The sequence below is a fragment of the Natronincola ferrireducens genome (genome assembly GCF_900100845.1).
Lineage (GTDB): Bacteria > Bacillota > Clostridia > Peptostreptococcales > Natronincolaceae > Natronincola_B > Natronincola_B ferrireducens.
The window spans coordinates 57672-100574 of the sequence record NZ_FNFP01000006.1 but is presented as its reverse complement, the minus strand read 5'-3'; the positions used below and the strand labels follow the sequence as shown (position 1 = coordinate 100574).

Below are 42903 nucleotides of genomic sequence, written 5' to 3'. Positions count from 1 at the left end.
GCTTTCCTTTAATTCTTGCGAATACCTATTCCATGTTTTTGATGCTTTTAACCCTTCTATTCCATAAGTATTAAACATATATCGCCAATCTTGAATGGTCCTGTTGTGGACTCCAAATTTTGAAAGAATCTCATTTCTAGTCATCAATCCATCATCGTATGATTTTAGAATTTCGTATTTCTCATCAGCTGAATAACTTTTTCTTTTGCACATAAATATACTCCCCTTAGATAAACAGATTTTATTTTTTAATCTGTCTACCTAATAGGGAGCATATCACCTTCAAGGGTGCACTTCACTTCAATTTATTCTTCCTTAGGAGTTAAGACTTGTCAACTACGTTGCTAATTCAAATCAACTTGTTTTTGAAAATGATGGTAATCCTTGATTGTTTTCCACTCACCACCCCATGTCCATCCTCTACTAATGAATGCATTATAGCATGGATCTCCTTTAATTATCATACCTTTTCCAACATCTTCTCTATTAACGTAGTCTTTACCCGCCAACGGTAGAACTATGTCTCCTCGAATATAGGGATTCTGTATAGGGTTTATGTCAATCGCTACGCCATATCCATGTTTTGATATGTTTTGGGTTCCCTCTATTACTCTAAAGCAAAAACCGTATGTATTGTTGTCTTCCATGGAACGGTTATCATCTGCATCATACTCATCAATTAATCTTACCTTAGCAATAGGAAACCTTTCTTCATACAATTCTTCAAATATGTCAACTACTTCTTCAGCAATCTTTCTATGAACGATAAGCTCTCCTTTTTGTTGTTGTCCATCAAAATCCCAATAAGTCACAGTTAAATAGGATAGATCCTCTAACCCTATAGGCGCCTCTTCTCGCCAAGATACGCCATTGATTTTATTAATGATCTCTTGTGATAGATCCTCCCTTTTAAAAATTGGCGTGAAGTCAGTATTCCTATCATCACTATTAAATCCGCTGTTGATATGATCAGTGTCGCCATTGCTATTTTTATCTTTATTTTCTATCTCTTTATTATCCTTAATTTCTTCATTATACATTTCAGTAACCAATGACTTGTTTTTTAAAGCTGTTGTATTAAAAACAATCCTAATTAATAAAACCAAAAGAGTTACTACTATTAGAGACATGCCAATCTTTCCTATTAATTTCATTCTATTTTCTCCTATTCATTATAATGAAGTTTGTTAGTATAACATTTCTTAAACCCCTTATTTGTTACTTTAAATTTCTATATATGTTATTTATTTCCTTCATTTTTTTTGCAAACAATATAAAATAACCTAATATATCCTCAAAATAAATTCGGCTACAATTCAGGGAGAGTTTTTTCTCCTACTGAATCGTAGCCGAATTTTATCATTTAGCAAAAGGTGCTCTAGGATTTTTCAAGAAAGGTTTTAATACCCTGCTGCTTTTCACTTAGATCCTCTAGCTCTTCTACCAGCTTTATTACTTCATCTATTAAGCTTCTTTACTTCAACTCCTCATTCCATTTCGCTAATTCTACACTATCTCCACTTACATCCTTTATAATAATGGGATTTTTAAATTTACCTAATTCTTCCTTAACTAATCTAGCCATTTTTAATACATCTCTGTTTCTTGTAGTTGACGTTCCTTTGACCTGCTCATTTAAAGCAGGGTCATTAATAACAATCATTATCTCATCATCCACAAAATCCTCTAACTCCTGCAGTACCGTTATCAGTGCAACTTGCCCTACAATCGCTGGCTTTTTATATTCTTTAAAAAAGGATTTTTTACATAGGAGCTTTTCATCATTATAGATACTGTATCTTATTTCTATATCTTCACCCTCATAATGGGTTGTAATTCCTACCATATAAGCTTTAATCATTTATAACCCTCCATATTTTTAGTATTTTAATTGTCCCTTGTCTTTACCATTTCTTCTATTGTTCGTTCACCTACAAATAAGCTTTCTATTACTGCCATTCCTTTTCTTATTCTAACAGCTACATATACATTCTCTTCATTTTTTTGAAGATGCTCTAAAACTTTTTGTTCTGCTATAGGTGCAGCCTTTTCTTCCATATAATACCTATCAAAAGGTATTTGAAAATATGCTTTAGGCTCCTCTTGACTCCATGTATCTACATAGGTTATCTTTGTTTTAATATACTCTTCATTATGAGGAGCTTCTCTGTAGACTTTCTTAAAAGCAGTATACCCATCTTTATCTTTTTTTAATGTTATATATACTACTTCACCCCTACCATACTCTTCATTCTTCTCTATGATTACAAAGTTATTCTCTACAACAATGTCTACATAACGTCCTCTAAAGGGATCATAGGGATCTATAAGGGTCATTTTAAAGTTGTGAACATTTCCTTTACTTAAGGTAATCTCTCTTTGAATTATCATGTTAAGGGGTACAGCCAATTGGATTATTACAAGGATAATAAATAAAACAACTAAATGTCTTTTACCCATTGCTCATCCCCCTTTGCCTTTTAATCAACAACCTATTAGAAACAAGAAAACCTACACCAATAAGAATAAACAGCGTTCCCCTTAAAATAAAACCAAGATTACTGTCAAAAAATCTTAGAAATATTAGTAAACTTGTAATGATCATACCTCCATTGGTTATACCCATCCTGCATTTATTAATACCATATACTGTAGTAATAATGCCCACACCTAATAAATATAAATTAAAAATAATTACACCTATATATGGATTGACCGATGCAGCAAGAAAATATCCTATAGAGGCTATCACTGACATAGCTCCGAAGGCTAAAGAATTCTTTTCTTTCTTTTTTAAGAATATAACAAAAAGGTATAGGGATGACAGTAGGAAACCTCCACATATCACATAATCAAAGATTCCTGCAAATCTACTAAAATCATATCTATTGCGATAACTATTCCAGCCTATATTTTCCCAAAATTCAACATAAGTTAAAAGATAGGACATGACTAGAATTCCTCCGCCTCCTACAACACTAAAAGGTTTTTGCCAAAACCCTATATCATCGTCATAAAACATTTTGCCTAGTAGGTATAGTGTTGCAAAATATCCTGCATAGGTTATTATCCATAGTCCAGGCACAATCTTCTCAAGGGTGATTCCTAGGGCTATACATAATATTATAGCTATTGACCAGAGTAAAAAAACACTTCGACTTGTGTGAAGACCCTCTCTTATATTAAGTACTATATGGGGTAATACAAGTAAAATTAATCCCCAAAACAATACTCCATTACCTCCAGCAAATTGGGATGCTGTTGCCCATACTGTAATTCCTATCATATATAAAATGGAAGGAACTGATGCCTTAAACAAATAAACCAATGGAATAGATAATAGCATCCATACTAATAGAAAACTTTTAAAATCCCCTGCAATGTGATAGGTCTGACTTATTAAAGATATAGACGAACCAATTGCAATCATTAGGAAGGATGAGGCACCTTCACACCAGCCTAGTGACTCTTTTCTGTTTATAATAACCCAACCTGAAAGAAATTGTCCAATTAAAAGAGGTAAAAATGATAAAACAGTTCTTGCTGACCTTGATAAATCAGACCAGTTAAATGCTAGAAGCAATATTATCCCTAATGCAATTGATATTGCACCTAAGGTTCCAAATATTGAAAACACTAGGTTTTGCTTACCTTTCTCGTGGCTCTCTCCATAATAATCGGTAATTCGTTTAGCCTCTTCAGAGCTTAAAACTCCTTGCTTAATTAATTGTGGTAATTCACCATACAGCCATTTTACATGCTTTTTATTCATTCTTCCACCCCCTGATCTAGCTAACAAATCTTCCCTATAATGTCTTTTATTGATAGTATATCTATTATAGTCCCTGACGCCTATACCTTTGAAGGGCATAGGCAAATAAACATGTTACAGTTTCATCTGCATCCCATTATTCCTCAGCCATAGCTTTCTTTTTTCATAATCAGGTAGTATGCTGGCTACAACATCCCAGTATCTTTTAGAATGATTTTTTTCTGCCATATTTCATACTGAAATATAAGTTTCATCAATTACTCCTTATCCTTCACAATAAAAATTTTCTATACCTTAGTACTTTTCTTGCTTTATAGCTTTTACCCTACCTACAATCCCACTCTCAAGCATAACCTTGATACCATGATGATGCTCTGGTGATTTGGTAAGAATCCTCTTAACTATACCTTCTGTGAGCTTACCGCTACTCTGATCCTGCTTTTGTACCACCATTACAATAGACCCTATTTTAATATTACTTTTTTTAGTTCCCTCCATGATTTTATCACATTTCCTTTCTTTTGAAATATTTATAACTCCTGCGATTCAAATTTATCCCTCTTGAGAATAATTGGGGGGTCTTTTGCCTTCTAATCCCTATCTCCTTCTTGGCAACTATTTTTTAGATTCTAAATAAAGAGTTAAATTACTCCTATGGTTGATTATTTAGAAGTACCCTATGAGAACTTAGGCATTGAGATTAATACAAACACAAATCATGGAACTATAGTTAATAATACTATATCATTGGAGCTTATTAAATTAAATAATAGAAAAAAAGCATTTTATTTAATAAAAAAACATTATTCTCAAAGGGAAACTAAAGATACACTATTAAGTAAAGACCTAAGGATAAATAATAAAAATTATAAAGTGAATAATATGCTCAGCTAAAAAGAAATATTATGGGATATGTGCAGAAAATATTTTATATATGTAAGAAAAATTCTCCCCTCTGATAATCATGAAAATAATTACCAAAGAGGAGTTTTGTTATGATCAAAAAGGTTTTCACTAACTGTTTCATTATCACCCTTAAATACTTTAAATAATTTATACAGTTTTTGAACTTTTTTTATTTAAGATTGTACCTCTTTCCCAAAGTAACGGTATAATACCTTTACAAACTCTGGAATGCTATTGGAGAAATCCGAGCCTTTAGCTCTACCATCATAATCCTTTTCCTGTCTCAAATTATCTAAGGCGGAATTAATTATTTCTTGAGGAAATACATTCTCGCCTGTTTTTGCACCTATAAGCTTAGCCAATAACTCCAAGCCTTCATCACTATCTAGTATAGCAAAGGTAGCAAATAAGCAGATTCCTAAGTTCCCCATAGCCGTCATACAGCCATATAGGTATTGGAGGTCCCTTATATCTTCACATTCTTTTAATTTTTTAGTAATAGATATATTGAAATTTGATTCTTCTGTAGCAGCTGCTACTGTAACCATCTTTTCAAGTTCCCTAAGCTCTGAAAAAAGAGGATATATTCCCTTTGTTGTACTGGCAGCAATCCTACCAAGGGGTGTCAGCCTTTCAATTTCTTCTAACAGCTCCATCAATTTTTCCTTAGTTGGCTCTTCTGATAAGCCCTTTAAAAGCATACTACAGCTAAACAAAAACTCAATTGTATCAAGCCCTAAATCAAAACATTTTTTGTTGAGTCTACTTACAAATTGATGGTCGGTAATTTCAAACAAAGCTTGACAGGCAGCCAAAGCCTCACTCTCTGCAGGAGAACTATAAGCAATACTTTTTTCATCACTTCTATGCCTATTTAAGCATCCAATCACACAATTTGGGGCACAGTTTTTATTAATCTTTATGTTTGTTTTTTTAGGAAAGTCATTATTGGTATTCTTTTTAATTTCATGAGTTTGTTGTTGTAGCTCCTTTAAAAAACCTTCTTTATCCTTCATCATTTTTATGAGGGTAATCGAACCATAAGCCGGCAGGGCTCCCCCACAAACAGGGTGATTAATAATTATTTTTGACAATTCCTTAGAAAGATGTCTAAATTCTTCTTCGTTAAAAATAGAAGAGTTAAAATGCTTCTTTGTTGTTACAGCAACAGCTTTTAATCCCTTATAGCCAAATAAGTCTCCCATCTTTCCTCTAGTACAGTAATACTTGGGATACCCATTAGGATAAGTGCTAAAAACACTTGCAATAGCCATTACATGCTCACCAGCAGGACCTATTCCTAAGATAGAGGTGTCTTGTCCCCATGCATGTACTAAATAATCAATGGTCTCTTCTACTGATTTGTACTTTAGCTCTTTTATGTAATTTATTTCTATATTATCCTCTGTAATATGTAGGATCGCAGGTGCCTCAGCTTTGTTGATTCCAGTTATTATTATTGCTTCAATTCCTAAAGATGCCATCTTTTGAGATATGGGTCCAGCAATATTTATACTTTTAATGCCATGAGTTTTTCCTCCCTTTGCTGCAATTGTAAGTCTACCTGTGGTTGGTGCCTGTGTACCAGTTAAAAATCCTGGTGTTATAACAATACAGTTGGTCTCATCAAAGTAGTCTGCACTACAATCTACTTTTTCCATTACAAGGGAAGTAGCCAAGCCCCTGCCAATCCTATTTAGACTTATCTTTGTAGATTTATGACTTTTTATTTCTCCCGTACTTAGGTTAACTTCTAAAGTTCTATTCATTTTTTACCCCCCGAAATAAATTCATACATTCTAATAGCTGCTTCGTATACACCTCTTCTGGAAAATTCAATACTGTCTCAGCTTTACCCTGTTCAATAATCTCTCCATTATGCAATATGTAAATCCTATCACATATTCTTTCTATGATTTTTAACTGATGGGTGATAATTAATAGTGCCATATTAAATTGTTTTTTTATCTTTCCTATAATTTCTAGTATCTCATCAGAAGATTCATCGTCTAACATCGATGTGCTCTCATCTGCAATCAGCAGTCTTGGCCTTGGAATAATAGCTCTTGCAATGCATATCTTTTGTCGTTGACCTCCACTTAAAGTATGCACCCTTCTATGATACCACTGAGAATAATTTTTAATACCCACTACCTCTAATGCCTTGTCGGGAGTAAGTACTGATGAAAAATTGTATTTTTTACATAATTTTAAGGGTTCAATAAGCACCTCTTCAACAGTAGCTTCACTTTCAAGGGCACTATATGGATCTTGAAAAATGTATTGAATATCTACACAATCTGAAAATTTCCTCCTTCTTAAATTAGGCATTTTCTTATTCTTAAAAAGGATTTCTCCTCTATTGGGTGTTTCCAACCCTACAATAAGCCTTGCAAGTGTAGTTTTTCCACTTCCAGTTTCTCCTAATAGGCCTGTGGCAATTCCCTCGAACAAAGACATATTTACATTTTTCAATATTTGTTTTTCTTGTCTTATATAAAAGCTTTTAGAGATATCAGCAACCTTTAATAATTCCTTCATGATGATCTCCTTCATCTAATTTCAATATATTATCCGCTAGGTGAACAACAAATCCTAAGTCATGGGAAACCATTAGCATTGCAATACCTTCCTTTTTCTTTTCCTGTAGCATATTTAGTATTATTTTTAATGTAATGGCATCAATAGCAGTAGAGGGTTCATCCAAGACCAGGAGCTTTGGCTTTTTTAATAAAGCTAATAGCATTACAATTCTTTGCTTCATCCCACCACTTAACTGATGAGGAAATTTATCTAAAACATCCGCCTCTAGCTTCAATTCTTCTAACATCTGAATATAGTTATTATTGGTTGGGGATGGACAGCTTTTCTCAACATCCTCAATATGTCTTCTGATGGTAAGACAAGGATTAAGTGCACTTTGTGAAAATTGTGGCATATAGGATATAAAATTGTACATATTTTTTTTAGCCTTTACAATATCATCCCCAAGTAGATTAGCCTTCTCATATATAATGTTACCAGGAAACGCTAACCCAAATAGGGCATTTAATAATGTTGTTTTTCCAGTACCGGTTTTTCCCATAATAACTAAGCATTCACCTTCATTTAGTTTTAACTCTGGATATCTATAGCATGTCGTATCTGCTTTATAGGATATGGTAAGGCCCTTCACTTCCAATACTGACACTTGATATCTCTCCTTTATAAGTATTTATCCTCTACATTGAAGGATAACATAGATAATAGTAGTATAAATGTAACTATACAGAAGGCAGGAGGCAGCAACCACCATACATACCTATGCTGTAAAAAAATCTCCTCATAATCTATAGCTTGTCGTATAATCCTTCCCCATGATTTAATAGTTGGATCACCAATCCCTAAAAATGCTAGATTTGCTTCATACATTATTGCTTTACTACACTGTATTATAAACATTGTAGCCACTGAAGGATAAATATGCTTCCACAGCTTAATAAAGATATGAAATATACCTCCCTTTAGTAGCAGAGCATATTGTATAGCATCATATCTCATAGCAATTTTTGCCTTGAAACGGATAATTCTTGTTACACGACTCCATGAAAAAAAAGAAATAACAAAGATAATATTACTTACCCCCGGCCTAGTAAAGGCAGCAAATATCATAATCATGATTATTTCTGGTAAAATTAAAAAAAGCTCTGTGATTTTTATGATGACAGCCTCCACTATTCCTTCATAATAGGCACATACTACGGCTAGAAAGGTTCCAAACAGTGTTGATATTAAAGCACTAGATAACGCAATGCCTACACTGACACGGAATCCTATTAATAATCCAGAAAATATGTCCTGCCCCATGTAATTGGTGCCCAATAGATGTTGTCTACTTGGGGTTTGGAGCGGTTGAAAGCTAAAATCATTTGAATCATAAGGGGTAATATAGGGTGCAACAATACCTAGTATAATTATGAATCCTAAAATATAAGTGATTGTTTTCTTGTTTTCCAGCTTTTCATATAGTTTCATAGTTTTAACCTCGGACTTACTTCATATAAAATCCATTCAAATATTATATTAATAACAATTGCGTAAATTGCCACATATAGGAATATTCCTTGTATTAGAGGATAATCTCTAGAAGAAACTGCTATTCTTAATAAACCACCAATACCAGGATAATTAAAAATCATCTCAACGAAGAGGGTTCCCGCCACCGCATATACAAAATGAATGTTTAATTTACTTATTATCTCAGGTAAACTATTTTTAAAAATATAATGATATTTTATTGAAGCTTCATGAACATTATTATAATAAGCTAGTTTTACATAGGGCTCTTCTTTGATTCTCATTACAACATTTCTGGTTAATAAATAATTCGATGGTATCAAAGCAATTGTACTTGTTAACAAGGGCAGTATCATATGATACATAGCATCCATGATAAAGATAGGTACTGTAGGATTGAGGCGTAGACTATAGGCTCCCTGAGAAGGAAACAATTGTAATTTATAGGCGAAAAATCTTTGTATTAGCAATGCCACTAAAAAAATAGGTATACCTTGTAATAAAACATTGCAATACATCAGCATTTTGTCAGTTATAGACTTACTACTTAATGCAGATTTTATCCCCATAGGAATAGCAATAAAAGAAGCAATAAGAATGGACATTATAGAAAGAATTAATGTCCATCCTATCCTTCCGTTTATTAATTCCACAACAGGATATCCATAATAAAAGGAATATCCTAAATCAAAACTAGTGATATTTTTAATGTAAATTATGAATTGTTCCCTAAGAGATAGATGAGGGGCATAGTACTCTTGAAACCTATTGAAGGTGTCTTCTGGTAAAACTGTATTAAAGATATGAACATCTTCTTGAAAAATGGAAATAGGATTCCCTGGTATAAGTCTGGGTAAAATGAAAGACATTATAACAAGGAGGATGAACAACATTATGCTATTTACTACTTGTCTCAATATATAGCCCATTTTATTTCTTTTCATTACATCAACTCATTTGCAGATATTATTTTGTTCCCCATGTTCCATTTATGTATACAAGCTTATTTTGTGTGGTTGGTACTGCAATGGCAACCCCATCCTTAGTATAGAACCAACCATTCAGTTTTTCGGGATCATAGGCAAATGTAATTTTACGGTAATATAGGGTTAGGGTAGGTAGCTCCTCTGCAATAATTTCTTGTAGTTTTGCTACAGTTTTATATCTTGTGTTTTGATCTACCTCTCTTAATTGTTGCTGGAACAATTGGTCAAATTCAATATTACTCCAGGTTTTTCCTCCCTGAGAGGTTATTTGAGGTGTAGATCCTATGTTTGCATCCCTACTAACAAACCTTGCCAGCAGGACAGGGTCACCGCCAAAGGAGCCATGCCCATTTAGAGCCAATTGAAATTTACCCTCAGCAATAAGAGTGTCTACACTTCTTTGATCCATAGCTTTAACATTTATTTCTATACCTATATCGGATAAATATTTCTTTATCATTTCTGCTTCATCAACTCTATCATCGGTTACTAACATTTCATACTGTAAAGGAGTGTTATCCTTTACCATCCCTGATTGTGCCAATAACTCCTTTGCCTTTTGTATATCATAATTATAATTTTTTACTTCATCATAATACCACTCAGAGTCTGGATGAATATGACCAGGGTTGCCGACTATACCTGAATTCCTTGTAGCCTTTTCTACTAACTCTCTCCTGTTTATTGCATAATAAATTGCCTGTCTGACTTGACTATCGTTAAATTCTGGTATGTCAAAATTGAAATACATTCTAAACACCCATAGACCAGGACCCTCTATTACTTGAAAATCCCCTTCTTCCTTTAATCCCATAGCTTCTCCATAGCTTATTCTTTGTGCAGCGTCTAATTCACCATTTTTTAATGCTAAAGCCGATTGATTGTTTTCCCTCATAATTAATTGGTCAATAACAGGCTTGCCTAAAAAATAATCTTCATTTGCTACAAATATGTAGTTTCCCACATCTTTATCATAATGGGATAGTTTAAAGGGACCAGAACCAATTACAGCTTTGTCTGTATTAAATTTTTGGGGATCATCTATAGTTTCCCATATATGTTTAGGCATAATAGGTACATTGCCAGCAACATCTGTTATAAATGGGGCATAAATTTCTTTCAACTCTATTTCTACTGTATAGTCACTTATAACTCGAACTTCCTCTATCATGTTAAGGTTTACCCACTGGTGTGGATGCCTCATCATATACTCAAAAGAAAATGCTACATCTTCTGCCGTTAAAGCTTTGCCATCTGTAAATTTTGCATTATCTACTAGATTAAAAGTCCATACCTTATAATCATCTGATACCCTCCAATCTTTTGCAAGCATTGATACTACCCCATCTTCATCCTTCCAGGTTAAGGTGTCAAAAATAAAACTCATCAAAAGATAACCTCTTCCTCTTGGCGAAACTGTATATACTGACGGATATCCTAGGTTTTGTTCATCGATTCTCAAAATTCGAATTTCTTCTTCTGTATCTTCTATCTGATTTATAACTTCTTCATTGGGTTTTGTACTACAACCAAACAAAGCAATGATAAATACGATAGTAAGTAGCATAGCAATAAATTTCTTCATCTTCATCCTCCTCTAATTTTCAAATATATTATTTCATTAATAATTTTATATGAATATTTTTAATTTTTCCAATCAATAAACTTAATGATTTTTTTCCAAAGCATTGTTTTTGTCTATACTTATATTAAAATCCATATCCTTAATGACTTTGTAGATGACCAAAATCTTTGATTTGCTGTCAGTCACTTTCACAGAGTGCAAAAAAATTGCCACCTACTTTTAGAAAGTGGTGGTAAATGAGGACAATAATAGTATTTTGTTTGAAAATGCCATTTATATTTAAGTTTAATGCCAACTAAAATGTGAACTCCTAGGGAGTTCTATTATAGGAATAAATCCTAATGTATCCCCAGAACTGAAACTTACAGGGGCAAATGACTATCTAAAGGGACTAAAGGATATTGTATCAATAGGTTAGGAGCTATCGGTTAACAACTAGATCTATTTTTTAAGAAAGCCCCTTAACCTCCTGAAGTTTATTAGTATTGTCACGTCTTAACAGTGCTTCAACTTCTGATGCAGGCATAGGTTTGTGATAATAAAATCCTTGAACTTCATCGCACATTCTCTGACTCAAGAATGTAAGCTGCTGTTTTGTTTCTACTCCCTCTGCAATAACATTCATCCCAAGATTTTTTGCAAGGATAATAATGGCTTTAGTGATTGCTTCATCCTTATTACTTACTGCAATCCCATGTATAAATTGTATAGCTATTTTGATTCTATCGATTGGCAATTGTTTAAGATAATTCAAGGAAGAATACTCCGTACCAAAATCATCAAGAGAAATTATAACACCAAGCTTTTTAAGGTCGTTTAAAACTTCAACAATATAACTGGTTTCCTTCATGACAATGCTCTCTGTAATTTCAAGTTCCAAATATTTAGGGCTTAACCCTGTTTCCTTCAGAACACTTTCAACCTGAGTAACTATATTAGAGTCCTGAAATTGATACACAGAAAGATTTACCCCCATACGAATGTGGGGAAATCCAGCATCTTGCCAAGCTTTATTCTGATGACAAGCCGTCCTTAATACCCATTCTCCAATGGGATTAATTAAGCCCGTTTGCTCTGCAATCGGGATAAATTTCCCAGGAGAAACCAATCCTAATTCTGGATGATTCCACCTTATTAGTGCTTCTACACCAATTATTTTTCCTGTATTATGACTGATTTGAGGTTGATAATGAAGAATTAGTTCATTACGCTCATGGGCACGATATAAACAGTTGGTTAACTTCATTGTTTCTGCCACTTGATTTTTCATTACAGGAGAGCAAAAGACATACTGATTCTTACCCTTTTCTTTTGCCTTATACATGGCAATATCAGCGTTTTTAATTAACATTTCTACATCTTCTCCATCTTCAGGAAAAATAGCAACCCCCGCACTGGCTGTAACATAGAAATTCTGTTCTTTTAATTTAAAAGGGTAGCTAAAGATATGCATAATTTTCTTCACAATTCTTTCAAGGTCATTGACATTTGTAAGGTTTTGTATAATGATCAGAAATTCATCTCCACCCATCCGACAAACAGTATCAGCTTTACGGAGAGTATCTGTTAATCTTTGGGCAACCTCCTTTAATAACTCATCCCCCTGATCGTGCCCTATGCTATCATTTACTATTTTAAAAGCATCCAAGTCTAAAAAAATAACTCCAATGATTCTTTCAGTACGTTTACTTATATGTATTGCCTGTTTAAGACGATCAGTAAGTAGCAGACGGTTGGGCAAACCCGTTAAGTAATCATGATAGGCAAGGTATCGCATTTCTTCTTGTATTTTTTCTCCCTCTTCTATCTCTTTACTTATTGATAGGAGCCTTGACAATATGTTTTTGTCTAAAAATATTAACAAGATAATAGTAAAAACAAAACCTACAGCAATTAAGGATATGAGAACATATTTCATTCCATTTCTTCCAATCATACTAGTACTTCTAGGAATTTCTATTCTTAAACCCAATACCGGTTGTTTATAAATATCTTCTAATATTGAATAGGCTGCAATTCTATCCCTACTTAATTGTTGAAATTTTATTGGAAGGTCAGAATTAATAAGTTTAAAGTATTGGGACTCATTTTGATTTATATCATTAATATTTTCTACATCAATATCTAAATCTAACCTTGATGCTAAATCATTAACTACCCTATCATCTAAAAAACGTCCTATTACTAAATTTCCTAATACAGGACCTTCACCGCCACTTGATAAAATGGGTTGAGTGGCTATCAACATAGGTCCTTCTGAAAGCATAAGCAAACCTTCCAATTTATAATCCCAGTCAGTATTGCCCAGTACATTGTTTTGATCTAAATGTTCCTTCAGGCCCTCCGGTAGAGAAGTGAATACTTCATTTGACAAGTCCATTCCTTTTGCAAAAATATATTCCCCCCATTGGTCTATAAATATCATTAGGTTCAGCTTCTGGTTTAAAAAAGTATTCTCATATAAATGATCTGTACTATACTCTTCATTCTCATCTTCAACAAATTTATAGGTATTAGCCCAGTCAACTGCAGTTTTTGATAGTAAAGTCAAATCATATTCAATAGCTTTTTTAAATCGTTCCATATGTTCCTGTGCATATCCATTGTCTAATTTATTTATACTGCTTGACAGAATTGTATTGAGAATAATAAAAATTAATACTATCAATCCAAAAAATAGTAAAGTTAAAGTAACAATTGTACGATTACGCAGAGATTTAAACCCATGTTGTTTTTTCATTTTTCTGCTCCTCCTTTTTAAAAGTTAACAATATGATATTATGCTACTAGCCTAAATCAGGTGGCATTAAAATTTTAACTAGTCTTGTGTAATAAAAAGGAATCTTTTATGTAATAAAACCCTTCAGTTTATTACTCTCAATATAACAATTGCAAAAATCCAAACCCTTAATGGGTTCTATAGGTGAATTTTGGTTGTTCATAGTGCTATAGTCCTATTTTTATTTAATTGCATAATAACATAATTTAGATGAAAAAATTGTAGAATTATGTATTTATAAAATATTTTGTAATTTTATAGGTTATTAAATCAAATTTAAGACAAATTTGTCGGTTAAACAAAAAATCCCTCAAATCTATCTGAGGGAATATAAAACGCGCTTCAATATTTACTTTGTATCCTGTAAAATCTTTGATTTTTCTACAAACAAGAAAAGTCTCACTTCCCATTCTTTGTTATGTTGGAATTTTTTATCATCCTATCTATGCCCTATATCTTCACAGCTTATCAATAGAAGACGTTTTAACCAAGAGAAGAGAATTATCCGTTTCTATTTAAGTGCCACAAAAGGTTCGATAGTGGCAGGCTGACGGTGCAGGCAGCGTAGAGTACTCAGCCTGTTGAGGAGAGTGGGCATAGGGGTTTGAAAGAACATCTAGAAGCCCTTCCATCAAACTGTAGTCTCCTTCTTTCACTGCCGCTTCTAGTGCTTCTTCTACCCGATGATTGCGAGGAATCACTGCAGGATTACTGTTTCTCATTAACTGCTGGGAGGAGGCTTTTGATTCCTGCTGTCTGCCTAGTCTTGCCTGCCACAGTTCATACCACTGAGTAAACTCTGGAGTGCCAAACAGCACCGTATCCTCTAACTTATCAAAAGTTAATGCTATAAAGGTATTGGTATAATCTGCATGATATTTCTTCATCATGGTAAGAAGATCTTCAACAAGGGATTTATCCTGTAGTTCTTCGTTAAATATCCCTAACTTCCCCCTCATTCCCGTGAGCCAATTACAATGATATAAATCAGTAAAATTTGAAATGGCATCCTCAGCTAGTTTGATGGCCTCCTCCTGGTTGTGATGCAGCAGGGGCAATAGGGTTTCAGCAAATCTGGCGAGATTCCACCCAGCAATCTGGGGTTGATTGCCATACGCATAGCGGCCGCGAAGGTCAATGGAACTGAATACCGTTGCAGGATCATAGAAATCCATGAAGGCGCAGGGCCCATAGTCAATGGTTTCTCCACTAATGGTCATGTTGTCGGTGTTCATCACCCCATGGATAAAGCCAACCAATTGCCATTTTGCAACCAGTGCCGCCTGACGCTTAATCACCTCCTGGAGTAAGGAAAGATAGGGATTTTCAACAGAATCAATGGGGAAAAAATGTCTTTGCAATGTATAATCAGCTGTAGCCCGGAGCTCCTCAGTAGTACCCCATTTTGAAATATATTGAAAGGTGCCAACCCGTAGATGACTGGCAGCTATACGAGTCAAAATTCCGCCGGGTTGATGGGTTTCCCGGATTACTGACTCACCGGTTGTCACCACTGCTAGGCTACGGGTGGTAGGAATGCCAAGGGCATACATCCCTTCACTAATAATATATTCCCTCAACATCGGTCCAAGTGCCGCTCGTCCATCTCCCCCCCTGGAATATGGTGTTCTACCTGAACCCTTTAGTTGAATGTCGATCCGTTGGCCTTGGGGGGTGATTTGTTCCCCCAGCAGCAGAGCCCGCCCGTCCCCTAACATGGTAAAATGTCCAAATTGATGTCCTGCATAGGCTTGAGCAAGAGGCAAAGCATCTTCAGGAATCTGATTCCCGGCAAGCAGGGCTACGCCGTCATTGCTTTGGAGGAATTCGACCTTTAACCCCAAAGATTCTGCCAAGGAGTGATTGAGAACAGCCAACCTCGGTGAGGATACAGGTGTTGGATTGAGCCTGGTAAAAAGTAATTTTGGCAAACCAGCATAACTATTGTCTAAATTCCATCCTGTTTGTATTACTTCTTTTCTCTTTGTCATCGTATCTCCTTTGCTCCTTTTATATTTTTGTAGCTTAGTCTTTTTCTCTAGGATAAAACAAAACCCATGGGATTTTATGATGGTTGTATTTATCTACCTTCTAGGTAAATACAACACTACACCTTCTAGTGTCTGCTTTTGGTTATTTATTATTCCCTTTCTCTGCAAAGATAGCTTCTCTTAAATGTTTTTATACCTATACTGGAATCATAGATAGTTAGTTAATTTTTATCTTATTTAACCTAGTATTAAAATCTACACTATCCCTTCTAATTTCTTTATAAAAGGTATATCAGCAGGAGCAAAATCGTAATATTTTAATTCTTCTATTGTTACCCATTCTATTTTTTCATGCTCTAATACCTTTAAATCCCCTGATATCCATTCTGCATTAAAAGCCATAAGTTTTATACTGCCATTTGAATATTCAAATACAGTTTCATCAAACATTTCTTTAACATCTATATCTATATTTAATTCCTCTTTAATTTCTCTTTTAAGACTTTCCTCAGCTGTTTCCTTAGCTTCAACTTTTCCACCTGGAAACTCCCATTTAAAACTCTGAGATTTATTTCTATTCCTTTGAGCAATTAGTATTTTTCCTTCTTTTTTAATAATTGCCGCACTTACTTCTATCATGTAATCACCACATTTTCTTAGTAAATTTACTTTAATCAATATTTATTACAAAACTTAAATCCTATTTTTAAAGTTCCTCTACTATTTTTATAATATCTTGGCTACCCCTATTAATTTTTTATATAAAATACCTATGGATTTCATTACTAAATACATTACATATTCTTTCCAAAAAACCTTCAATTTTTCCTCTTTATAGGAAAAAACATTCTCTTTTACTACTATGATGGATATGATTATTGCTATGGGCATTTCCATATTTTGTAGAATAGACCTTACCATCACACCAGCCAGGACTAGCTTGATAGAGGTAATCCTCCCACCCATTCCTGCTAAAGTAAAAACCACCATTGATGCAGTTAAAGCCCCTATAAACCCGCAGAAGGTTACATTTGTGGCGAATAACCTAAATTGTATAAGATAGTAAGAAAGATAGGTTGGATCATTGACCCCCTTACTATCTAGTTCCTTTCCTATTTTTAAGAATTTAATTAAATTTTATGAATATTTTGTTTTTTATTTTACTAAATTTCTTGTGGGGATGTTACTTAAATGTTATAATATAGAATATATTACCAAATATTTCCTAAAGTATTCGTGTCAAAATTCTTTAATGTGCAATTAATAAGTATAGTAAAACTTGAACCCTGAAACCCAAGTAAACCATTAAAAAGGAGTGAATGCTATGCAAAAAAGAATGATCCTTTCTATTCTGTTGGTCTTCCTACTGATCTTTAGTACATTTACAGTGTATGCAGACAACATGGTAGAAAATAGTAATCGAGGTGATGATCTACCGATTATCATTGAACTCACCATCGGTAACACCATAGCCATGATTAACGGAGAAGCCATCACTTTAGATGTGCCTCCTTTTATTGGGGAAAACAACCGTACCCTAGTTCCCCTCCATTTTATTGCACAAGCCCTAGGTTGCGAAGTAGAATGGGACAGCAAAACCAGCACCATTAGTATTGTAGATGAATATGCGGTCCTTGTAACTATGAACGTTGATTCTACAATCGCCAGTGTCTATGGAGAAGAAGTGGAACTAGATACCTCCCCCATCATCCATGTTCCCAGTGGCCACCCCATGGTGCCGGTAAACTTTATCAGTACCACCCTAGGTTATACTGTGGGATGGAATCAAGAAACTCGTAGGGTTTCCATCACTGGTGCTCCTGTAGATGTAGTAGAACCCGTCTCACCTGAAATTAATCAGCGATTTCTAGGAGTAGTGGTAGGATATAATGATATAGATTCTACTGTAAGTATGCTGATCAATGGCGGATTGACAGTTTATCCCACAGAAGAGATTCTTTTTGTTGATGTGGTTGAATCTTGGGACCATTATAGTCATTGGGGACTTTACGAAGCAGGGGTTGATGCTGAAGGCATTATGGTTACTATTGAGTATGGAGAAGGTGTTGTAGATACGGTGGGTATTTTTGCCGATTTCTATACCGATAAAACCTTGGCAGATGTCCTATCAGTTGAAGGAAATACAATCACCTTGATTGGTGTGGAATATTTTTTAGATAGTGATGATCCCGATGATCTTCCTGGATTTTCCACTAATGTAAACGAAAACCTCACACCCGCTAACGGTGAAAACATTCAGCTAGCCAACGATGTTCTAGTTTATGTTGAGGGCGAAGATGGTCTGTTTGTGGTGGGGGATGTCTCTATGATTCAGTCAAATCTTTACGATTACGTAGAGTTTTACGATGTCGATGGTGACTTGATTTATGACATTGTCATTGTGTGGCTCATCTAAATTTATTGTACATAATCATATAAATAAGCGTCAATACAAAAGCCACAGGCAGTAAAAATGCCTGTGGCTTTTGTATATTCGTTTGTATATTCTCGAAACCAGAGAGATTATCTGTTCTTCAATCTCTCAAATATTTCTATGGGAACGTCTATTTCCATTCCTCCAAACTAACTTTTTACTCTCTTTGAACAGTAGCTTATTCTAGTATTATCTATGTCCTTAGCCTTGTTGCCATTTTTAGCATAGCCTAAGCCTACTTCTTCCTCTACTTCCAACGTCTCTTAAGGTATCCTTTAAAAGATTCTTTAAGAAAGAATAGCTATCTCCTATAGTTTTAACATCATCCTCCTTAAGGATTTGTCCTATTATTTCCTTACATATCATTGATTAGTTATCCTTCCACCGACCAATAAACCATCCCCAGTTTCATCTTGGTTTCAGTTTTAAATAAACCATTTTCTATTTTACTGTCTACAAAATCAGCTATTTTTTTCCTAACATCAGGTGTGATGTCGGTATAAAGCCAGAAGGAATCACATAAGGAAGTTATGGCTTCTTCCCGTTTCTTTTCCCTTGAAAAGGTAATATTAATATATTCCATTTGTGGGGAATAGCCTAAATTGTATAAGATATAAAAGGGATAGATTACATCGTTAGCCCGCTTACTATCTAGTTCCTTTCCCAATAATAGTCTTCCTACCTCCCTCCTGGTATTGTCCTCTACTCTACCAGAGGTAGAAATTAAACAACAATACTTTCTGGAGGCAGCATTCATCTTTACTAGAGTTTTAAGGTTTCTGATTCCTGGGTTTAAAGAGGAGAAAACCAAATCAAAATTTTTATGTAGATTTTCCTTCTTTAAATTTACTTCCTCCCAAGGCTTTGTCAATACTGCTATATTCTTTAAATTATTTATACGGGCCTTTTCCTTTAGTATGCTACACATTTCTGATGAACTATCTAATGCCGTTACTGCATTTGCTATCTTTGCCATTGGAATAGTATAGGCTCCAGTACCGCTTCCTAAGTCCAATACATTGGTATCAGAGGTAATCATTTTACTTTTAATCAAGTAATTCATTACTTTTCCAACCCTATCTTCTTCTTGGCCCATCATATTGCTATCATATTTATCTGCAACTTTGTTCCAATAATCCTTAATTTCTTCTTCACTACGAATTCTCATTTTAAAGTATGGGGCAGAGGTCAATGCCTCTGCCCAAGCTTCATTTCCAAAAAATATCTCTTTTTTTATCATTTTATTTCAACCATCCCTAAATGAGGCTTAAAGTTCACATCTAATTCAAAATTATTTACTTTTTTATTGACGGCATATAAAGTAACATCATGATAAATAGGTACTACTGGACCTTCTGTAGAAGCAATCTCTTGTAGTTGTAAATACATCTCACGTCTTTTGTCGGCATCTCTTTCTACAGCGGCCTTTGTAATGAGTTCATCTACTTGGGAATTATTATAGCCATAGCTTCTACTCTTGTTTAAGTTTCCTTCTGAAAACATATGGGTGCTAAAGAAGACATTTGGTTCACCTGTCATTAGAGTAAAGGGACCTATGGTAATGTCGTAATTACCCTCCTGCAATCTTTTTGCCCACTCACCAGCATCTACCATTTCTATATCAATAATTAAGTTTAGTTCACTTAATTCATGCTGCATAATTTCCGCTATTGCTTTATAGGGCCATCTGCTCGAAATCCCTGAATGTAGTAATAGCTTTACTTCTGCTTCTTTTCCTTTAAGAGCTTCTTCCACTAACTCCCTTGCCTTATCCATATTATAGACAGGTGCTACCCCTTTATTTAACCAGTTTACAGCTACTGGAGTAATAACGCTTTCACCAGGGATACCATAACCCTCTAAGACAGTATCCACCAATAGTTGACGATTTAAAGCATAACTTACTGCCTGTAACAAATTATTATCCTTGAACAAATTATTTTGGTTAAAAAATAGATAGTGGGTTGTACCAACTAATTTGGTCTTTAAAATTAAATCGTTATTTTCTTCTATAATTATTGCCTGCTCTGGCATCACTGCCCCTACATCTGATAAAGCGTCTACTTCACCGCTTTGTAAGGCTGCTAATCTTGTATTAGGATCAGCAATAAATGCAAAAATAACTTCCTCTAATATTGGTGTATTACCCCAATAGTTTTCATTTTTCACCAAGATAATGGACTGATCTGCAATGTACTCTTGAAAAACAAATGGTCCTGTCCCTATAGGTGCTACGATATCATTATTTTCATCAAAAGCTGCTAAACTAAACATCGCACCATCATGATAAGCCACCATTCTAGGAAACTCTGGCATGGGCACTTCATGGGTAATCTCTAATGCATATTCACTGACTACTTCGATATTGGTTATATCTCCATAGGTAAGCTTTGTGTTTCCTTTTCTAGGATGATTTAATAATCTTTCTAGGTTATATGCTGCCACTTCAGCATTAAAGGGGGTACCATCATGGAAAAATACGCCTTCACGCAAATCAAAACGCCATGTTTTTCCATCCTCTGATACACTCCAGGATTCCGCCAATTGAGGCATAGGTTCCAACTGGTCATCTAAGTAAGTTAAAGATTCCCATACATTGGTACTACCATGTAAATAAGTGGGACTAGCTGGTCCTTCATAGAAATCTCTTCCTACACCAATCACTAATTTTTGCTCTATTTCCTCAATAGGAAGATCTGTTTCCCCAGATGTATTGTCGTGACCTCCACAGGCTGTCAAAAGCAATATTAATACCATAAAAATAATTAAAGATTTTATTTTCTTTATCATTCTAGACACTCCCTCACCCTATATTTATTTCACCACTTTTAATCCCTATCTTTTAGCTATATCCTTATTACATCTTTTACATAATACTAAGGGAGGTCATTAAGCTCTACCTCCTCAAGTAAATCAGCTGCAATTTAGAGGGAACATAAACTCCCTCTAAATTTAGTTTGCTTTATCGTATACTGGTCTTTGTTAATCCCCTGAAAATCTGCCATGTTCCTGTCGATATTTCAAAGTCTTGCACCTTTTCATTCATTACCATGACATTGTTTCTGTGGAAGACCATTAATACTGATGTATTTTCTAAAATCTCTGCTTGGATTTCTCGATGGAGTTTTAATCTTTCTGCTGTATCTAGAGAAAGATGTAGCTTTTCAATCTTTGCATCTAGCTCAGATGATGTATAGATGGTATAGCTTGAATCACTATGCCAATAACCTCTTAGGTAATGACTGGTTGGATCATCATGGGGAACTGACCATTGACCGATCATGATCATGTCATAGTCCTTTTCTGTCAAGGCTTCCCTAAGGGCACCCCCCTCTAGATGTACTAATTCAATCTCCATACCAATATCCTTTAACTTGTCTTGGATAACAGCGCTTAATATTTTGTCCTCTTCATTTTTAGCACCTAAAACAAGTCTTGCTTTTAGAGGTTCACGGTTTTTCTCTAAAATACCATTTGCATCTTTATCTTCCCATCCTGCTTCCCTTAACAGTTCCTTTGCCTTGTCTACATCATATTTAGGTAAAGAAAGGTTGTTATCCATATACTCCCCATAGGCTTGAGAGAAGAAATTCATGGGAGCTTCTGCAAGATCCTCTAAAAGTACAGGTACCATTTCATCAAAGTTGATGGCATGGGCTACTGCCTGTCTTACTTTTATATCATTGAAGGGTCCTTCATATACGTTAAAGAATAAAACCTCTGATGTTTGACTCATTTCCTTTACAAGCTTCATATTGGGTTGAGCCTTTAATCTTTGTACGGCTGTTAAGGCTTCTCTACCACTCATCATATCAATTTCTCCTGCCTGTAGAGCCATGGCTCTTGTCTCAGCATCAGGAATAACTTTAAATGTAATTTTTTCTAAGATAGGTGCACCTGCAAAGTAGTCTTCATTTCTTTCCATAACAAACTCACTGTCGGTTGTCCAGCTAGTCAGCTTAAAGGGTCCTGTCCCGATGGCCTCTATCACATTGCCTTCCTCATCAAAGGCCTTAGGGCTTACCATAGCTAAAAAGGGAGGTGTTAAATCCGAATCAAAAGTATATACTGGCTCCTTTAAATGTACTGCTAAAGTATGGGAGCCTACTACTTCAACCTCCTCCACTGCAGTTAACCATCCTTTACCGGTACCTTCTTTTCTTATGTCTAGATTAATCTTTGCTGCCTCTGCATCCCAAGGACTCCCGTCATGGAATACAACATTTTGTCTTAACTCAAAGGTCCATATTGTTCCATCCCCACTCGTTTCCCAGGACTCTGCTAATCCTGGAGACTTTTTAAAGTCCATATCCAATTCTACTAGATTATTATAAACCAAAGCACGAACAAAGTCTGACATAGAACTCCCTGGATCATATCCTTTTAAATCAAACTGCTCTCCTATAACTAAATGTTGAGGAACTGTTACTTCTGATATTTCCTGTGCTGGATTGGAGGTTTCACCTTCCTTTCCTCCACATCCCGTTAAAACCATACCTGCTATGAGTACTACAATCATTGTTAAGCTAAAATATTTTTTAAACCTTCTACTTCTCATTTGTATCCTCCTTGTTGCATATTTTTAAAAAATTGTATATAATTTCAGCCGAATTTTCAGATCACTGCAAAGTCATTTTTTGTCATCCTAAGGGTTAGCAAAGGATCTTGATGGATTGAAAATATGATATTCTTCAACTTTCCTTCACAATGACAAGCAAAAAAACTATAATTTTTCAGTAGTCTCTAAATTCCTTATATTTTATGGATAAATATTATCATCAAAAAAATTTCTTGTATCCCTATTGATAGTGTTATGCTACAACATGGCAGGCTATCTGATGTCCTGGTCTCACTTCCTTCAGAGGAGGTTCTTCCCTGTTGCAGATTGCTTCACGACATTCACACCGGGAGTAAAATCTGCATCCCTTCCCAATATCCATAGGATTTGGGGGTTCTCCCTTTAATTGCTTATTTTGTAGCAAAGTCTTTTCTCCCCCTGCTATAGGTACTGCCTGCAATAACGCTCTGGTATAGGGATGCCGAGCTTTTCCTATCAAGGTTTTGCTATCAATACGCTCAACAATTTTTCCTAAATACATTACAGCCACTTCATCACTAATGTACTTCACTGCTGCTATATCATGGGAAATAAATAGGTAAGATAATCCAAAGACCTCTCTAAGTTTTTTTAGTAGGTTTAACACCTGAGCCTGAATAGAAACGTCTAAACTGGCTGTAGCTTCGTCACATAGGATTAGCTTTGGTCTTAGGGCCAGGGCCCTAGCAATGGTAATTCTTTGTTTCTGTCCTCCACTAAATTCATGGGGATATCGATCTAAAATCTCTTCTCCTAATCCTACTGTATGTAGTAATTCAATAACCTGTTGCCTACGCTCTTCTTTACTTCCTATATGATAATTGGTTAATGATTCCTTAACAATGTCCTCTATCTTCATCCTAGGATTTAAGGAAGCATCGGCATCTTGAAAAATTCCCTGCATATTCCTTCTCATATTTCTTAAGCTTTGGCCCTTTAGATTGGTGATATCCTGTCCATCAAATAAAATTTTCCCTGCTGTAGGTGCCTCCACCTTTAACACTAACTTCCCTAGAGTACTTTTTCCACATCCACTTTCCCCAACCAATCCCAGTGTCTTTCCCTGATGGATAGTTAGAGATACATCATCTACAGCCAATAATTTTTCTTCCCTCCTCAGAAAAAAGTTTTTTTCAAGGGTATACTGTTTGGTCAAACCAGTGACTTGCAGCAATATTTCTTCATCGGTGTTGGTGACATTAGTATAGGGCTGTTGATTATGCAATGTAGTCCTCTCCTTCTGTATAGTTTGATGAATTCACTCTATGACAGGCTACCCTCACCCCTTCTACCGTTTCTACAGTTATGGGCTTTTCAAGTCTACAAAGATGACTAGCATATTGACATCGAGGGTGAAAAACACAGCCTGAAGGCAAACTATTGGAAACAGGGGGGGTCCCCTCTATAGATACCAGCTTTTCTTGATGTTGGCTTAATGTAGGGATAGAACCTAGCAAAGCCTTGGTGTAGGGATGGGTAGGATTTTTAAATATTGTTGATGCATCCCCGTATTCCACAACAGAACCGGCATACATGACGGCAATAGTATCCGCCACCTGATATACAACCCCTAAATTATGGGATACTAGCATAATGCTGGTGCCATAGTTTTCCTTTAAGTCCCGCATTTCCTTAAGAATTTGTGCCTGAACAGTTACATCTAATGCTGTAGTCGGTTCATCTGCTATCAATATCTTAGGTCTTAATGCAAGGGCTATAGCAATCATCACCCTCTGTCGCATTCCTCCACTTAATTGGAAGGAGTATCTATTCATAATTTTTTTAGGATTAGGTAAGTTTACCTTAGCTAGCATCTCTTCTGCTATTTGCCTTGCCTGTTCTTCATGGATTTCAAGTCTAGAAGAAAGGGTTTCTATAAACTGACTGCCTATTTTCCTCACTGGATTTAAAGAAGTCATAGAGTCTTGAAAAATCATTCCTATTTCTCTACCTCTGATTTTTCTCTTTTCTTCCTTAGATAAATGAAGTAAGTCCTTTCCTTCAAAAACAAGTTCACCCTCAAGAATTTTTCCAGCTGGTGGCAATAGGCCTAAGACACTACGGGAAAGAGTAGTTTTACCACATCCGCTTTCCCCTACAATACCTAAAACTTCCCCAGTCCTCAGCTGTAGACTAGCTCTATTAACAGCTTTAATTCCTTCATTAGTGTTGGAAAAGGCTATTGACAGGTTTTTAATATCTAATATAGTGTCCATCTTTTTTCAACTCCTTTACTTAAAGTATTGATTACGATAGACTAGCATTTTATTGACTAACTTTGAAAAAACATTATGTATTTTTAGGATCGTATATATCCCGCAGACCATCTCCCAATAAATTAAAGGCCATGACTACTAGTAAAATAGCCCCTCCAGGGAAAAACATTACCCATGGAGCCGTCTGCATATAGGCTCTGCCATCATTAATCATAGCTCCCCATTCCGGTGTAGGGGGTTGTGCCCCTAACCCTAAAAATGACAGTGCTGCAATTCTTAAAATAATTGCCCCTACATCTAAAGTAGCTAAAACAATAATAGGTGAAATCATATTGGGTAAAATATGCCGTAGAATAATAAAAAAATGTGAAGTTCCACAGGTCTTAGCTGTCTTGACATAATCCTTCTCCTTAATGGATAATACCATACCCCTTACGATTCTTGCATAACCCACCCATTGTACAGCTGCTACAGCAATCATGGTATTTATAAGACTGGGTCCTAAAATTCCAGCTATTGCTAGAGCTAGGATAAGTCCAGGAAAAGCCAGCAGTATATCTATAATGTGGCTAATAAAAGTATCCACAAATCCCCCTATGTATCCTGCCAATACTCCTACTAAAACCCCTATTGTTAACACAATTCCCAAGACAGCCACAGCTACCGTCATGGAGGTTCTTCCTCCATACAGGACCCTCGTAAAAACACATCGTCCTAGGTGATCTGTCCCCATTGGATAGGTTGAACTAGGTGGGTTAAGTCTTTCCATTAAATCCACCTTGAGGGGATCATTTGTAGTTAAGCTAGGTGTCAAAATAGAAATGATGATAAAGATACATAGAATGATACATCCTAGTACTGCCATTTTATCTTTAAAGAACCTATGCTTGGTTTTCATTCTTTTGATTTCTTCTTTTTGTAGGTGAACTATCTCCTGTTGCATCTACATCTTCCTTCCTACAGAAATTCGTGGATCCAATAGTCTATAAGATATATCAACAATGAGATTGGCAAACACGAAAATCGTAGCCATCCATAAAACATAACCCTGTATCACGGGATAATCTCTATTAAAAATACATTCTACTAAAAATTTTCCAACCCCTGGCCAAGCAAAAATATTTTCTACAATAACAGTGCCTCCCAATAAATGTCCAAAGCTCATACCAAAGGCTGTCACCACTGGAATGAGAGCATTTCTTAAAGCATTATTTATAATAACGATATTTTCTTTAAGGCCTCTAGAACGGGCTGCTAGAATAAAGTCCTGTCCCAAAACCTCCAGCATACTGGCTCTAATCAGCCTGGCATAGGTTGTAGCCATTCCTATCCCAAGGGTAAAAGAGGGTAAAAACAAGTGTCTCAAACTTCCTCTCCCCATCACAGGAAAAATAGAATGCTTTACAGAAAAAAAGTAAATCAACATCAAACCCAGCCAAAAGGAGGGTATGGAAGCTCCAAAGAAAGCAAATAAACGACTTATATGGTCTACCCAAGTATTTTTAAAGATTGCTGATAAAATCCCTATGGGTAGGGCTAAGACAATCATTACCAGTAGGCCTCCTATTGTCAATTCTATAGTGGCTGTCAATCGTGTTGCTATTTCCTGTGCTACCTTTCCGCCGGTTCTAAAGGATCGACCTAAATCTCCCCTCAAAACATTCTTTATCCATCTTCCATACTGTACCATAAAGGGATCATTGAGCCCCAACTGCTCCCTTAGAATTTCCACCTCTTCCCTAGTGGCCTCCATCCCCATTTCTCTCAGGAGTAGTTCCGCTGGATCCCCCGGTATCAACTGACTTAATCCAAAGGTCAGTATAGACACCCCAATCATAACAAAAATTAAATGTAAACTTCTTTTAAGTATGTAATCTATCAACTCAAACAACCACCCTTCAAAAACAAAAGACTTGCCCCTTTTTTGATTATAAAAGGAGACAAGTCTTCATGACTTTCTCATCAGTTTTCAAACCGATGTTTTTTTATCTTTGCAAATATAAATTTTTTATTGGTTTTATTATTCTAAATTTATCACATTGATAAAATTTTGTCAATATTTTTTAAGGAAATTTTTGTAACTATTTTGTCGGACTATTAATCATTGATATGATTTTCCAAAGTTCTTTTCCAGTTGTCTACGTATGGACCCGTTGCCCATTCTACCATGATTACAACTTCTCCATCCTTTAAGGGAATTCTTTCTAAAGTCTCCTGTTGTAGGGTTTTACCTTCTATTGAAAATACCATCAATTCCTCCTTCGTTACCACTAAAGCAATATCTTTATTAGGAGATGTATAGAGATCAATAGCAGCAGGTACTCTATCCTTCAAAGTTGTCCATGGAATACTCAGGTCATCATAAAACACCAATTCCCTAGGGGGGATAAGGTTAATATTATAATCTACTGTCTTCAACTCATCACCTGCCAAAAAGCTTATGCCCCCTCTTAATAACCAATGTCCAAATCTTCTTTCGATACCATAATTTTCACCAGGGTTCTTCTCTGGGAGTATACTATCATATTCTATTTGATCTAATATTCTTTTTCTTCCAGTCTCTATTGCCTCTAAGCCTGAGTTGCCTAACAAATCTAATATATTTATTCTTCTAATGTTGGGAATACTGTCGATAGCTAAAATATGCAATCCTTCCCTTTGTAAAACTTTGTTTTCACCATTGCTTTTAAATTGTTTCTCCTCAATAGAAACATAGTCATTACTAATATAATTAATCTTTCTATAGATAAACTCTTCCTTTTCTTGCTGAAGGATAGGTTGATGGGCTGTCCTTTCTATTGGATTTGTCTCCTTACTTAGGATGTTATAAGGGACTAATAATTCTTCCATTCTATTGCCTTCAATTATTCTGTTTACCTCCATTTTCCAAAAACCTTTTCGCCTCGGAAAAAAAATATCTTCTGTCTGTAAAAGAGAATTTAACTTCTTATTTTCAGAATCAATCCAAAGGGTTCTATAGGAGTGGGTCTGTATATTTAAGTTATTCTCATCAATGGTTTGGCGCAGACCTATAAGTACTCCAGTCCGTAGCAAAGTAGACTGAGGATGATTTTCTAACCATTCATTGGGATTGTTTTCTTCCTGTAGTTGTTTCAACAGCTCTTCATCCACCTCATGGGAAACCCTCTTTAAAATAAAGCTATCATTGTATATTTTAAATATTAATTCATCATCCTTTACCTTCAGAATTTCACAGAATAAAACATCCTGGTCTAGGATAGTAATTACTTCAATTTCATCCTGAGAAAAATGATATCCCTCAGGAAATGCCTTATAATGATAGAGAAGGTACTCATCTGCATTTACTCGTTTCACTTGGTAACCAACGTCCTTAATAAAATAATCTGTTACCACTGCATGTTGACTGGAAAACATAATGGTTTTTCCTAGCCATTGTTGGTTCTCTTCGGTAGTAGAGGATTGATTTAACACATCGATAATTTCCCAGGTTCCACCAATTGAAATATGAATATTGTTAGGTGGTGCAATTTGCAAGCTTAGGTCATTTACTGTACCTACACAGCCGGTTATAAGTAAAATGATAGGTAATAAAATACAAATTAATTTAATAGATCTCATCTAAACAACCTCCTGTAATGGCAGGGTCAGGGTTACTCTAGTACCTTTATCTAATTGGCTGGTGATATCTAGGCTTCCTCCCATCATTTTAACAATTGCATCAGAGATAGTTAAACCAATTCCATTTTGAGATTTGCTAGATTTCCCCTTGTAGAATTTTTCTTTAACTTTAGGAAGCTCCTCAGGATCTATGCCACTGCCTGTATCCTCTACAACGATAACTATTTTGTCATCCTGCAGCTTAGCCAATAAACTTATTTTTCCATTGGAGGGAGTAAATTTAAAGGCATTATCTAGTAAATTAATAAGTACCTGTTTTAAACGATTTTCGTCACAATAAATTAATGGAAAATCATCAGCATAGTTCAACTGAAAATCCACTTCTTCTCTTAATGCCCTTGGGGTTAGTTGCTTTTTTACATGCTTCAATATCTCTTTTAAATCAGTAGGTTTTATATTAAAGGTAATTTTACCAGATACAAATTTAGAAAAATCCAATAGCTCCTCCACCATAAGGGTTAATCGATCGCTTTCCTTCTCGATAATTTCAAGACCATCGGATAAAATTTCTTTATCTTCATAATCTTGTTTTAGAGTAACTGCCCAACCTTTGATGGAAGTAAGGGGGGTTCTAAGTTCATGGGATACAGAGGATATAAAATCATTCTTGATCTGATCCTTTTTTATAATTTCCTTGGCCATATAATTTAAAGTATCTGAAAGTTTACCAATTTCATCATCGCTTCTTTTTTGATTCTCAATATAGTAGTCCCCCTTAGCCATTTTTTCTGCCGTAAGGGTCACTTCTTCTAGGGGCACAGTTATGGTATTTGCCAAGAATATACTAACTAATCCTGAAATTAAGGTAACTAAAATCCCAAAGGCAATAAAAATATGGGTTATTCTTTTAATATCGTTATTTATTTCCCTAAGGGAAGCAACAAATCGCAATACTCCTACCTGTTGCCCTTTTGAATAGAGGGGATAGGAAACTGCCATTACTCTTTCCGTATCATAATCGACATTCCCCACCCATTTTCCAAGCTCTCCTTCCAGTGCTCTTTCTACATCCTCCATCCCTTCAGTAGTATTTATCATTACCCCGATGGAATCCATCAAAACCCTGCCCTTCATATCAATGATGGCTACTTGAGCAGAGGTTTGATTCCAAAAAGTATCTACGTTATTTAGTATATTTTCCTGTAATGTAGCATCAGAAAAATATTTTTCATAGAGATCTGTAGAAGTCTGGAGCTGATTAATCAAAGTACCTTCTAGATTACTATAATAATGTTGTTGAATATTAATGAGCAAAACAACCTCAAGAATAACTACAGTAATAATGATAATAAATACGAAATAAAAAACCAATCTTTTTTTAATGCTTTTCATAGTTCTTCACTCCCCGTAGTCGATAGCCAAATCCCCAAACAGTTTCAATCCATTGGGGGGCCGATGGGTTATCTTCTATTTTTTCTCGAATACGTCTAATGTGAACATCTACTGTCTTCATATCACCAAAATAGGTTTTGCCCCAGACTTTATTTAATATCTCATCTCGACTAAAGGCTTTATCTGGATTTCCAATTAGTATCTTCATGATAGCAAATTCCGTAGGGGTTAATTCAATCTCTTTGTTTTCCTTGTAAAATCTTTGCCTTTCTAAGTCAAGTTTTAATGGATAAAACTCAATAATTTTACCCCTACTCCTTTTACTTATTTCTATTTTCCTTAAGTGGGCGTGGATACGGGCAATAAGCTCTAGGGGATTAAAGGGTTTGACCATATAATCGTCTGCCCCCAATTCCAAGCCCATAATTTTATCCATGTCCTGACCTTTAGCTGTCAACATAATGATAATACTCTCTGGTAGGGCTTTTCTTATTTCTTGACATAATTCAAAACCATCTATTCCTGGTAGCATGACATCCAAAATAGCTATCGTAACCCTCTCTTTTTTGATTAAATCTAAGGCTTCTTCTCCACTTTCACATTCTAATACTCGAAATCCACTTCTATTAAGGTTGATGGCTAAAAATTTTCTAATCGAAGCTTCATCCTCCACCACCAATACCTTTTTTTCTGTTTCTTCCATCATAATCACCTAACATCCATTTATTTTTAAGCATATTGTACTATAGTTTTCTCGCCACTTCTAGTTTCTATTAGCTTTATTTATAAACCTTAATTTTTTTGTAACCTTTTTTAATTAATTTGTAAATCAATATAGGATAAAAACCGATAAAATTTTAAATAAGTAATAAACAGACAATAAGGGAGGACTAGCAATGAAGCATTACTTTAAAAAAAATATGATTTTATTATTCTCAACTATTATATTAACTGGACTTATAGGGTTTGAATTAATTCTCCCCTGCCAAACAGCTGCTGTTGTTGATGGAACTACTATTGAAAATGAATTGGATGAAAGTCAATTGAATGAAAATATACCAGATGAAGGTTTGGATGAAGGGGGTTTAGAGGGAGAGGAGCTTCAGGAAGAAGAGCCCATAGTAATAGATGAAAATATGAAATTTGCCTATCTTACCTTCGACGATGGACCTTCTCCTAAAGTAACCCCTCAAATCTTGGATATTCTTAAAGAATATAATATAAAAGCTACTTTTTTTGTCATTGGAAACTTAGCTGAAAAGCATCCTGATATATTGTTAAGGATTCAAGAGGAAGGACATTTAATAGGTAATCATACCTATAGCCATAACTATAAGGAGATATATTCCCATCCCCAGAAGCTTATGGCTGACATAGAAAAGACGGAGGAGGTATTTGCATCAATATTAGGGACTGAGTATAGGAGGTCAAGGTTTGTACGGTTTCCGGGGGGTTCTTTTGGAGAGAAATTACGACCTTTTCGTCAAGCTGTAGAGGAGATGGGTTATACCAGTATTGATTGGAATGTAGTTAATGGAGATGCTGAAGGTATGCACGTTTCACCTAAAAAACAATTGATAAGACTTCAAGAAACCCTACAAGACAAAAAAGAAGCTATCATACTGATGCATGATAGTAATACAAAACAAACTACAGTGGATGCCCTTCCTGACCTTATTGAATATATATTATCTCAGGGATACATTTTCAATACCCTTGAAGAATCAAGGTTTTAAGCAGTAGTAATGGGTCTTGATAGAAAGCTTATATTGAAACCTACAATTTTTTATGGGGAAAGGCTAAAACCCCAGAGGGATACAAATACAAATTAAAACTCGGTCAAGGTGTCGAATTGTCACCATGCCCGAGTATGTTTATATTACACTACCTATAGCAATTATCTATATAGTATCAATAAAATGGTCCCTTCATCCTTCCAAATACCTTGTATCAAAAGAGGTACCCCTGTGATGGGAAAAATTCATCTTATTGTATTGCAGCTGCTATTTCTTCTATCATTATTTTTGTTCCTTCTATCCCGCCAGATGCCACATACCATACGTGGGCACTCAAATAATTTATTGCATTATTTTTATAGGCATTTGTCATTTTTACTATATCATTGTCTAATACACTTTCTGCTACATTACTACCTCCTGTAACAGCTGCCCTATCAATTACAAATATGATATCTGGATTTACCTCTAAGATATATTCAAAGGAGATACTTTGTCCGTGGTTTGAAACCTCTATGTTTTCATCTGCTGCCGGAAAACCAAATTCTTTGTGAATTAAATTGAATCTAGAGTTGTTGCCATATACACTCAATGCACCATCATTGGCCATGACTATCAAGGCATTTTTATTGGTTTCCTCCACTTGAGTACTCACTTCCTTAATTTGTGTTTCAATCTTATTGATTTCATCCTTTACAAAATCTGCCTTATCAAAAATTTCACCTAATATAGTAAGGTTACTGGTAAAAGAATTGATATAATCCTGGTTATCTATTGCTAAAAATACAGTGGGGGCTATTTCTGAAAGATCATCGTACAGTTCCCTTTGTCTTCCTGCAATCAAAATTAAATCTGGCTGAAGCTCATAAATTTTTTCAAAGTTTGGTTCAAATAATGTGCCTACATCTTGGTACTTTTCATCATTGTACTTGTTTAAATAACTAGGGATATTAGATTTCGGCAAACCAATAATCTCTATATCCATTTGGTTTAAGGAATCAAGGGTTGCGTAATCAAAAACAATTACCCGCCCTGGATTTTTCTTTACAGCTACTTCCCCTAATTCATGGGTAATGCTGATGATCTCAACATTTTCTACTTCTCCCTCAATTGCTGTTTCTATAGAACTACAACCTATTAATCCCATCATAAAAACAAACATTAAAAGTGCTACAGCTACTAAACCTTTCTTTTTAAACATCATTTACACCTTCCTCTTTATTATTTTAAAAATTTTATATATTATCTTTCTTAAAAGTAAACACAGATTCTTTGGTTATTAATATTTTCTATTTTAAAATTCATATTATAAATTCCCCATAGGACTTCTTCATCAATAATATTTACTGTAGTTCCTTCCTCTACTAATTTTCCTTCATTCATTGCTACAATATAGTCAGAATAACATGAGGCAAAGTTTATATCATGAATAACGATAACAACTGTCTTATCAAGATTTTCCACTAACCATCTAAGGATTTTCATAATCTCTACAGCATGTTTCATATCTAAATTGTTGAGGGGTTCATCTAACAGAATATATTCTGTGTTTTGAGCAATAACCATGGCTATGTAAGCCCTTTGTTTTTGTCCTCCACTTAATTGATCCATAAACTTATCTTCAATATCCTTAAGCTTCATATAAGCTATAGCCTGCTCAATTTGTTTTTCATCCTCTTCAGTTAAATTCCCCTGAGAATAAGGAAATCTACCGAAGGTTACAAGTTCTCTTATGGTCAGACGAATATCAAGATGGTTAGATTGCTTTAAAATAGAAATCTTCTTAGATAAATCCTTTGTATCCCACTGAGTAATTTCTTTTCCATCAATAAACACCTCCCCTCCATCTTTTTTTAACAAACGACTAACCATGGACATCAAGGTGCTTTTGCCTGCACCATTAGGTCCAATAAATGATGTTATTTTATTTTTTGGAATCTTTATAGATACATTGTCAACAACTCTTTTTTTCCCATAAATCTTCGTAAGATTTTTAACTTCTATCATCATTTTCTCCCCTTTAATAGCAGATATATAAAATAGATCCCTCCAACAAGATTGATTATTACACTTAATGGCGTGTGGTAGTTAAAAATCCTCTCAGCTAATAGCTGCCCACCAACTAAAGCAATACCACTCAATAGCATTGACCCCACTATTAAATACTTATGTTTATAGGTATCTAGCAGTTCTCTAGCCAAGTTTACCACCAATAGTCCTAAAAAAGTGATTGGACCAACTAAAGCAGTGGCTACTGCTACCATAATGACGATAACAACCAGCATTCTCTTTACTACTTTATCATAATCAATCCCTAAATTTATTGCATGATCCCTTCCTAAGGAAAGTCCATCCATCTTCTTAAGATAGGGATAGGTATATACTGCTAATACTACAAAAATCACCCCAGATATATTTAGCAGCCCCGTATTTACACTGTTAAAGCTGGCAAACATTCTATTTTGAACAATAGCAAATTCATTAGGGTCAATTAACATCTGCATAAAAGAAGCTATACTCTGAAAAAACGTGCTAAATATCATCCCTATCAGCAGTAGAAAATAGATGCTCTGCTTCTCTTTTCTAAACAGTAGCTTATATAGGATTGCTGAGAAAAACATCATGACCAAGATGGATAGTATAAAGTTATATGTACCATTAATTACTTCAAGGGTTCTAGCCCCCAGTACAAAAACAATAATTGTTTGGACAAACATGTACAGTGCATCTAGTCCTAAGATGCTTGGCGTCAAAATTCTATTGTTTGTTATCGTTTGAAACATTAATGATGAAAAACCAATAACTGAGCCAGTTAACAATATTGCAAAGGTCTTTGGAATTCTTCTAGATAGGGCATAATCCCAATTACGACTATTTAATCCCATCATTAAGTAAAGAATTGTTAGTACTAAAAGTATCCCTCCTAATAGTAATAACTTCTTTCTATTTGACATTATTCATCCCCCCTCAGAAGCAAGTATAGGAATAGAAAACTACCTATTACTCCAACAGTTAATCCAATGGAGATTTCATAGGGATAAATAATAAGCCGGCCTAAAATATCACAAAAAAGTAAGAATACTGCACCAAGTAACGCAGTAGGGACTAGATTGTTCTTTAAGTGATCGCCCCGATAGATTGTAACGATGTTGGGGATAATTAATCCTAAAAAAGGTATTCTCCCAACAGTTATTACAACTAAAGATGTAGACAGTGCTACAATAACAAGTCCTATATTAACCACCTTACTGTGATTTAACCCAAGATTTGAGGAGAAGTCCTCCCCCATTCCTGCTACAGTAAATTGATTTGCATAGATAAATGCCATAACCACCAAAGGAATACTTAAATATAAAAGTTCATATCTTCCCTTTATTACCATAGAGAAATCACCCTGGAGCCAGGAGGATATATTTTGGACAAGTTCATACCTGTAAGCAAAAAAAGTGGTTATTGAGTCTATTATATTTCCCAGCATAATCCCAACTAAGGGTATAAAGATTTTGTTCTTGAGCTTGATCCCTTTCATTATCTTTAAAAACAAGAAGGTTCCAGCTAGGGCAAAGATAAAGGATATAAGCATCTTTGTAAAGCTACTGGAAGATGAAAATAGTAAAAGGGATACTAATATACCAAGTCTAGCGCTGTCTACAGTTGCGGCAGTTGTTGGGGAAACAAATTTGTTTCGGGTGAGTTGTTGCATGATTAAACCACCTATACTCATGCTAACACCACCAACAATGATACTGACTAGGCGTGGTATTCTACTTATTAAAAGAATTTGAATTTTTTCATCTTCAAAACCTATTATGTCTAAAAAACTGATATTTTTTACTCCTACAAATAGTGACATAAATGAGAGTACAATAAGTGCAATGACTAAATATCTTTTCTTCATAGTTCCTCCTAAACTCAATAATTAAACTTTGTTATTTGACACCTCTTTCTAATACGTTTATAATTGATATTAAATATTAAATGAATTTAATTATCATTATCAATCTATATGTTACCACAATAAAAATTTAAAAACTTTAAATATATTTATTTTTTATAACAATATTTATATATTCTTCTTGAGAAGGGATGATTTTTTTGGAAAACAAATGTTGTTCCCAAGCTAGAAAGCATATAAGTGATATCATGGAAAAATTTCATTTATGTACACATATTCCTATAAAAGCCATTGATATGAACAATATAATTATCCATACTGAGGGATATACTTATATAACTGAGTCTATTTTTGAAGAACACAAAATTATTGATAAAATTGATAATGAACTCAATAAAAAAGATAGTACCTCTTGCTTAGTACTATCAAAAAATTATATTGATTTTACAGTTATTTATATCTGCCCTAAAAATATTGATCGGGGTGTTTATGTCATGGGTCCATATACCTCTAGTCCACTGGCCAAAAACGATATGTTATATAAACCTTGTAATTGTATTCCTCATCTGATTACATTACTCCGTAATATAGCTGTGAATACAGACTTTATCAGACGCAAAAAAGAATTACCCTATAGTTTGCATGTGAAAAAAGCTTTAGATTATATTGATACTAGGTTTTATGAACCTCTTACTGTAGAATGGGTTTCACAAAAACTAGGAATCAATAAATCTTATTTTTGTTCTGTCTTCAAGAAAGATACAGATAAAACATTTACCCAGACTTTAAATGAGATAAGAATCGAAAAAAGCAAGCAATTATTAAGAAATACGGATCAACCCATTTTAGATATTTCTATTGCAGTGGGTTACAACAATCAGAACTACTATAATATGTTATTTAAAAAGCTAAATAACATTTCTCCCAATCAGTATAGAAATGAAAAAATGAATAGATTATAATTATATAGATAATATAGAAATATCTATTACTAAGACTATCATCAGTTATTATGGGAGCAGTCTTAATAACAGGTCAAAGATAAGACTTCCCTTAATACTAATTTTACTTGTACATGGGTCCATATGCCTTACATGCTCTATAATCGGCTGCCTCTTTATCCATTCCATATGAATTCCATACAGCTGGTCTAAATATTTCCTCTTCTGGTACATTATGCATACAAACTGGAATCCTAAGCATTGAACATAAAGTTATTATATCTCCACCAATATGCCCATAACTAATTGCTGCATGGTTAGCACCCCAATTATTCATCACATCATAAGCTGTCTTAAAAGCACCTTTGTCAGTAGTTCTAGGTGCAAACCATGTACAGGGCCATGTATAATCTGTTCTCTTCCATAATTTATCAGAAACTTCATCTGGTAATGCAATGGTCCATCCCTCTGCTATCTGCATAACGGGACCTATACCTTTTACAAGATTAAGTCTTATCATAGTGCAAGGCATTTGAGATTTTGTTAAAAATCGAGATGAATAGCCACTACCTCTAAAATATCCTAAATCTGCAGGGTTCCATGTGGTAGCCTCTAGACAGGCTATCTGATCTTTTTCGGTTATATTCCACCATTCTTTTATAACAGACTCTCCATTTTCCAATTTCACCGCTCCTGATGCATCCAAACAAGCTGAGCCTGAATTAATTAAATGGATAAATCCACCTGCTTCTAAGGCTTTTCCCTCCAATTGATATCCATCTGTTGCTTTTGCAACTGCTCCAGGACTCCAATAAGTTCTAACGTCAGCAAATAATTGAGCTCGATTGGTGAGAAGTTTTCCAAATAACATAGATACAGCATTCAACGTATCATTTTCAGTAGCCAATACATATGGTTCTCTGGCACCATTCCAATCAAATGAAGAATTCATAATTGCTTCTGCAAAATCCGTATTAGGATAATAATCGGTCCACTGTCTTTGACCTTGAAAACCACCAGCTATAGCATTATGTCCTAATATTTCTTCTTGCCCTTTAGGAAGATTTGTCTGTCCTTCCATTAAATCTCTTATAATGCAAGTTGTTTTTATGACAAATTCCCAATCCTCATCTTTTTCTTTCCTTGACTTTTGTACTTCTTTTGGATTTTTGTCAAATCCTTCCTTACAATATTTTTTTCTCCATTCCAATGCCTTTTGAAACTCTTCTTTATCATATATACCTTCTTCTATTCTTCGAATAATTTCAACCTCATCTACTGATTCTACCCTCATACCCAGATACTCTTCAAAAAAGTCTGTATTAATAATTGACCCAGCAATTCCCATAGAAATGGAACCTATTTGTAAATAGGATTTTCCCTTCATTGTAGCTACTGCTACTGCTGCCCTACTAAACCGTAATAGCTTTTCCTTAACATCCTCTGGTATTCCACTTTCATCAGCATCTTGAACGTCTTTCCCATATATTCCAAATGCCGGCAACCCTTTTTGAGCATGAGCTGCTAAAACAGCAGCCAAATACACAGCTCCAGGTCTTTCAGTTGCATTTAAACCCCATACCCCTTTGATAGTCATAGGATTCATATCCATAGTTTCCGTTCCATAACACCAACAAGGAGTTACCGTAAGTGTGATATCTACACCTTCCCTTTTAAATTGAGCTTCGCATGCTGCTGCTTCTGCCACACGACCGATAGTTGTATCAGAAATGACTACTTTTACTGCTTGTCCATTAACATATTTAATGTTATTTCTTAGTAGCTCTGCTGCTGCCTTGGCCATGTTCATGGTCTGTTCTTCAAGAGAACCTCGTACATCAAGCATCCCTCTGCGGGCATCAATAACTGGTCTGATTCCAATTATAGGATATTCTCCTATTAATCTTCTGTTATTCATAATTTAACACAGCCCCTTGTTCTTATATTTTTTTAATCTTTTCATAACATCATTTATCCCAGTGCCAAAATAATCATGTAATATGCTATATTCTTCATATAATTTTTTATACATTAAAACATTTTTTACATTAGGTTCATAAACCTTATCATCAAGTTTTCCCATATGTCTACTAGCCTCAATAATATTGTCATAACCTCCATTTTCCCTACCAGCAGCAACTGCGGCAAATATAGCACTTCCGAGTGCAGGGCCTTGGGACCTTCCACCTATTTTAATTGGCATATTAATAACATCTGCATAGATTTGCATAGCAAGCGGATTCTTCTGTGCAATTCCTCCTGAGGCATAGAATTCATTTACAGGAACGTCATTTTCATTAAAGATATCTATTATCTTCTTTGTTCCATAAGCAGTTGCTTCTATTAAAGCACGATAAACTTCTTCAGGCTTCGTCTGTAATGTCATCCCTACTACCATACCAGTTAAATCTGCATCCACTAAGGTGGAGCGACAGCCATTCCACCAATCCAGTGCAATTAATCCACTTTGACCAACCTCTAATTCTGATGCCTTCTCCATAAGATAATTATGTATATCCATGTCTTGTGCCTGAGCACAATCATAGTAGTCTTTGCCAACACAATTTTCTACAAACCAGCCAAACAGATCTCCTACACTAGCTTGACCTGCCTCATATCCATAAAACCCAGGATATACACCATCTTCTACTACACCACTTATTCCTGGTACTAAGTGTTCTTCTTCTCCTAATAAGATATGACAAGTTGAAGTTCCAATGATAGCCAACATCTTTCCAGGACCATCAATAGACAGTGCTGGAAAGGTTACATGCGCGTCTATATTAGCTGCAGCAACTGGAGTCCCTATATTTAAACCTGTTTTTTGTGAAGTTTCTTGATTAATTTCACCAGCCTTATGTCCTAGAGGAATAATTGAGCCCCCAAGCTTTTCTTCTACAACATTCTCAAGTCGTGGGTCTAATTCTCTAAAGAAGGTTTTATCAGGATATCCACTCTTTTTACTCCACATAGCTTTAAATCCTGTGGCACTTAAATTTCTAGTAAGACTACCCGTAAGTTGCCACACTACCCAATCGCCAGCTTCCATAAAATAATCAGCTTCTTCATAAACCTCTGGCGCTTCAGAAAGTATTTCCCATATCTTTGGTAGCACCCATTCAGAAGATATTTTATTACCATAACGACCTAGCCATTTTTCTTCTATTTCAGTGGCTACCTCATTAATTTTATTAGCTTTATCTTGTGCAGCATGATGTTTCCAAAGTTTAACGTAAGCATGTGGTTCATTTCTATATCCATCTATTTCACAAATTGGAGTCCCATTTGCCTTAACTGGCAAAATAGTACATGATGTGAAATCAATTCCTAAACCAATAATATCATCAGGAAAGATGCTGGATTCCTTTAATAGCATAGGAATAATATATGAAATAGCATCTAAATAATCTCTAGGATGTTGTAAAGCCCAATCATAACCAAGCTTTTTCCCACTAGGTAAATTTTTATCCATAACAGCATGAGGATATTCAAATACAGCACAAGCTAATTCTTCACCTGTCTTCACATTTACCAGAAGAGCTCTGGCTGAAAGTGTTCCAAAGTCTATTCCGATTGAATATTTACACATATTAATTCTCTCCTTCAAGTTTTACTTATTATTAGATGTTTGTGCAGCACTGTAACTGGTATAATTACAGGTTAGTTTTTAGCATAAAAAATATAACGTCTCACCAAATTGTGGTAAAATCAAGTTTCCAAGAAATAAATTTACCAACCTAGAAAGAAGTTATATATGTCTATTAAAACACAAAGGTATGGTATTAAGAATTTAAGAACATCTATATTCTATGGGATTTATGGATTTCTTTGGTTAATGTTCATCAATCGTACTCTCATTACTTTGATGAAAAATACAGTTTAGCTATTTCCACAAAATTTAGGTAACTAATATGTATATTACTTTATATACCTTAGTAAATAATATTAATTACCCTAATATCCTAATAGTACTCTAGGTAATATTAAAAAAATACTAGGTACAAAAATGATAATACCTAGAACTACAAGCATTGCAGCTAAAGGTAGCCATATTTCTTTCATTACACTTTTTAAAGGGGTCCCTGAAATCCCACTGGTAATAAACAAAAGCATACCAAAAGGTGGTGTAGACAAACCAATCATCATACTAAAAACTACTACTAGGCCGAAATGTACTAAGTCTATACCAAAACTGTTTGCCAAAGGCAAAACAATAGGTATAAATACCACTTGAATCACAGAAGTATCAATAAACATACCTAAAACTAAAATTGCTGATGCCACTACTAATAAGAAAACATATTCATTATCTGTTGCACCAAGTATTAAATTTCCTAGATTAACAGCAATTTTTTCTCTAGCAACAATATATGAAATACAAGTAGCTGCACCAATCATCAAAGAAATGGAGCCCGTAGATCTGACTGTATCTAACAATACTTCCTTAAAAGCATGCCATTTTAATATACGATATCCAAAAACTGCTACTATTAATGCATACAATCCAGCAATAGCCCCTGCTTCTGTTGGTGTCATGACACCAGTATAAATGCCTAGCAGTAGGATGACTGGTGTTAATAAAGCGGGTATAGCTGTAATAGTGTATTTTAAAAAAGCTTTTTTTCCTATTTTCTCACTCCTTGGATAATTGCGTTTCTTTGCTATGAATGCAACATATATCATTAGTGCAACAGCAAGTAAAATTCCAGGAACCATGCCTGCCATAAACAATGCTCCTACTGATGCACCTGAAAGCATAGCATATATTACCATAGGAATACTAGGAGGAAAAATTGGTCCAATTGTTGAAGACGCCGCTGTAATAGCACAACTAAAACCATCATCATATCCCTCTTGTCGCATTGAATCAATTTCCATTTTTCCAAGTCCGCTAGCATCAGCTAAGGCGGAGCCTGTCATGCCTGAAAAAATCAGAGATGCTAGAACATTTACATGCCCAAGTCCACCTTTAAATCTACCAACAAACCCCTTAGCAAAACCAAATACTTTCTCTGTTACTTTGCCACTATTCATAACATTAGCAGCAAAAATAAATAGTGGTACTGCAATAATTGTATAGTTAGTGTAGTATGTTTTAAGGGTCTGCTGAGCAACCATTTTTACATCTTGCCCATTGATTAAAAAATAGAATACACATGCAGCCATTAAACCCATTGGAATTGGCATCCTCAATATAAAAATAAGAACAAATATAGTTATAAATCCAATTAACGCCAAACTAAAATCCATTTTTTATCCTCCTTGTAAGATAAGTATATGGTTAAAATTCTGCCTTTTTATAAATTAGAATCAATTACCTCCTGATATTGTGGCCTAGTTTCATTTAAAAGTTCCTCTTCAGCTTTTTTTCCTCCTAATCCAGTAAATACCATGAATTCTTTATACATGTCTATTACTATATATGCTAATATAAAAATATGAAATACTATATAAGGAGCGTATACAATGTTTAACCCTACTCGAAGTATGCTTGTTTTTTCAATTTTCATAAAATTTATAAACTTTGCACTTGGCACAAGTGAAGCCGTAAATGCAATAGCAATAATTAAATTGCCAAGAAATGAACAAATAGCTTTTCCTTTAATAGAAAGTTTGTCATATACTAAAGTAAATCTAACATGTGCTTTTTCTCTTTGTGCAAAAACTGCCCCTAACATAACCATCCATAAGTAACATGTAACTGTTACTTCATATGCCCAAGGAATAGGTTGTCTTAAAACATAACGAGAAAAAACTTGAACAATAAATACAACAAACATAATACAAAAGCTAATTACTGGTATATAAATTTCAATAACTTCCCTCATAAATAATAATACTTTCTTTATATTATTCATTTTATCTCCTCTCCAGAATATTTAATAATGACTATTATTCTGATAAACACCTCTTCTTTACAAATATTTGAATAAATACGGCTGTTACAAGACTTAATATTGTTATCCAGATTGGTTTTTGACAATATAATGTTGTAACAGCCTTCATATACATATATG

39 protein-coding genes are annotated in these 42903 nt (G+C 34.8%); 3 read left to right on the top strand and 36 right to left on the bottom strand.

Going from position 1 to position 42903, the window contains the following annotated elements; all coding sequences use genetic code 11:
* The 17 genes from BLS22_RS11990 to BLS22_RS11905 all read right to left on the bottom strand — a co-directional run.
* Nucleotides 1-213, bottom strand: a 213-nt coding sequence (locus BLS22_RS11990; RefSeq protein ID WP_143011288.1) for a helix-turn-helix domain-containing protein, incomplete at its 3' end; no start/stop codon positions are given.
* Nucleotides 214-344: 131 nt separating this feature from the next.
* Nucleotides 345-1154, bottom strand: coding sequence for a M15 family metallopeptidase (locus BLS22_RS11985; protein ID WP_090553999.1), 810 nt, complete (start codon nucleotides 1152-1154; stop codon nucleotides 345-347).
* 320 nt (nucleotides 1155-1474) lie between these two features.
* Nucleotides 1475-1861: a hypothetical protein gene (locus BLS22_RS11980; protein WP_090553998.1), complete on the bottom strand. Its 387-nt coding sequence runs from the start codon at nucleotides 1859-1861 to the stop codon at nucleotides 1475-1477.
* Between the two features lie 26 nt (nucleotides 1862-1887).
* On the bottom strand, nucleotides 1888-2460 hold the full coding sequence (locus BLS22_RS11975) for a GDYXXLXY domain-containing protein (protein WP_090553997.1): 573 nt from the start codon (nucleotides 2458-2460) through the stop codon (nucleotides 1888-1890).
* Nucleotides 2453-3772 (bottom strand): DUF2157 domain-containing protein, encoded by a 1320-nt coding sequence (locus tag BLS22_RS11970; protein ID WP_176762167.1) that lies wholly within the window; start codon nucleotides 3770-3772, stop codon nucleotides 2453-2455. The genes BLS22_RS11975 and BLS22_RS11970 overlap by 8 nt, the downstream gene beginning before the upstream one ends.
* Nucleotides 3773-3886: 114 nt before the next feature.
* Nucleotides 3887-4000 (bottom strand): YgjP-like metallopeptidase domain-containing protein, encoded by a 114-nt coding sequence (locus BLS22_RS15665; RefSeq protein ID WP_090553995.1) that lies wholly within the window; start codon nucleotides 3998-4000, stop codon nucleotides 3887-3889.
* A 66-nt stretch (nucleotides 4001-4066) separates the two neighbouring features.
* Entirely contained in the window at nucleotides 4067-4270 is a 204-nt protein-coding gene (locus tag BLS22_RS11960; protein ID WP_090553994.1) for a YwbE family protein, read from the bottom strand.
* Nucleotides 4271-4851: 581 nt separating this feature from the next.
* Nucleotides 4852-6447, bottom strand: coding sequence for an aldehyde ferredoxin oxidoreductase N-terminal domain-containing protein (locus BLS22_RS11950; RefSeq protein WP_090553992.1), 1596 nt, complete (start codon nucleotides 6445-6447; stop codon nucleotides 4852-4854).
* Nucleotides 6440-7219, bottom strand: a complete 780-nt coding sequence (locus BLS22_RS11945; protein ID WP_176762166.1) for an ABC transporter ATP-binding protein — start codon at nucleotides 7217-7219, stop codon at nucleotides 6440-6442. Before BLS22_RS11945 ends, BLS22_RS11950 begins: the two co-directional genes overlap by 8 nt.
* Nucleotides 7194-7868, bottom strand: a complete 675-nt coding sequence (locus BLS22_RS11940) for an ATP-binding cassette domain-containing protein (RefSeq protein ID WP_090553990.1) — start codon at nucleotides 7866-7868, stop codon at nucleotides 7194-7196. Before BLS22_RS11940 ends, BLS22_RS11945 begins: the two co-directional genes overlap by 26 nt.
* Before the next feature lie 14 nt (nucleotides 7869-7882).
* The gene (locus tag BLS22_RS11935; RefSeq protein WP_090553989.1) at nucleotides 7883-8692 is read right to left on the bottom strand and encodes an ABC transporter permease; all 810 of its coding nucleotides are present in this window, start codon (nucleotides 8690-8692) and stop codon (nucleotides 7883-7885) included.
* A complete protein-coding gene (locus tag BLS22_RS11930; protein ID WP_090553988.1) occupies nucleotides 8689-9678 on the bottom strand; it encodes an ABC transporter permease in 990 nt (329 codons plus the stop codon). The genes BLS22_RS11935 and BLS22_RS11930 overlap by 4 nt, the downstream gene beginning before the upstream one ends.
* 22 nt (nucleotides 9679-9700) lie before the next feature.
* Nucleotides 9701-11305, bottom strand: a complete 1605-nt coding sequence (locus BLS22_RS11925) for an ABC transporter substrate-binding protein (RefSeq protein ID WP_176762165.1) — start codon at nucleotides 11303-11305, stop codon at nucleotides 9701-9703.
* A 448-nt stretch (nucleotides 11306-11753) separates the two neighbouring features.
* Nucleotides 11754-14045: a bifunctional diguanylate cyclase/phosphodiesterase gene (locus BLS22_RS11920; RefSeq protein WP_090553986.1), complete on the bottom strand. Its 2292-nt coding sequence runs from the start codon at nucleotides 14043-14045 to the stop codon at nucleotides 11754-11756.
* 554 nt (nucleotides 14046-14599) lie between these two features.
* Complete coding sequence (locus tag BLS22_RS11915) at nucleotides 14600-16075, bottom strand: protein adenylyltransferase SelO (RefSeq protein WP_090553985.1); 1476 nt, start codon at nucleotides 16073-16075, stop codon at nucleotides 14600-14602.
* A 255-nt stretch (nucleotides 16076-16330) separates the two neighbouring features.
* Nucleotides 16331-16714 carry a (deoxy)nucleoside triphosphate pyrophosphohydrolase gene (locus tag BLS22_RS11910; protein WP_090553984.1) on the bottom strand — a complete coding sequence of 128 codons (384 nt, stop codon included), beginning with the start codon at nucleotides 16712-16714 and terminating at the stop codon, nucleotides 16331-16333.
* 87 nt (nucleotides 16715-16801) lie between these two features.
* A complete protein-coding gene (locus tag BLS22_RS11905) occupies nucleotides 16802-17131 on the bottom strand; it encodes an iron chelate uptake ABC transporter family permease subunit (protein WP_280139582.1) in 330 nt (109 codons plus the stop codon).
* A gap of 268 nt (nucleotides 17132-17399) precedes the next feature.
* On the opposite strand from BLS22_RS11905, the gene BLS22_RS11900 reads away from it, so the two are divergent.
* Nucleotides 17400-18491: a copper amine oxidase N-terminal domain-containing protein gene (locus tag BLS22_RS11900; protein ID WP_090553982.1), complete on the top strand. Its 1092-nt coding sequence runs from the start codon at nucleotides 17400-17402 to the stop codon at nucleotides 18489-18491.
* Between the two features lie 237 nt (nucleotides 18492-18728).
* Here BLS22_RS11900 and BLS22_RS15175 read toward each other — a convergent pair whose 3' ends face one another.
* The 11 genes from BLS22_RS15175 to BLS22_RS11850 all read right to left on the bottom strand — a co-directional run bounded on the left by BLS22_RS15175 (nucleotide 18729) and on the right by BLS22_RS11850 (nucleotide 31020).
* Nucleotides 18729-18875, bottom strand: a complete 147-nt coding sequence (locus BLS22_RS15175; RefSeq protein WP_176762164.1) for a hypothetical protein — start codon at nucleotides 18873-18875, stop codon at nucleotides 18729-18731.
* A gap of 7 nt (nucleotides 18876-18882) precedes the next feature.
* Nucleotides 18883-19749, bottom strand: coding sequence for a methyltransferase domain-containing protein (locus tag BLS22_RS11895; RefSeq protein WP_090553981.1), 867 nt, complete (start codon nucleotides 19747-19749; stop codon nucleotides 18883-18885).
* Nucleotides 19746-21299 (bottom strand): ABC transporter substrate-binding protein, encoded by a 1554-nt coding sequence (locus BLS22_RS11890; protein WP_090553980.1) that lies wholly within the window; start codon nucleotides 21297-21299, stop codon nucleotides 19746-19748. The genes BLS22_RS11895 and BLS22_RS11890 overlap by 4 nt, the downstream gene beginning before the upstream one ends.
* A gap of 172 nt (nucleotides 21300-21471) precedes the next feature.
* Complete coding sequence (locus BLS22_RS11885; protein WP_090553979.1) at nucleotides 21472-23067, bottom strand: ABC transporter substrate-binding protein; 1596 nt, start codon at nucleotides 23065-23067, stop codon at nucleotides 21472-21474.
* A 253-nt stretch (nucleotides 23068-23320) separates the two neighbouring features.
* On the bottom strand, nucleotides 23321-24331 hold the full coding sequence (locus BLS22_RS11880; RefSeq protein ID WP_090553978.1) for an ABC transporter ATP-binding protein: 1011 nt from the start codon (nucleotides 24329-24331) through the stop codon (nucleotides 23321-23323).
* Entirely contained in the window at nucleotides 24324-25322 is a 999-nt protein-coding gene (locus BLS22_RS11875; RefSeq protein ID WP_090553977.1) for an ABC transporter ATP-binding protein, read from the bottom strand. Before BLS22_RS11875 ends, BLS22_RS11880 begins: the two co-directional genes overlap by 8 nt.
* A gap of 73 nt (nucleotides 25323-25395) precedes the next feature.
* Complete coding sequence (nikC, locus tag BLS22_RS11870; RefSeq protein WP_244269540.1) at nucleotides 25396-26265, bottom strand: nickel transporter permease; 870 nt, start codon at nucleotides 26263-26265, stop codon at nucleotides 25396-25398.
* Nucleotides 26266-27204 (bottom strand): nickel ABC transporter permease, encoded by a 939-nt coding sequence (gene nikB / locus BLS22_RS11865; RefSeq protein WP_090553976.1) that lies wholly within the window; start codon nucleotides 27202-27204, stop codon nucleotides 26266-26268.
* Between the two features lie 215 nt (nucleotides 27205-27419).
* Complete coding sequence (locus BLS22_RS11860; protein WP_090553975.1) at nucleotides 27420-28922, bottom strand: hypothetical protein; 1503 nt, start codon at nucleotides 28920-28922, stop codon at nucleotides 27420-27422.
* On the bottom strand, nucleotides 28923-30314 hold the full coding sequence (locus BLS22_RS11855) for a sensor histidine kinase (RefSeq protein WP_090553974.1): 1392 nt from the start codon (nucleotides 30312-30314) through the stop codon (nucleotides 28923-28925).
* Nucleotides 30301-31020, bottom strand: a complete 720-nt coding sequence (locus BLS22_RS11850) for a response regulator transcription factor (RefSeq protein WP_330386519.1) — start codon at nucleotides 31018-31020, stop codon at nucleotides 30301-30303. The genes BLS22_RS11855 and BLS22_RS11850 overlap by 14 nt, the downstream gene beginning before the upstream one ends.
* Before the next feature lie 190 nt (nucleotides 31021-31210).
* Here BLS22_RS11850 and BLS22_RS11845 point away from each other — a divergent pair, with 190 nt between their 5' ends.
* Nucleotides 31211-32050: a polysaccharide deacetylase family protein gene (locus tag BLS22_RS11845; RefSeq protein ID WP_090553972.1), complete on the top strand. Its 840-nt coding sequence runs from the start codon at nucleotides 31211-31213 to the stop codon at nucleotides 32048-32050.
* 250 nt (nucleotides 32051-32300) lie between these two features.
* On the opposite strand, the gene BLS22_RS11840 is transcribed toward BLS22_RS11845, so the two are convergent.
* The 4 genes from BLS22_RS11840 to BLS22_RS11825 are packed head-to-tail and all read right to left on the bottom strand — an operon-like array spanning nucleotide 32301 to nucleotide 35948.
* The gene (locus BLS22_RS11840; RefSeq protein ID WP_090554007.1) at nucleotides 32301-33251 is read right to left on the bottom strand and encodes a siderophore ABC transporter substrate-binding protein; all 951 of its coding nucleotides are present in this window, start codon (nucleotides 33249-33251) and stop codon (nucleotides 32301-32303) included.
* Between the two features lie 50 nt (nucleotides 33252-33301).
* The gene (locus tag BLS22_RS11835) at nucleotides 33302-34057 is read right to left on the bottom strand and encodes an iron ABC transporter ATP-binding protein (RefSeq protein ID WP_090553971.1); all 756 of its coding nucleotides are present in this window, start codon (nucleotides 34055-34057) and stop codon (nucleotides 33302-33304) included.
* A complete protein-coding gene (locus BLS22_RS11830) occupies nucleotides 34057-35004 on the bottom strand; it encodes an iron chelate uptake ABC transporter family permease subunit (protein WP_090553970.1) in 948 nt (315 codons plus the stop codon). Before BLS22_RS11830 ends, BLS22_RS11835 begins: the two co-directional genes overlap by 1 nt.
* Nucleotides 35004-35948, bottom strand: coding sequence for an ABC transporter permease (locus BLS22_RS11825; protein ID WP_090553969.1), 945 nt, complete (start codon nucleotides 35946-35948; stop codon nucleotides 35004-35006). The genes BLS22_RS11830 and BLS22_RS11825 overlap by 1 nt, the downstream gene beginning before the upstream one ends.
* 197 nt (nucleotides 35949-36145) lie before the next feature.
* On the opposite strand from BLS22_RS11825, the gene BLS22_RS11820 reads away from it, so the two are divergent.
* Nucleotides 36146-36907: a helix-turn-helix transcriptional regulator gene (locus tag BLS22_RS11820; protein WP_176762163.1), complete on the top strand. Its 762-nt coding sequence runs from the start codon at nucleotides 36146-36148 to the stop codon at nucleotides 36905-36907.
* 103 nt (nucleotides 36908-37010) lie between these two features.
* Here BLS22_RS11820 and BLS22_RS11815 read toward each other — a convergent pair whose 3' ends face one another.
* The 4 genes from BLS22_RS11815 to BLS22_RS11800 form a co-directional block, all read right to left on the bottom strand.
* Nucleotides 37011-38804 carry an L-fucose isomerase gene (locus BLS22_RS11815; RefSeq protein WP_090553967.1) on the bottom strand — a complete coding sequence of 598 codons (1794 nt, stop codon included), beginning with the start codon at nucleotides 38802-38804 and terminating at the stop codon, nucleotides 37011-37013.
* Nucleotides 38805-38807: 3 nt separating this feature from the next.
* Nucleotides 38808-40475: a ribulokinase gene (locus BLS22_RS11810; protein WP_090553966.1), complete on the bottom strand. Its 1668-nt coding sequence runs from the start codon at nucleotides 40473-40475 to the stop codon at nucleotides 38808-38810.
* A gap of 365 nt (nucleotides 40476-40840) precedes the next feature.
* A complete protein-coding gene (locus tag BLS22_RS11805) occupies nucleotides 40841-42136 on the bottom strand; it encodes a TRAP transporter large permease (protein WP_090553965.1) in 1296 nt (431 codons plus the stop codon).
* 47 nt (nucleotides 42137-42183) lie between these two features.
* A complete protein-coding gene (locus tag BLS22_RS11800) occupies nucleotides 42184-42744 on the bottom strand; it encodes a TRAP transporter small permease (protein ID WP_090553964.1) in 561 nt (186 codons plus the stop codon).
* Nucleotides 42745-42903 lie beyond the last annotated feature (159 nt).

Coding starts and splice junctions, on each gene's coding strand:
- BLS22_RS11900 (WP_090553982.1), top strand. CDS start 17,400: ATGCAAAAAAGAATGATCCTTTCTATTCTGTTGGTCTTCCTACTGATC.
- BLS22_RS11935 (WP_090553989.1), bottom strand. CDS start 8,692: ATGAAACTATATGAAAAGCTGGAAAACAAGAAAACAATCACTTATATT.
- BLS22_RS11930 (WP_090553988.1), bottom strand. CDS start 9,678: ATGAAAAGAAATAAAATGGGCTATATATTGAGACAAGTAGTAAATAGC.
- BLS22_RS11845 (WP_090553972.1), top strand. CDS start 31,211: ATGAAGCATTACTTTAAAAAAAATATGATTTTATTATTCTCAACTATT.
- BLS22_RS11925 (WP_176762165.1), bottom strand. CDS start 11,305: ATGAAGAAATTTATTGCTATGCTACTTACTATCGTATTTATCATTGCT.
- BLS22_RS11985 (WP_090553999.1), bottom strand. CDS start 1,154: ATGAAATTAATAGGAAAGATTGGCATGTCTCTAATAGTAGTAACTCTT.
- BLS22_RS11885 (WP_090553979.1), bottom strand. CDS start 23,067: ATGAGAAGTAGAAGGTTTAAAAAATATTTTAGCTTAACAATGATTGTA.
- BLS22_RS11810 (WP_090553966.1), bottom strand. CDS start 40,475: ATGTGTAAATATTCAATCGGAATAGACTTTGGAACACTTTCAGCCAGA.
- BLS22_RS11840 (WP_090554007.1), bottom strand. CDS start 33,251: ATGTTTAAAAAGAAAGGTTTAGTAGCTGTAGCACTTTTAATGTTTGTT.
- BLS22_RS11915 (WP_090553985.1), bottom strand. CDS start 16,075: ATGACAAAGAGAAAAGAAGTAATACAAACAGGATGGAATTTAGACAAT.
- BLS22_RS11945 (WP_176762166.1), bottom strand. CDS start 7,219: ATGAAGGAATTATTAAAGGTTGCTGATATCTCTAAAAGCTTTTATATA.
- BLS22_RS15665 (WP_090553995.1), bottom strand. CDS start 4,000: ATGGCAGAAAAAAATCATTCTAAAAGATACTGGGATGTTGTAGCCAGC.
- BLS22_RS11800 (WP_090553964.1), bottom strand. CDS start 42,744: ATGAATAATATAAAGAAAGTATTATTATTTATGAGGGAAGTTATTGAA.
- BLS22_RS11950 (WP_090553992.1), bottom strand. CDS start 6,447: ATGAATAGAACTTTAGAAGTTAACCTAAGTACGGGAGAAATAAAAAGT.
- BLS22_RS11920 (WP_090553986.1), bottom strand. CDS start 14,045: ATGAAAAAACAACATGGGTTTAAATCTCTGCGTAATCGTACAATTGTT.
- BLS22_RS11830 (WP_090553970.1), bottom strand. CDS start 35,004: ATGTCAAATAGAAAGAAGTTATTACTATTAGGAGGGATACTTTTAGTA.
- BLS22_RS11850 (WP_330386519.1), bottom strand. CDS start 31,020: ATGATGGAAGAAACAGAAAAAAAGGTATTGGTGGTGGAGGATGAAGCT.
- BLS22_RS11910 (WP_090553984.1), bottom strand. CDS start 16,714: ATGATAGAAGTAAGTGCGGCAATTATTAAAAAAGAAGGAAAAATACTA.
- BLS22_RS11815 (WP_090553967.1), bottom strand. CDS start 38,804: ATGAATAACAGAAGATTAATAGGAGAATATCCTATAATTGGAATCAGA.
- BLS22_RS11970 (WP_176762167.1), bottom strand. CDS start 3,772: ATGAATAAAAAGCATGTAAAATGGCTGTATGGTGAATTACCACAATTA.
- BLS22_RS15175 (WP_176762164.1), bottom strand. CDS start 18,875: ATGATATGTAAGGAAATAATAGGACAAATCCTTAAGGAGGATGATGTT.
- BLS22_RS11835 (WP_090553971.1), bottom strand. CDS start 34,057: ATGATAGAAGTTAAAAATCTTACGAAGATTTATGGGAAAAAAAGAGTT.
- BLS22_RS11875 (WP_090553977.1), bottom strand. CDS start 25,322: ATGGACACTATATTAGATATTAAAAACCTGTCAATAGCCTTTTCCAAC.
- BLS22_RS11860 (WP_090553975.1), bottom strand. CDS start 28,922: ATGAGATCTATTAAATTAATTTGTATTTTATTACCTATCATTTTACTT.
- BLS22_RS11825 (WP_090553969.1), bottom strand. CDS start 35,948: ATGAAGAAAAGATATTTAGTCATTGCACTTATTGTACTCTCATTTATG.
- BLS22_RS11895 (WP_090553981.1), bottom strand. CDS start 19,749: ATGATAAAAAAAGAGATATTTTTTGGAAATGAAGCTTGGGCAGAGGCA.
- BLS22_RS11975 (WP_090553997.1), bottom strand. CDS start 2,460: ATGGGTAAAAGACATTTAGTTGTTTTATTTATTATCCTTGTAATAATC.
- BLS22_RS11960 (WP_090553994.1), bottom strand. CDS start 4,270: ATGGAGGGAACTAAAAAAAGTAATATTAAAATAGGGTCTATTGTAATG.
- BLS22_RS11890 (WP_090553980.1), bottom strand. CDS start 21,299: ATGATAAAGAAAATAAAATCTTTAATTATTTTTATGGTATTAATATTG.
- BLS22_RS11855 (WP_090553974.1), bottom strand. CDS start 30,314: ATGAAAAGCATTAAAAAAAGATTGGTTTTTTATTTCGTATTTATTATC.
- BLS22_RS11980 (WP_090553998.1), bottom strand. CDS start 1,861: ATGATTAAAGCTTATATGGTAGGAATTACAACCCATTATGAGGGTGAA.
- nikC (WP_244269540.1), bottom strand. CDS start 26,265: ATGCAACAGGAGATAGTTCACCTACAAAAAGAAGAAATCAAAAGAATG.
- BLS22_RS11805 (WP_090553965.1), bottom strand. CDS start 42,136: ATGGATTTTAGTTTGGCGTTAATTGGATTTATAACTATATTTGTTCTT.